Origin of the sequence: Bacillus sp. H1a, from assembly GCF_000633475.1 — a bacterium.
Taxonomy (GTDB): domain Bacteria; phylum Bacillota; class Bacilli; order Bacillales; family Bacillaceae_G; genus Bacillus_A; species Bacillus_A paramycoides.
On sequence record NZ_AYMH01000027.1, the window covers coordinates 1 to 57,671 of the forward strand.

56 protein-coding genes, 14 tRNA genes and 3 pseudogenes (1 of these 73 running past the window's edge) are annotated in these 57,671 nt (G+C 36.0%); 53 read left to right on the forward strand and 20 right to left on the reverse strand.

All coding sequences use genetic code 11. The annotated features are described in order from the left end of the window. The first annotated feature begins 33 nt into the window (after positions 1-33). The 14 genes from U860_RS0112675 (at position 34) to U860_RS0112740 (ending at position 1,273) form a co-directional block, all read left to right on the forward strand. Positions 34-106, forward strand: a tRNA-Ala gene (locus U860_RS0112675). A gap of 19 nt (positions 107-125) precedes the next feature. Further along, positions 126-202, forward strand: a tRNA-Met gene (locus U860_RS0112680). A gap of 4 nt (positions 203-206) precedes the next feature. Continuing rightward, a tRNA-Ile gene (locus U860_RS0112685) sits at positions 207-283 on the forward strand. 17 nt (positions 284-300) lie between these two features. Next, a tRNA-Ser gene (locus U860_RS0112690) sits at positions 301-393 on the forward strand. Between the two features lie 27 nt (positions 394-420). After that, positions 421-497, forward strand: a tRNA-Met gene (locus tag U860_RS0112695). Between the two features lie 3 nt (positions 498-500). After that, positions 501-576, forward strand: a tRNA-Asp gene (locus tag U860_RS0112700). A gap of 12 nt (positions 577-588) precedes the next feature. Further along, positions 589-664 (forward strand) — tRNA-Phe (locus U860_RS0112705). Between the two features lie 15 nt (positions 665-679). Beyond that, positions 680-755 (forward strand) — tRNA-Thr (locus U860_RS0112710). A gap of 10 nt (positions 756-765) precedes the next feature. Beyond that, positions 766-841: transfer RNA gene (locus U860_RS0112715), tRNA-Lys, on the forward strand. Between the two features lie 13 nt (positions 842-854). Further along, positions 855-925: transfer RNA gene (locus tag U860_RS0112720), tRNA-Gly, on the forward strand. A 10-nt stretch (positions 926-935) separates the two neighbouring features. Continuing rightward, a tRNA-Ile gene (locus U860_RS0112725) sits at positions 936-1,012 on the forward strand. Between the two features lie 6 nt (positions 1,013-1,018). After that, a tRNA-Asn gene (locus tag U860_RS0112730) sits at positions 1,019-1,093 on the forward strand. 12 nt (positions 1,094-1,105) lie between these two features. Beyond that, positions 1,106-1,196 (forward strand) — tRNA-Ser (locus U860_RS0112735). Positions 1,197-1,201: 5 nt separating this feature from the next. Beyond that, positions 1,202-1,273, forward strand: a tRNA-Glu gene (locus U860_RS0112740). A 350-nt stretch (positions 1,274-1,623) separates the two neighbouring features. Here U860_RS0112740 and U860_RS0112750 read toward each other — a convergent pair. The 3 genes and pseudogenes from U860_RS0112750 to U860_RS33265 form a co-directional block, all read right to left on the reverse strand. Continuing rightward, positions 1,624-1,848, reverse strand: coding sequence for a hypothetical protein (locus U860_RS0112750; RefSeq protein WP_240184467.1), 225 nt, complete (start codon positions 1,846-1,848; stop codon positions 1,624-1,626). A gap of 419 nt (positions 1,849-2,267) precedes the next feature. Beyond that, positions 2,268-2,477, reverse strand: coding sequence for a glycine zipper domain-containing protein (locus U860_RS0112755; RefSeq protein ID WP_000764044.1), 210 nt, complete (start codon positions 2,475-2,477; stop codon positions 2,268-2,270). A 128-nt stretch (positions 2,478-2,605) separates the two neighbouring features. Then, positions 2,606-2,929: pseudogene (locus U860_RS33265) on the reverse strand (DDE-type integrase/transposase/recombinase); the annotation flags it as partial. A gap of 185 nt (positions 2,930-3,114) precedes the next feature. Here U860_RS33265 and U860_RS0112760 point away from each other — a divergent pair. The 3 genes from U860_RS0112760 to U860_RS0112770 all read left to right on the forward strand — a co-directional run bounded on the left by U860_RS0112760 (position 3,115) and on the right by U860_RS0112770 (position 5,459). Then, the gene (locus U860_RS0112760) at positions 3,115-3,498 is read left to right on the forward strand and encodes a hypothetical protein (RefSeq protein WP_025148817.1); all 384 of its coding nucleotides are present in this window, start codon (positions 3,115-3,117) and stop codon (positions 3,496-3,498) included. Positions 3,499-3,999: 501 nt separating this feature from the next. Continuing rightward, positions 4,000-4,158 carry a hypothetical protein gene (locus tag U860_RS35900; protein ID WP_205206312.1) on the forward strand — a complete coding sequence of 53 codons (159 nt, stop codon included), beginning with the start codon at positions 4,000-4,002 and terminating at the stop codon, positions 4,156-4,158. Between the two features lie 356 nt (positions 4,159-4,514). After that, positions 4,515-5,459, forward strand: a complete 945-nt coding sequence (locus U860_RS0112770; protein ID WP_002173979.1) for an L-lactate dehydrogenase — start codon at positions 4,515-4,517, stop codon at positions 5,457-5,459. Positions 5,460-5,585: 126 nt separating this feature from the next. Here the strand turns inward: U860_RS0112770 and U860_RS0112775 are convergent. Next, a pseudogene (locus U860_RS0112775) lies at positions 5,586-5,996 on the reverse strand (dockerin type I domain-containing protein); the annotation flags it as partial. Positions 5,997-6,658: 662 nt separating this feature from the next. Between U860_RS0112775 and glgB the strand changes: the two are divergent. The 6 genes from glgB to U860_RS0112805 all read left to right on the forward strand — a co-directional run bounded on the left by glgB (position 6,659) and on the right by U860_RS0112805 (position 15,461). Next, positions 6,659-8,596: a 1,4-alpha-glucan branching protein GlgB gene (gene glgB / locus U860_RS0112780; protein ID WP_002173978.1), complete on the forward strand. Its 1,938-nt coding sequence runs from the start codon at positions 6,659-6,661 to the stop codon at positions 8,594-8,596. Next, a complete protein-coding gene (gene glgC / locus U860_RS0112785) occupies positions 8,544-9,674 on the forward strand; it encodes a glucose-1-phosphate adenylyltransferase (RefSeq protein ID WP_002173977.1) in 1,131 nt (376 codons plus the stop codon). The genes glgB and glgC overlap by 53 nt, the downstream gene beginning before the upstream one ends. A gap of 18 nt (positions 9,675-9,692) precedes the next feature. After that, complete coding sequence (glgD, locus tag U860_RS0112790) at positions 9,693-10,727, forward strand: glucose-1-phosphate adenylyltransferase subunit GlgD (RefSeq protein WP_025148820.1); 1,035 nt, start codon at positions 9,693-9,695, stop codon at positions 10,725-10,727. Between the two features lie 112 nt (positions 10,728-10,839). After that, positions 10,840-12,270 (forward strand): glycogen synthase GlgA, encoded by a 1,431-nt coding sequence (glgA, locus tag U860_RS0112795; protein ID WP_029952968.1) that lies wholly within the window; start codon positions 10,840-10,842, stop codon positions 12,268-12,270. 18 nt (positions 12,271-12,288) lie between these two features. Beyond that, positions 12,289-14,697: a glycogen phosphorylase gene (gene glgP / locus U860_RS0112800; protein ID WP_025148821.1), complete on the forward strand. Its 2,409-nt coding sequence runs from the start codon at positions 12,289-12,291 to the stop codon at positions 14,695-14,697. Between the two features lie 206 nt (positions 14,698-14,903). Continuing rightward, on the forward strand, positions 14,904-15,461 hold the full coding sequence (locus tag U860_RS0112805) for a GNAT family protein (protein WP_025148822.1): 558 nt from the start codon (positions 14,904-14,906) through the stop codon (positions 15,459-15,461). 251 nt (positions 15,462-15,712) lie between these two features. Here U860_RS0112805 and U860_RS0112815 read toward each other — a convergent pair whose 3' ends face one another. Then, positions 15,713-16,435, reverse strand: a complete 723-nt coding sequence (locus U860_RS0112815) for a lipase family protein (RefSeq protein WP_025148823.1) — start codon at positions 16,433-16,435, stop codon at positions 15,713-15,715. A gap of 140 nt (positions 16,436-16,575) precedes the next feature. Here U860_RS0112815 and U860_RS0112820 point away from each other — a divergent pair, with 140 nt between their 5' ends. Then, entirely contained in the window at positions 16,576-17,349 is a 774-nt protein-coding gene (locus tag U860_RS0112820; protein WP_025148824.1) for a MerR family transcriptional regulator, read from the forward strand. A gap of 26 nt (positions 17,350-17,375) precedes the next feature. Here U860_RS0112820 and U860_RS0112825 read toward each other — a convergent pair whose 3' ends face one another. Then, a complete protein-coding gene (locus U860_RS0112825) occupies positions 17,376-18,158 on the reverse strand; it encodes a TIGR00266 family protein (protein WP_025148825.1) in 783 nt (260 codons plus the stop codon). Positions 18,159-18,480: 322 nt separating this feature from the next. On the opposite strand from U860_RS0112825, the gene cspD reads away from it, so the two are divergent. Continuing rightward, a complete protein-coding gene (gene cspD / locus U860_RS0112830; RefSeq protein WP_001193053.1) occupies positions 18,481-18,681 on the forward strand; it encodes a cold-shock protein CspD in 201 nt (66 codons plus the stop codon). Between the two features lie 44 nt (positions 18,682-18,725). Here the strand turns inward: cspD and U860_RS0112835 are convergent, their stop codons facing one another. Together U860_RS0112835 and U860_RS0112840 are read right to left on the reverse strand one after the other, a co-directional pair. Continuing rightward, entirely contained in the window at positions 18,726-19,457 is a 732-nt protein-coding gene (locus tag U860_RS0112835; RefSeq protein WP_025148826.1) for a yteA family sporulation protein, read from the reverse strand. A 195-nt stretch (positions 19,458-19,652) separates the two neighbouring features. Then, on the reverse strand, positions 19,653-20,606 hold the full coding sequence (locus tag U860_RS0112840) for a 1,4-dihydroxy-2-naphthoate polyprenyltransferase (RefSeq protein ID WP_025148827.1): 954 nt from the start codon (positions 20,604-20,606) through the stop codon (positions 19,653-19,655). A gap of 193 nt (positions 20,607-20,799) precedes the next feature. Here U860_RS0112840 and U860_RS0112845 point away from each other — a divergent pair, with 193 nt between their 5' ends. The 11 genes and pseudogenes from U860_RS0112845 (at position 20,800) to U860_RS0112890 (ending at position 31,913) form a co-directional block, all read left to right on the forward strand. Next, complete coding sequence (locus tag U860_RS0112845; protein ID WP_025148828.1) at positions 20,800-22,194, forward strand: isochorismate synthase; 1,395 nt, start codon at positions 20,800-20,802, stop codon at positions 22,192-22,194. Beyond that, positions 22,191-23,945 (forward strand): 2-succinyl-5-enolpyruvyl-6-hydroxy-3-cyclohexene-1-carboxylic-acid synthase, encoded by a 1,755-nt coding sequence (gene menD / locus U860_RS0112850; protein WP_025148829.1) that lies wholly within the window; start codon positions 22,191-22,193, stop codon positions 23,943-23,945. The genes U860_RS0112845 and menD overlap by 4 nt, the downstream gene beginning before the upstream one ends. After that, positions 23,942-24,754 carry a 2-succinyl-6-hydroxy-2,4-cyclohexadiene-1-carboxylate synthase gene (gene menH / locus U860_RS0112855; protein WP_025148830.1) on the forward strand — a complete coding sequence of 271 codons (813 nt, stop codon included), beginning with the start codon at positions 23,942-23,944 and terminating at the stop codon, positions 24,752-24,754. The genes menD and menH overlap by 4 nt, the downstream gene beginning before the upstream one ends. 67 nt (positions 24,755-24,821) lie before the next feature. Next, positions 24,822-25,640 (forward strand): 1,4-dihydroxy-2-naphthoyl-CoA synthase, encoded by an 819-nt coding sequence (menB, locus tag U860_RS0112860; RefSeq protein ID WP_016079909.1) that lies wholly within the window; start codon positions 24,822-24,824, stop codon positions 25,638-25,640. A gap of 124 nt (positions 25,641-25,764) precedes the next feature. Continuing rightward, positions 25,765-27,210: an o-succinylbenzoate--CoA ligase gene (locus U860_RS0112865; RefSeq protein WP_025148831.1), complete on the forward strand. Its 1,446-nt coding sequence runs from the start codon at positions 25,765-25,767 to the stop codon at positions 27,208-27,210. After that, on the forward strand, positions 27,211-28,317 hold the full coding sequence (gene menC / locus U860_RS0112870) for an o-succinylbenzoate synthase (protein ID WP_025148832.1): 1,107 nt from the start codon (positions 27,211-27,213) through the stop codon (positions 28,315-28,317). 268 nt (positions 28,318-28,585) lie between these two features. Next, positions 28,586-29,284 (forward strand): response regulator transcription factor, encoded by a 699-nt coding sequence (locus U860_RS0112875; protein ID WP_025148833.1) that lies wholly within the window; start codon positions 28,586-28,588, stop codon positions 29,282-29,284. Then, positions 29,277-30,383 (forward strand): HAMP domain-containing sensor histidine kinase, encoded by a 1,107-nt coding sequence (locus U860_RS0112880; protein WP_025148834.1) that lies wholly within the window; start codon positions 29,277-29,279, stop codon positions 30,381-30,383. The genes U860_RS0112875 and U860_RS0112880 overlap by 8 nt, the downstream gene beginning before the upstream one ends. Positions 30,384-30,465: 82 nt before the next feature. Beyond that, positions 30,466-31,326, forward strand: a complete 861-nt coding sequence (locus tag U860_RS0112885; RefSeq protein ID WP_025148835.1) for a M15 family metallopeptidase — start codon at positions 30,466-30,468, stop codon at positions 31,324-31,326. Positions 31,327-31,341: 15 nt separating this feature from the next. Beyond that, positions 31,342-31,422 (forward strand): annotated as a pseudogene (locus U860_RS35080) (GntR family transcriptional regulator); the annotation flags it as partial. Positions 31,423-31,718: 296 nt separating this feature from the next. Then, positions 31,719-31,913 carry a YjcZ family sporulation protein gene (locus U860_RS0112890; protein ID WP_025148836.1) on the forward strand — a complete coding sequence of 65 codons (195 nt, stop codon included), beginning with the start codon at positions 31,719-31,721 and terminating at the stop codon, positions 31,911-31,913. Positions 31,914-31,967: 54 nt separating this feature from the next. Here the strand turns inward: U860_RS0112890 and U860_RS0112895 are convergent, their stop codons facing one another. From U860_RS0112895 to U860_RS0112920, 6 genes are all read right to left on the reverse strand, one after another. Further along, positions 31,968-33,944 (reverse strand): ABC transporter permease, encoded by a 1,977-nt coding sequence (locus U860_RS0112895; protein WP_025148837.1) that lies wholly within the window; start codon positions 33,942-33,944, stop codon positions 31,968-31,970. Beyond that, positions 33,941-34,693, reverse strand: a complete 753-nt coding sequence (locus U860_RS0112900; RefSeq protein WP_025148838.1) for an ABC transporter ATP-binding protein — start codon at positions 34,691-34,693, stop codon at positions 33,941-33,943. Before U860_RS0112900 ends, U860_RS0112895 begins: the two co-directional genes overlap by 4 nt. Before the next feature lie 20 nt (positions 34,694-34,713). Next, positions 34,714-36,669 (reverse strand): ABC transporter permease, encoded by a 1,956-nt coding sequence (locus U860_RS0112905; protein ID WP_025148839.1) that lies wholly within the window; start codon positions 36,667-36,669, stop codon positions 34,714-34,716. Between the two features lie 92 nt (positions 36,670-36,761). Next, positions 36,762-38,732, reverse strand: a complete 1,971-nt coding sequence (locus U860_RS0112910) for an ABC transporter permease (protein WP_025148840.1) — start codon at positions 38,730-38,732, stop codon at positions 36,762-36,764. Between the two features lie 94 nt (positions 38,733-38,826). After that, on the reverse strand, positions 38,827-39,849 hold the full coding sequence (locus U860_RS0112915) for a sensor histidine kinase (protein WP_025148841.1): 1,023 nt from the start codon (positions 39,847-39,849) through the stop codon (positions 38,827-38,829). A gap of 2 nt (positions 39,850-39,851) precedes the next feature. Continuing rightward, the gene (locus U860_RS0112920; RefSeq protein WP_002089212.1) at positions 39,852-40,547 is read right to left on the reverse strand and encodes a response regulator transcription factor; all 696 of its coding nucleotides are present in this window, start codon (positions 40,545-40,547) and stop codon (positions 39,852-39,854) included. A 208-nt stretch (positions 40,548-40,755) separates the two neighbouring features. On the opposite strand from U860_RS0112920, the gene U860_RS0112925 reads away from it, so the two are divergent. The 5 genes from U860_RS0112925 (at position 40,756) to U860_RS0112945 (ending at position 44,856) form a co-directional block, all read left to right on the forward strand. Next, positions 40,756-41,028: an autorepressor SdpR family transcription factor gene (locus tag U860_RS0112925; RefSeq protein ID WP_025148842.1), complete on the forward strand. Its 273-nt coding sequence runs from the start codon at positions 40,756-40,758 to the stop codon at positions 41,026-41,028. Next, entirely contained in the window at positions 41,025-41,660 is a 636-nt protein-coding gene (locus U860_RS0112930; RefSeq protein WP_025148843.1) for an SdpI family protein, read from the forward strand. Before U860_RS0112925 ends, U860_RS0112930 begins: the two co-directional genes overlap by 4 nt. Before the next feature lie 134 nt (positions 41,661-41,794). Then, entirely contained in the window at positions 41,795-42,430 is a 636-nt protein-coding gene (locus U860_RS0112935) for an SdpI family protein (RefSeq protein ID WP_025148844.1), read from the forward strand. 145 nt (positions 42,431-42,575) lie between these two features. After that, positions 42,576-43,292: an ABC transporter ATP-binding protein gene (locus tag U860_RS0112940; protein WP_025148845.1), complete on the forward strand. Its 717-nt coding sequence runs from the start codon at positions 42,576-42,578 to the stop codon at positions 43,290-43,292. Continuing rightward, positions 43,282-44,856, forward strand: coding sequence for a permease (locus tag U860_RS0112945; RefSeq protein ID WP_025148846.1), 1,575 nt, complete (start codon positions 43,282-43,284; stop codon positions 44,854-44,856). Before U860_RS0112940 ends, U860_RS0112945 begins: the two co-directional genes overlap by 11 nt. Positions 44,857-44,920: 64 nt before the next feature. Here the strand turns inward: U860_RS0112945 and U860_RS0112950 are convergent, their stop codons facing one another. Next, entirely contained in the window at positions 44,921-45,793 is an 873-nt protein-coding gene (locus U860_RS0112950) for an AraC family transcriptional regulator (protein WP_025148847.1), read from the reverse strand. Between the two features lie 306 nt (positions 45,794-46,099). Here U860_RS0112950 and U860_RS0112955 point away from each other — a divergent pair, with 306 nt between their 5' ends. From U860_RS0112955 to U860_RS0112970, 4 genes are all read left to right on the forward strand, one after another. Beyond that, positions 46,100-46,870 carry an ABC transporter ATP-binding protein gene (locus U860_RS0112955; protein WP_002173944.1) on the forward strand — a complete coding sequence of 257 codons (771 nt, stop codon included), beginning with the start codon at positions 46,100-46,102 and terminating at the stop codon, positions 46,868-46,870. After that, complete coding sequence (locus U860_RS0112960; RefSeq protein ID WP_025148848.1) at positions 46,857-48,806, forward strand: ABC transporter permease; 1,950 nt, start codon at positions 46,857-46,859, stop codon at positions 48,804-48,806. The genes U860_RS0112955 and U860_RS0112960 overlap by 14 nt, the downstream gene beginning before the upstream one ends. A 142-nt stretch (positions 48,807-48,948) precedes the next feature. Beyond that, a complete protein-coding gene (locus U860_RS0112965) occupies positions 48,949-49,527 on the forward strand; it encodes an rRNA adenine N-6-methyltransferase family protein (RefSeq protein WP_025148849.1) in 579 nt (192 codons plus the stop codon). After that, the gene (locus tag U860_RS0112970; RefSeq protein ID WP_025148850.1) at positions 49,527-50,126 is read left to right on the forward strand and encodes a DedA family protein; all 600 of its coding nucleotides are present in this window, start codon (positions 49,527-49,529) and stop codon (positions 50,124-50,126) included. Before U860_RS0112965 ends, U860_RS0112970 begins: the two co-directional genes overlap by 1 nt. Positions 50,127-50,210: 84 nt before the next feature. On the opposite strand, the gene U860_RS0112975 is transcribed toward U860_RS0112970, so the two are convergent. The 3 genes from U860_RS0112975 to U860_RS0112985 are packed head-to-tail and all read right to left on the reverse strand — an operon-like array spanning position 50,211 to position 51,625. Further along, positions 50,211-50,594, reverse strand: coding sequence for a hypothetical protein (locus tag U860_RS0112975; protein WP_025148851.1), 384 nt, complete (start codon positions 50,592-50,594; stop codon positions 50,211-50,213). A gap of 49 nt (positions 50,595-50,643) precedes the next feature. Further along, the gene (locus U860_RS0112980; protein WP_025148852.1) at positions 50,644-51,114 is read right to left on the reverse strand and encodes a hypothetical protein; all 471 of its coding nucleotides are present in this window, start codon (positions 51,112-51,114) and stop codon (positions 50,644-50,646) included. 52 nt (positions 51,115-51,166) lie between these two features. Continuing rightward, positions 51,167-51,625, reverse strand: coding sequence for a helix-turn-helix transcriptional regulator (locus U860_RS0112985; RefSeq protein ID WP_025148853.1), 459 nt, complete (start codon positions 51,623-51,625; stop codon positions 51,167-51,169). Between the two features lie 217 nt (positions 51,626-51,842). Here U860_RS0112985 and U860_RS0112990 point away from each other — a divergent pair, with 217 nt between their 5' ends. Both U860_RS0112990 and U860_RS0112995 read left to right on the forward strand, forming a co-directional pair. Then, entirely contained in the window at positions 51,843-52,190 is a 348-nt protein-coding gene (locus U860_RS0112990; RefSeq protein WP_025148854.1) for a YxeA family protein, read from the forward strand. Between the two features lie 163 nt (positions 52,191-52,353). After that, positions 52,354-53,034 (forward strand): hypothetical protein, encoded by a 681-nt coding sequence (locus U860_RS0112995; RefSeq protein ID WP_029952970.1) that lies wholly within the window; start codon positions 52,354-52,356, stop codon positions 53,032-53,034. An 80-nt stretch (positions 53,035-53,114) separates the two neighbouring features. Here the strand turns inward: U860_RS0112995 and U860_RS0113000 are convergent, their stop codons facing one another. Beyond that, positions 53,115-54,017 (reverse strand): YegS/Rv2252/BmrU family lipid kinase, encoded by a 903-nt coding sequence (locus U860_RS0113000; RefSeq protein ID WP_025148856.1) that lies wholly within the window; start codon positions 54,015-54,017, stop codon positions 53,115-53,117. Positions 54,018-54,095: 78 nt separating this feature from the next. Further along, a complete protein-coding gene (hpt, locus tag U860_RS0113005; protein WP_025148857.1) occupies positions 54,096-54,623 on the reverse strand; it encodes a hypoxanthine phosphoribosyltransferase in 528 nt (175 codons plus the stop codon). Between the two features lie 161 nt (positions 54,624-54,784). On the opposite strand from hpt, the gene U860_RS0113010 reads away from it, so the two are divergent. From U860_RS0113010 to U860_RS0113035, 6 genes are all read left to right on the forward strand, one after another. Beyond that, the gene (locus U860_RS0113010) at positions 54,785-55,000 is read left to right on the forward strand and encodes a hypothetical protein (RefSeq protein ID WP_033795423.1); all 216 of its coding nucleotides are present in this window, start codon (positions 54,785-54,787) and stop codon (positions 54,998-55,000) included. Between the two features lie 186 nt (positions 55,001-55,186). Further along, positions 55,187-55,519 (forward strand): hypothetical protein, encoded by a 333-nt coding sequence (locus U860_RS0113015; protein ID WP_025148859.1) that lies wholly within the window; start codon positions 55,187-55,189, stop codon positions 55,517-55,519. A 177-nt stretch (positions 55,520-55,696) separates the two neighbouring features. Continuing rightward, positions 55,697-56,188 carry an LPXTG cell wall anchor domain-containing protein gene (locus U860_RS0113020; protein ID WP_025148860.1) on the forward strand — a complete coding sequence of 164 codons (492 nt, stop codon included), beginning with the start codon at positions 55,697-55,699 and terminating at the stop codon, positions 56,186-56,188. A gap of 89 nt (positions 56,189-56,277) precedes the next feature. After that, a complete protein-coding gene (locus U860_RS0113025) occupies positions 56,278-56,898 on the forward strand; it encodes a class D sortase (protein ID WP_025148861.1) in 621 nt (206 codons plus the stop codon). 54 nt (positions 56,899-56,952) lie between these two features. Next, positions 56,953-57,642, forward strand: coding sequence for a response regulator transcription factor (locus U860_RS0113030; RefSeq protein ID WP_025148862.1), 690 nt, complete (start codon positions 56,953-56,955; stop codon positions 57,640-57,642). Next, on the forward strand, positions 57,639-57,671 hold the 5' end (the start) of the coding sequence (locus U860_RS0113035) for a HAMP domain-containing sensor histidine kinase (RefSeq protein WP_025148863.1). It continues 1,821 nt past the right edge of the window; the window shows 33 of its 1,854 coding nt (coding positions 1-33); it begins with the start codon at positions 57,639-57,641; the stop codon falls past the right edge of the window. Before U860_RS0113030 ends, U860_RS0113035 begins: the two co-directional genes overlap by 4 nt.

Here is a 57,671-nt window from a genome sequence, read left to right on the forward strand (position 1 = left end):
TCAAATCCTGTCTTCCCGATATTTCAAAAACATGGGGCCTTAGCTCAGCTGGGAGAGCGCCTGCCTTGCACGCAGGAGGTCAGCGGTTCGATCCCGCTAGGCTCCACTTACTTGAATATCTTTATGGCGGTGTAGCTCAGCTGGCTAGAGCGTACGGTTCATACCCGTGAGGTCGGGGGTTCGATCCCCTCCGCCGCTACCATAAAGGACCTTTAGCTCAGCTGGTTAGAGCAGACGGCTCATAACCGTCCGGTCGTAGGTTCGAGTCCTACAAGGTCCACCACTCAAAGTTTATATCTCGGAGGTATACCCAAGTTCGGCTGAAGGGATCGGTCTTGAAAACCGACAGGCGGCGAGAGTCGCGCGGGGGTTCGAATCCCTCTACCTCCTCCATTTTTTCTAAATTAAATATTATATCATCGCGGGGTGGAGCAGTACGGTAGCTCGTCGGGCTCATAACCCGAAGGTCGCAGGTTCAAATCCTGTCCCCGCAACCAAATGGTCCCGTGGTGTAGTGGTTAACATGCCTGCCTGTCACGCAGGAGATCGCCGGTTCGACCCCGGTCGGGACCGCCATTTTTACATAAAGGCTCGGTAGCTCAGTCGGTAGAGCAGAGGACTGAAAATCCTCGTGTCGGCGGTTCGATTCCGTCCCGAGCCACCATTTTGAAAAACGCAAGCCGGCTTAGCTCAATTGGTAGAGCAACTGACTTGTAATCAGTAGGTTGGGGGTTCAAGTCCTCTAGCCGGCACCACTTTCAAAATGAGCCATTAGCTCAGTTGGTAGAGCATCTGACTTTTAATCAGAGGGTCGAAGGTTCGAATCCTTCATGGCTCACCATTTTTAATTTAATGCGGGTGTAGTTTAGTGGTAAAACAAGAGCCTTCCAAGCTCTGGTCGAGAGTTCGATTCTCTTCACCCGCTTATCTATTATGGGCCTATAGCTCAGCTGGTTAGAGCGCACGCCTGATAAGCGTGAGGTCGATGGTTCGAGTCCATTTAGGCCCACCATAATATTCCGCAGTAGCTCAGTGGTAGAGCTATCGGCTGTTAACCGATCGGTCGTAGGTTCGAGTCCTACCTGCGGAGCCATATTATTATTATAGAGAAGTACCCAAGTGGCTCAAGGGGCTCCCCTGCTAAGGGAGTAGATCGCGAACGCGGTGCGAGGGTTCGAATCCCTTCTTCTCTGCCAGAACTGGCCCGTTGGTCAAGTGGTTAAGACACCGCCCTTTCACGGCGGTAACACGGGTTCGAATCCCGTACGGGTCATACTAAAAGAGATAGCATAATCTGCTATCTCTTTTTTGTTATGTAAAAGTAGACTTTGAATAGTCTGCTTTTTTTTATGGTTTTTTGTATACTTTTTTCTATTTCAATCGTCTAACTAATAGAAAGGAGAGAGCGATGGAGTATGAAAAGGTCATTATAGAAACCTCTAAGAGTATTTTTAGATATTTTCTTAAAATAGGGCTAACACCACATACCCATCAAGCTAAGATTTTAAAGTACCCCCTAAATGGAATTTTTTTATAGCACCGAAGTTCATTTTTATGATTTTTGGGGAAGAATGTGCTTCTTAACTTGATACCGCAAAAAAACAAACAGGAATGACTATTAAGTCATTCCTGTTCCTTAAAGAAACCTTCTATGGTACTAGCAACTTCCTTGAATGCTTCACCTTGGACACTAGAAATTGATGATCCTCCAATTATATTTTTCCACTGTGAATTTATACTATCCCAGTTATCATCCCAATTTTCAGTAATATGCTTATAAGCTTTAAAAGGTTTATCACGACTTGGTGAAACATATTTTAAAGCATCTATCAACTCTACAAACTCCAAAACACTTTAGGCCCTTCTTTTAGAACTGGAGTTATCTCTTCGTTGCGAGATAAAACTTCCATTTAGTTGGTGCTATTAAATTTTAAAAGCTAAAACAAGCATAACCCCGTTCTAAATTTAGGACGGGGTTAAAATATAGTTGTTTAATTTCCGATATAAGATACTTCACTGTACTCAAAAATATAACAATAAAGTCGATTAAAAATCTAAGGTTTATTCAGCAATAGCGCCCGATTGCGGAAGATCAAGAAAATGATTATGATTGCTGCTTATAGCTTGTTGAACTAACGCACCCGTTACTTTAAGTGAATTGATTCACAATCTTACTGGGAATTTACCTAAAAAAGCTGAATTAACTTAATAAAAAAAGGACTCCCTTTTTGGGAATCCAATTCATTCAGTGTCACCTTGGTTAAAGTCTAATCTTCTCGGTTCGCAACACTGTCATTAGCCTCATCGGCACCTTCGCCGACTTTGTTACCCATCGCTCCTCCTGCAACAGCTCCTGCAACGGTACCAAGTGGACCAAGAACAGAACCCAAAGCAGCTCCAGCGACAGCACCGACACCAGTTCCTACCGCTTCGCCAGCATCATTATCGACACGGTTACGTTCGTTTTTATCAGCCACTTATCTCACTCCTTATTTAGAATAGGCAAGTGCATTCCAGCACAATACCTTACATATTTTGACCTATAAGGACAGATTTATGCGAAGTTTCTTAACATATAAAAGGGTGAAGGAATTGTTGTTGAATTTTACGAAGCCTTTAATAATTTTTGTAATTCGTTATACGTCGAAAAGACGAAGTCTGATTGGAGACTTCGTCTTTGTTTATATAGGGCATCAAGCGTTTCGATTCCTTTTATTGTACGTGAAGCATGGCGATGATCTTGTTCTATGTAATTATTGAAATGTTTGATTGTAGAATGAGTAGTACTTTTATAAAAGTCATTCACCTTTAATTTTTTGAGTGAACAAAGTAAAGAAAGGGCCTTATCTGTTGTCAGAACCGTTGGTTCTCCAAAAGTTTGAACGAGTCGTTTCATAAAAGCATACGCAGATTGTGTATTCCGTTTCTTAAGTTGATGGGTATGTGGTGGGTCCCCATTATGGTCTTAATTCAAAATTGATTTTAATAATATGTTCTTGCCTACACACCAAGCGACCATCTATTTTTCTTTACATAATCTCCAGATACAGTCCATATCAACTATAGATTCTTGTCTTATGCTAAATATATTCCCAAACAAGGAGGTAATGAAAAATGTTTAAAACATTATTAGCAGGAACACTTTTAAGTACAGGATTATTAGCGGGTGGTGCAGTAGGTGCAGAAGATGTAAAATCAGATCAAAAAGTAGAAAAAGCAAAATATAGCGAAACAATTGAAAGAACAGAAGGTACAGAATCAAATCCTGTATTTGAAATGGGAGACCCTGAAAAATCGGAATATACAAAAACTGTTGAAAGAACAGAAGGTACGGATTCTCAAGAAGGAAAAAATTTACCAATAAAGGAAGGTACAGAATCAAATCCTGTATTTGAAATGGAAAACCTTGAAAAACCAGAGAGTGCAAAATCTGTTGAAAGAACAGAAGGTACAGGCTCTCAACAAGGAAAAATGGTACCAACAAATGAAGGAAATTAAATAATATATAGTTATAACGAAGAGCATCCAAAAAGTGGTGCTCTTTTTATATTATAGGGATCAACTAGTTTTCCTCAATATAGAACTGTAGGAGGAATTGAGGCTAGAACATGGGGTACTATCTCTTCAAACCATGGTGTTTGGAGCAATAGTTTTGGTGGTAACGTTACAACATAAACATTTTATTAGAGATTTTTTAAATTTACATACACTCTAGATAGACTACATATCAACTTCAGATACTTGTTTTATGATACAAGTAATCAAACAAAAGGAAGGCAATACAAAATGATTAAAACAGTATTAACAGTGCACTCTTTTAAGTACAGGAGATTATTAAAAGTAAGATTCGAAGAAGTTTGAGTTATAAAAAGAAAATAGATAAATTGACAAGAGAAAATTACTTTGTGTATATCACAGGTGCTTTTTATTTTCATTTTGATATAGGGCTTGAATTAAATTTTTACACTAAAATATATACGGCAAAAAGGGGGGAGTTCATTGCACAAAATTATTTATGGAATATTAATTTTAATTTATACTTTGTATTCATTTTTTATAAGTGATGGAAGTGAAATAAGGTTTATTATGGTGTTAACTATAGTACTTATCTTTTCTGTGGTTTTAGAAAAAGGAAATGCAAACAAAACGACTGATTAAAGTTTCACTTTATTTCCTCCTTTTCGCATTAACAGGCTGTTTATTTATATGGAAAGGAAGCGATATATTGAAAAAAGAAAGAACACCTTTCATTTTTAAAGTGGTAATTAAACTTGTTTATTTCGATTCACAATCTTTATAAACCATCTTCATTGAGATTGATTCCACACTTGATTTAATCATTTTACACTCTATGTGAAAAAGTTCACAAATAGGTCATAATTTGTGAAGTAATTCACAATAATCCGTGCTACAATATGAATGTAAAGAAGTTAAACAACATTAAATTAGTATTTTAATTAATTACTTAAACAATAATAAAAAATAGATGTGAACAATAGAGAGGGGAAATTACCATGAAAAAAGGTATCAATCGCGTAGTATTAGTAGGAACAGGAGCTGTAGGTTGTAGTTACGCTTACTCAATGATCAACCAAGGTGTAGCTGAAGAATTCGTACTTGTAGATGTTAATGAAGCAAAAGCAGAAGGGGAAGCAATGGACTTAAGCCATGCGGTACCATTCTCTCCAGCACCAACAAAAGTTTGGAGCGGTAGCTATGCAGATTGTAAAGATGCAGATCTAGTTGTTATCACTGCTGGGTTACCACAAAAGCCAGGTGAAACTCGTTTAGACTTAGTTGAGAAAAATACAAAGATCTTTAAACAAATCGTTCGCGGTATTATGGATAGCGGATTCGATGGAATCTTCTTAATCGCAACTAACCCAGTTGATATTTTAACTTACGTAACTTGGAAAGAATCTGGTTTACCGAAAGAGCGCGTAATCGGTTCTGGTACAACTTTAGACTCTGCTCGTTTCCGCTACATGTTAGGTGACTACTTAGATGTAGATCCACGTAACGTTCATGCTTACATCGTTGGTGAGCACGGTGACACTGAACTTCCAGTATGGAGCCACGCTACTGTAGGTGTACAAAAGCTAGAAACAATCTTAGCGAACAACGAACAATACAAACAAGAAGATTTAGATAAAATCTTTGAAAATGTACGCGATGCAGCTTACCATATCATCGAACGTAAAGGCGCAACTTATTACGGAATCGGTATGTCACTACTACGCGTAACTAAAGCAATCTTAAGCAACGAGAACAGCGTATTAACTGTATCTGCATACCTTGAAGGTCAATACGGTGAGAAAGATGCTTACGTAGGTGTTCCAGCTGTTATTAACCGCGAAGGTGTACGTGAAATCGTAGAGCTTGAATTAAACGAAGAAGAAAAAGCGAAATTCGCTCATTCTGTAAAAGTATTAAAAGAAACAATGGCACCAGTACTATAATAATTGCTAAATGAATATAAATTCCTTTTCCGGTTTCCCTTGTATATCCCCAATATACCCCTGTTGCTGGAGAAGGGTCGTTTATAGAAAAAAGCACTCTATTTTCGAATAGAGTGCTTTTATGTGTTATTTTTTCGGTGTTAGTCCTAATTTCTTTAAAATATCTGCCAGTGTACCGCTTTTTGATTTTTCTACAGGTGTTTGTGATTTTGCTGCATCGGGTCTTTTTTCAAGAAGCTCTTTTCAACGAAGCGAATGTCTTTTTCATCGATGATGCCATCATTATTAAGATCACCGTCTTTTACAGCCAGTCCTTTTTTACCGTAGTTACTAGCGATAATTTCAGCATCTTTAATATCTATGACTTTGTCTCCATTTACATCGCCTGCAAGGTTTTGATCTGGGCGAGCGTAATAATATTGCCCGATCAATTTACCATCTTTTTCACTACCTAATTTCGTTGTTAGACGGCTTGTTAAATGACCTGGCACTTCTACATAGAAGTTATAGTCACGTTTATCCCGCATTAACGGGCAGTAAGACTCCCACCTCAAAATTCGGAGAATGCGAGGAAGTTAGGTGGGAGATCAACTGCCCGTAAACGCCCGATTGGTTCAACTAATAATCAGTGGGGGATGAACAAAACCCCCACTGATTAAAGTTTCACTTTATTTACAGGAAGTCCGTTTATGCTGAAGAAGCTATATTTGTCTAATTTACTTTCGTATTTATGGCGATAAGCATCAGTAGCATATACTTTTGCATCAAGTTTCGTATAATCGAATTTTTCATCTAAATATCCACGTTCGTTTACGAATGCTTCAGGCGTAATGTTTCCTTCAACTAATGAATTGTAGTTCTTTATTGAGAACGAGTATATGCTTATGAATTTTTCATTTCAATAAAATTTGTGACAAAAAATGTAGAGAAATATTATTTTATGGCAGATTAATTTGTTTGTATTTTACATGGAAAATAGCGTGAAAAACGGAGAGAAATCAATAAAATAAATATTGAGGAAAATGAAGCGTTTGCAATGAATATTCGTCAAAATTCGATATTTTATATAGAAATATGAAAAAAATTCAACATTTTTAAGAAAAAAACGTATATTTTTTAAAAAATAACAAGGATATTTCAGTTTTTCGCAGAAATGATAAAGTGTTAAAAATTTCTGTCATCTTAGTGAGGTGAGCATATTGGATGTAATAAAGTGTGAAGAAGTGAAACGAGATGAGTTTCATACAGAAAAGTACTATGACAGTTATAACATCTTTGGGGCACATATTGTGACGGAAGATGGGATGCGAGGTGTACGATTTACAGTATGGGCTCCTCATGCTAAAGCAATGAGTGTTGTTGGAGATTTTAATGAATGGGATTATGAGCAACATAAGATGCTACAAGTGACAGAAGAGGGGATTTGGTCCTTGTTTGTACCGCATATTGAAGAGAAGGAAATATACAAGTATGCGATTGAAACGATGGACGGTGACGTTATTTTAAAAGCGGATCCTTATGCAGTATATGCAGAAGTAAGACCAAATACGGCATCTGTAGTTTTTGATATAGAGGGATATGAATGGAATGATAAAAACTGGGTCCGTAAGAGAAAGAAAAAGTCGATTTATAAAGAAGCGATGACAGTTTACGAATTACATTTCGGTTCTTGGAAAAAGAAAGAAGATGGAGATCTGTATTCTTACAGAGAAATGGCCGAGGAACTCATTCCGTATGTGGTGGAACATCAATTTACACATATTGAAATTATGCCGCTTGTTGAGCATCCATATGATCGTTCTTGGGGATATCAAGGAACGGGATATTATGCAGCAACAAGTAGATTCGGCACGCCACATGATTTGATGTATTTTGTCGACGAATGTCATAAATATGGAATCGGTGTCATTTTAGATTGGGTGCCGGGGCATTTTTGTAAAGATGCTCACGGTTTATATTTATTTGATGGGACACCGACTTATGAATATAAAGATATAGATGTACAAGAAAACCGGGTATGGGGAACTGTTAATTTTGATTTAGGAAAGAGGGAAGTACGTAATTTCTTAATTTCAAATGCGTTATTTTGGATGAAGTATTTCCATATTGATGGTTTCAGGGTAGATGCAGTTGCGAATATGCTGTACTGGAATAAAGAAGGAAAAGAGCAAAGCAATGAACACGCTGTGTCTTTCTTACGAGAGTTAAATGAAGCTGTGTTTGCAGAAGATGAAGACTTTCTTATGACAGCAGAAGATTCAACAGCTTGGCCACTTGTAACAGCTCCAACATACGAGGGTGGACTTGGATTCAATTACAAATGGAATATGGGCTGGATGAATGACGTGCTGAAATATATGGAATGTGCACCCGAGTACCGGAAATACATTCATGAGAAAATGACATTCTCTTTACTATATGCTTACTCTGAAAACTTCATATTACCGCTTTCTCATGATGAAGTCGTTCATGGGAAAAAGTCGTTATTAAATAAAATGCCGGGAGATTACTGGGATAAGTTCGCCCAACTTCGTTTATTATATGGATATTTCTTTACTCATCCAGGTAAGAAATTACTCTTTATGGGTGGAGAATTCGGGCAATTTGATGAGTGGAAAGACCTTGAAGAGTTAGATTGGAATTTACATGATTTTGAAATGCATCGTTATATGCATGATTACTTTAAAGAGCTCATAGCATTGTATAAGCGCTCAAAACCACTTTGGCAGCTTGATCATTCACCTGAAGGATTTCAGTGGATTGATGCTAATAATAATGAGCAAAGTATTTTCTCGTTTATCCGCCAAGGGGATAAGCAAGAAGATGCGTTAGTTGTCGTATGTAATTTTACGAAAGCTACATATGAAAACTATAAAGTAGGTGTACCAGATTTCGAGTATTATAACGAAGTTTTAAACAGTGACGCTGCACAATATGGCGGTTCGGGGCAAGTCAATAAGAAACGTCTCAAGACGATTCTTGAGCCATACCATAATCAAGCAGCACATGTAGAAATTACAATTCCACCATTTGGCGTATCCATATTACGACCAGTGAAGACGAGAAAGGGGAGCAAAAAACAAGATGGCTCAAAAACAAAAGTGCGTAGCAATGTTACTAGCAGGGGGAAAAGGTAGTCGTTTAAGTGCATTAACAAAAAATTTAGCCAAGCCAGCTGTTCCATTTGGTGGTAAATATCGCATTATTGATTTTACGTTAAGTAACTGTGCGAACTCCGGTATTGAAACGGTTGGGATTTTAACACAATATCAACCGCTAGAACTTCATAATTATATTGGAATCGGAAACGCTTGGGATTTAGACCGTGTAAACGGTGGGGTCACAGTTTTACCTCCTTATGCGGAGTCTTCAGGTGTGAAGTGGTATACAGGTACGGCAAGTGCCATTTATCAAAACTTAAACTATTTAAGCCAGTATGAACCAGAATATGTCCTTATTTTATCAGGTGATCATATTTATAAAATGGATTACAGCAAAATGTTAGATTACCATATTGAGAAAGAAGCGGACGTTTCGATTTCTGTTATTGAAGTGCCTTGGGATGAAGCAAGTCGTTTCGGTATTATGAATACAAATGAAGAGATGGAAATTGTTGAATTTGAGGAGAAACCGCAATTTCCAAGAAGTAATCTTGCATCAATGGGAATTTATATTTTTAACTGGGCTATTTTAAAAGAATATTTAGAGATGGATGCAAGAAATCCTGAATCTAGTAATGATTTCGGAAAAGATGTACTTCCGCTTTTATTAGATGAAGGGAAGAAGTTGATGGCGTATCCGTTTGAAGGATATTGGAAAGATGTCGGAACGGTGAAAAGCTTATGGGAAGCGAATATGGATTTACTTCGCGATGAGACATCGTTGAATTTAAACGATCGCAATTGGCGTATTTATTCTGTCAATCCAAACGAGCCGCCTCAATATATTGCAGAACAGGCGAAAGTAGAAGAATCACTTATTAACGAAGGGTGCGTCATTGAAGGGGACGTGAAGCATTCTGTTTTATTCCAAGGAGTGACGGTGGAAGAAGGTAGTATGGTTATTGATTCCGTTGTTATGCCAGGAGCGAAGATTGGTAAAAATGTTGTGATCGAAAGAGCGATCGTTGGATCGGAAATGGTTATTGAAGATGGAACAATAATTCGTCCAGAAAAAAATGTTGACGATGTAGTACTAATTGCTGAAGGGAAATAGAAAAGGGGGATGAAATGAATGGGAGAAAAAATGTTAGGAATTATTAATGCAACGGGAAGTTTTCCTTCCTTAAAGAAAGTAACAGGGCATCGTTCACTAGCGGCGTTACCGTTTGGAGGCCGTTATCGACTCATTGATTTCATGCTTTCAAATATGGTGAATTCTAATATTCATAGTGTGGCAGTTTTTACAAGTCATAAAAACCGTTCGCTAATGGACCATGTCGGTTCAGGAAAACAGTGGGATTTAGATAGAAAAAGAGACGGACTGTTTTTATTCCCGCCAAATTGCCAATGTGACCAAGATGAGTTTGGGTCTTTTGCGCATTTTAGAAGACATATTGATTATTTTCTAAGAAGCAGAGAAGAGTACGTTGTTATTACGAATAGCCATCTCGTAACAGCATTAAATTTTCAAGCGGTGTTAGAGCGACATATACATACGGCAGCTGATATTACAGAAGTTTGCCATGAAGGGGTTTCGCTTCAAACATACGTGTTAAAGAAACAATTGTTGTTAGATTTATTTGAGACATATAAAGATGTGGAGCAATATAGTTTATTCGATGTAGTGAGAGAAAAGCGGGGAAAATCACTGCATATTGCTACGTATGAGCATACAGGATATGTAGCTATTATTGACTCGATTGAAAGTTACTATAAACATAGCTTAGAAATTTTGCAACCTGTTATTTGGAAGCAATTATTTAAGAAAGAAGCACCGATCTTTACGAAAGTAAAAGATGAGCCGCCAACTCGTTACTTAAAGGGTGCAGTCGTGAAAAACACAATGATTGCAAACGGCAGTATTATTGAAGGGGAAGTAGAAAATAGTGTGGTTTCCCGTTCTGTTAAAATTGGAAAAGGTTCAATTGTTCGTAACAGCATTATTATGCAAAAGAGCCAAATTGGAGATAATTGTATAATAGACGGTGTTATTATTGATAAAGACGTGAAAATTGGTGACGGTGTCGTACTAAAAGGAAATGCTGATGAGCCGTATGTTGTAGAAAAAGGAAGCGTTCAAAACAGTACGATTAATAGTTATTCTTGAAGAATCAGTGGGGGCTTATCCTCCACTGATTAAAGTTTTAATTTAAATGAAAACTCGAAGGGAGGAAGCTGCAAGAGAAGTTGTATAAGCTTTTCGTGCAGTGGGACAACAAGTGAATATTTTATTTGCAGTATCAGAATGTGTACCGTTTGTAAAATCGGGAGGATTAGCTGATGTAGCGGGTGCGCTCCCAAAAGAGCTGAAAAAATTAGGTGTGGATGTTCGCATTATACTTCCAAATTATAGTCTTATTCCGCAAAAATTAAGAGATGGATGCACGCTTCATAAAGTAATTAACATTCCTCTTGGGTGGAGAAATCAATACTGCGGAATTTTAAAAGGCGAACAAGACGGGATTACGTATTACTTAATAGATAATGAATATTATTTTAAGAGAGATTCCCTGTACGGTCATTATGATGATGGGGAGCGTTTTTCTTATTTCTCAAAAGCAGTTTTAGAGTGTATTCCGCATCTTGATTTTGAAGTGGACGTTCTTCATAGCCATGATTGGCATACGGCTATGGTTAATTTCTTACTTCGTGAAAAGTATCAAGATAACCCGTTATATGAGCGTATTAAAACGGTATATACGATTCATAACTTGCAGTTCCAAGGAGTATTTCCTCCTGAAGTGATGTATGACTTGTTAGAGCTTGGCCATGAATATTTTCATAGTGAGCAGTTAGAGTTTTATGGAAATGTGAACTTTATGAAAGGCGGTATTATCGCATCTGACAAAATTACAGCGGTTAGCCCGACATATAAAGAAGAAATTCAATATGAGTTTTTCGGTGAGAAGTTAGATGGATTACTTCGAAAATATAATGATAAGCTTAGCGGCATTGTAAATGGAATTGATACGAGCGTATATAATCCAGAAACGGATTCGTATATTACAGCTCAGTATAGTGCAGATTCATTATACGAGAAGAATGAAAATAAACGCGCATTGCAGCGTTATTTTGGTTTACCAGAAAAAGAAGATACACCAATTATTTCAATGGTAACAAGGTTAACGAAGCAAAAAGGTCTGGATTTAGTACGTACTGTATTCCGTGAAATAATGGAAGAAGATGTACAATGTATTATTTTAGGATCGGGTGATTCAGAATACGAGCAGTTCTTTGAATGGATGGCATATGAGTATCCTGAGAAGGTGAAGGTGTATATTGGATTTAATGAGGAGCTTGCGCATCAAGTGTATGCGGGAAGTGATTTGTTTTTAATGCCATCGCTTTTTGAACCGTGTGGACTTGGACAACTTATTGCACTAGCATATGGCACAATTCCAATTGTAAGAGAAACAGGCGGACTAAATGATACTGTACATTCTTACGATGAAGAAACTGGAGCTGGGAATGGCTTCAGCTTTACGAATTTTAATGCACATGACATGTTACATACGATTCTTCGTGCAATTGAGTTTTATCAAGATAAACCGGTATGGGAGCAACTTGTAAAGCAAGCGATGACTGAGGACTATAGCTGGGAAAAATCAGCTCTTGCATATAAGGAATTGTATAAGAGTCTCATGGAATAACATTTAGGTGGTGAAAAAATGTTTACTCATGTTGAATGCTTCAAATCAGCTTTTCTAGAAAAACTAGAGACGATGTATGGGAAAAGTTTCAAAGACTCTACAACTCGTGATCAGTATAATACGCTCGGTCATATGGTTCGTGAGTATATGAATAGTCAATGGATTGCAACGAATGAAAGTTATCGGTCTGGAGATCAAAAGCAAATGTATTACTTATCCATTGAGTTTTTACTTGGGCGTTTGCTTGGAAGTAACATATTAAATTTAGGTATTCGAGATGTATGTGAAAAGGGACTTTCTGAACTTGGAATTTCTTTGCAAGAGTTAGAAGAGATTGAAGCAGATGCTGGCCTTGGTAATGGTGGACTTGGACGTTTAGCAGCCTGTTTCCTCGACTCGCTCGCTTCTTTAAACTTGCCAGGACATGGCTGTGGTATTCGTTATAAACATGGCTTGTTTGATCAAAAAATTGTTGATGGCTACCAAGTAGAATTTCCAGAACAGTGGCTTCTTCATGAAAACGTTTGGGAAGTAAGAAGGTATGATCAAGCTGTAGAAGTAAGTTATTTTGGAAACGTTGAACCACTAGAAATTGATGGACGTTTAGAGTTCCGGCATACAAACGCAGAAGTTATTATGGCAGTACCATACGACGTTCCAGTTGTAGGCTATGAAACGAGTACTGTAAATACGCTTAGGCTTTGGAATGCAGAGCCAGTTCCTTTCCCGCAAAATTGTAAAGATATTTTGAAATATAAGCGTGAAACAGAGGCAGTATCGGAGTTTTTATATCCAGATGATACGCATGATGAGGGGAAAATACTTCGTTTGAAACAACAGTATTTCCTCGTATCAGCAAGTTTGCAAAACATCGTTCGTATGCATAGGGAGCGACATGGTAGTCTTCGTCAGTTACATGAAAAAATTGCGATTCATATTAACGATACACATCCAGTTCTAGCTATTCCGGAACTTATGCGTATTTTATTAGATGAGGAAAAACTAGCATGGGAAGAAGCTTGGAACATCACAACGCAGACGATTTCCTATACGAATCATACGACGTTATCAGAAGCGCTTGAGAAATGGCCAATTCACATTTTTAAACCGTTATTACCGAGAATTTATATGATTATTGAAGAGATTAATGAACGTTTCTGTCGTGAGCTTTGGGAACGTTATTCATATGATTGGAATCGCATTGAGAACATGGCAATTATTGCGCATGACCTTGTGAAAATGGCTCATTTGGCAATTGTCGGAAGTCATAGTGTAAATGGTGTAGCGAAAATTCATACGGAAATTTTAAAGCAGCGTGAAATGCGATTGTTTTATGAATTTTATCCAGATAAGTTTAATAATAAAACGAATGGAATTGCTCATAGGCGCTGGCTAATGAAGGCGAATCCGCAGCTGACGAATCTTATTTCGGAAGCGATTGGAGAAGAGTGGAAGAAGCAGCCAATTAAACTGCAAGCGTTACAAGCTTTTCATCAAGATACTAGTTTTCAAGAAAAGCTTGCAGGGGTAAAACAAGAGCGTAAGGTCATTTTAGCGGAGCGCATTCAAAATAAAATGGGGATTCATATTGATCCAAATTCTATTTTTGATGTGCAAGTGAAAAGGTTACATGCCTATAAACGACAATTATTAAATGTTCTTCATATTTTATACTTGTATAACCGTTTAAAAGAGGATACTAGTTTTTCATTTTACCCGCGCACTTTTATTTTTGGAGCGAAAGCATCACCTGGTTATTATTATGCGAAGAAAATTATTAAATTAATAAATGAACTTGCAAGAAAAGTAAATAATGATCCATACGTAAGTCAATATATGAAAGTTATCTTTCTAGAAAACTACCGAGTTTCTTTAGCGGAAGATATATTCCCGGCAGCGGATGTGAGCGAACAAATCTCAACTGCAAGTAAGGAAGCATCAGGAACAGGGAATATGAAATTCATGATGAATGGTGCAATTACACTCGGAACGTTAGACGGGGCTAATATTGAAATAAAAGACCGGGTCGGTGATGAAGCCTGTTTCATTTTCGGCTTAACAGCGGAAGAAGTGCTTCATTACTATCAAAATGGTGGGTATCGTGCAGGTGACTATTATCACCACAATATGCACATAAAAAAAGTAGTAGATCAGTTAACGAATGGTTTCTTTGCACATGCTGGGGCTGAATTTGAAGCAATTTACGATTCCCTCGTTATTCAAAATGATGAATACTTCGTTCTTCGAGATTTTAGTCCATATGCTGAAAGACAAGAAGCTGTCGGTAGGACCTATGAAAATAGGACGAAATGGTTAGAAATGTCGATTTTAAATATTGCACAATCTGGGCATTTTGCAAGTGATCGAACAATTTTGCAGTACAGCAATGAAATTTGGGGTATTGGTAATACGGTAAAGCTATTTTAAATAGGTTGCCATGTTTGGAACGGTACGATAATGCATGAAATTATATCGGTGATTTTTCGAATATATCGACCGCAACTCCAAATATATCAGCGATTTTTAAGCTATATCGATTTACCAACAAAAGTTTACAATGGTAGCAAGTTATGAATCAGAAGAGGGTGTTCCAAAACGGGGACATCCTCATTCATTATGTTAAAGCGTGGTGAATGAGATATATGTATGAGCAATCTAATTTGGAAAGTGAGAGATTAATATTAACGCAGGTACAACATTCGCATGTAGATGATTTGTTTGAAGTGTATTCGGATTCCGAAGCGGCTATATATGTACCTCGGGAAGTGCATAAAACGAAAGAGGAGACTCATAGTTTATTAGAAAATATGCTTGTAACGATAAGAGAAGGTAAGGCACTTATATGGTCTATTATGCTGAATGATAACCAAAAGGTAATTGGAACGTGTGGAATATGGCTCATGCCACATAATAGTGCATCGATCGGAGCTGTAATTAGCCCAGTATATTGGGGAAAAGGATTTATTGTGGAAGCTTTAGAGAAACTTATTGAAGTTGGCTTTCAGGAGCTAAGTTTGAACCGCATTGAAGGAAGATGTGATGTGAAAAATGTAGCTTCTGAACGCGTGATGCAAAAATTAAAAATGTCATATGAAGGTACATTGAGGCAGAGTGTAAAAATTAATAATACGTATAGTGATTCTAAAATATATTCACTTTTAAAACAGGAATACGATTACTTAGAAAAGTAAAACGAGCTTAATGAGATTAAGCTCGTTTTACTTATTTTGCTTAAGAAAGAAATGAGATAGCGGTATACATTATACCTGTTCCGCCATATTCCTCTGTCGCAAAGTATGAAAATGTAAAGAAACCTGTAAACGAAAAAATTATTATGAGAAAAAGTGCAAAGAAAAATTTTATCATGCAAGGTCCCCTCATCCGAAAGTAAATTCATATATTATTATAGTCTACAAACATTTAATTTCCAATTGTTTACTGGTTAAAAATGAGAAGTCAGACATGTTTTGTATGTTGTAATGGAATGATTATTCGTAATAGATTTTGTGTTCTTCGTAAATGTCATGTTGTGATGAACGTGTGCATATTCCCAGTCTTGTTCATTAAAATGGACATTTCGCGGAGGGAGAAGAGGGACGACATCGAATAAATTGACAAAGCGAAAGCTACTAGCTACTTGCAATTTATAATAATTTCGAAAGGCAATATCTCCAACTTTTGGAGAGGCAAATGTATAAAGACCGTATTGTGCGAAGGCAGTATTTATACGTGCATCTAGTATGTGTAATGTAGCGAGTGCTCCCCCTAAGCTATGGCCTGTTGCAAGAAGTTTCTTATGGGCTGGTAACGATACGAGCATATCCATAATGGAATCCCGGCAAGATTCATAAATTGAAAGAAAGCCATTATGGACATTTCCGCTATTTAAAGCATAGGGGTATGGCCTTTGGTTGACGAGTGAATCGATAATCCAATCTGTATCTGTTTGTGTGCCCCTAAAAGCTACAATAATCGTATCCTCAGATTCTAATATGAACCCAAACCAATCCGTCGTTTGAATCGCTTTTCCTTGAAAGCCTTGTACATATTGGAATCCATCAGGTATTTCAAAAATCCCGTTTTGTTTATATTGTTCATATGTTAGATCGCAGCAGGATGCTAACAATATGGCAGTATCTTTATCAAAGGATAAAGGAGTACGCATCAAGCAAGCCCTCCTTAAGAAAAGGTATAGTTCAATATATGAGTGAGGGACTTGATTCATTCTTTTTGAAATAAGGCTTGAACCTACAGTTACGTGAGGGAGTATGATTTTTGTAAACATATTGTTAGGAGGAGTGTAGGATGAGTAAAAAAGAAGTTTATTCAATTGGTGAATTTTCTAAGAGAACGGGAACATCGATACGTACACTGCAATATTACAATGAAATTGGATTACTTAATCCAGAAAAAAATACTAGCTCTGGCCACCGTGTATATAGAGGGAAAGATATTTTAACGTTACAAAAGATAGTGAGTTTGAAGCTTTTAGGATATAGTCTAGATGAAATACGTTGTATGTTTAGTATGCCGAGTTTAAATATGAGCTTAAAGGAAACGTTGCAAAATCAGAAAAGAGCTTTCGAAGAGAAAAAGAGACAGATTGAGGTTTCTATGAAGGCAATTGAACGAACAATTTTATTGCTTGAGGAAGATGAACAGGTAGATAGTGACATATTAATGAGTTTAATTAGTAGCATCCAAAAAGAAAACGAACAACGATTATGGCTCGAGGAATACATACCGAGGGAAATGATCGGGGGATTATATAATAAACCTGAGGAAGAGATGATAGAACTAGATAAAGAGTTTGTCCGCTTATCAAAAGAAGTAAAAAGGTTATTTGGAAAACAAATCGATAACCTAGAAGTACAAAAGCTTGTCGATCAGCATATGAAGGCAACTCTTAAGTATGTCGGAGAAGAGACGATGTATTCTTTAAGTAAAAAAATGGAGGATGTAGAAGAACAATATAATAAGATGATGCCATCTCCTTATACAGAGGAAGAAGAGGTATGGCTTAATGAAGTGATGGAGTATTATATGATTCAAAATGGTTTGTATAGCCCGCCTAAGTAAAAAGCGCCCTATAAGGGCGCTACTTTTTACTCTTTTCCATCTAACAAGCGACCAAGTCCGCCTAAAACGCTGCCTTCACCGCTGTTTTGAGCTGCTGGGCTTGTAAGGCGTGCTGCTAAGCGGCTAAGTGTTAAGGACTGGATCCAAACCGTTCCAGGCCCTTCTAACGTTGCGAAGAATAAACCTTCACCGCCAAATAGAGCTGTTTTTACTTTTCCAACGAATTCAACATCATAGTTAACGTCTTTTGTCATTGCAACGAGACAACCTGTATCAATGCGAAGTTTTTCACCAGGTTTTAATTCACGCTTATATACTGTTCCGCCTGCGTGCATGAAAGCAAGTCCATCACCTTCAAGTTTCTGCATGATGAAACCTTCACCACCGAAGAAACCACTGCCTATTTTTTTCGTAAATTCAATACCGATAGAAACACCTTTTGCAGCGCAAAGAAATGCATCTTTTTGGCAGACTACTTTTCCTTGATATTCTGTTAAATCAACTGGAACAATCTTTCCTGGATAAGGAGCGGCGAATGATACGTGTCGTTTGCCATGGCCCGTATTTGTAAATACAGTCATAAACATGCTTTCCCCTGTAACGAGACGCTTGCCTGCACCCATTAATTTACCGAATAGACCACCAGATGGTCCAGAACCATCACCGAAGATCGTTTCCATTTCGATATGATCTTCCATCATCATCATTGCGCCAGCCTCTGCGATAACGCTTTCTTCTGGATCTAATTCAATTTCAACAAACTGCATATCATCGCCATATAATTTATATTCGATTTCATGTGCTTGCATTTTTTCACCTCATAATATGTAGTAAGTATATTGTACAGAAATTAAAGGAATTAGAATACTGTATTTTTGTTAATTTTTCGAATAAAAATAGAATGAAAATTTAAGGTTATACTAGGATTATAAAAAACGATGGGATGAAAGTGTTCTCATTTGACGTTTTTGATATAGCATGATATAGTGAAAACACTATTGAGCTACATAATGTGGTACGGAAATAAAGCACGTTGTATTAAAGGCTGTAAGCTTGTTATACATTCATGTCCTTTATATCCACCTTTTCATGTGGATTCATAGTTTCATTTTTATTTAGGAGGTACATGACATGCAAACAGGTAAAGTTAAATGGTTTAACGGCGAAAAAGGTTTTGGCTTCATCGAAGTTGAAGGCGGAGAAGACGTATTCGTACATTTCTCAGCAATCCAAGGCGAAGGCTTCAAAACTTTAGAAGAAGGTCAAGAAGTTTCTTTCGAAATCGTTGAAGGCAACCGCGGACCACAAGCAGCTAACGTTACAAAAAACTAATTAGCTAGCGAAAAGAAAGCATTCCGAACTTCGGAATGCTTTTTTTATGCTTTAGAACCAGATTCATCTGAAGATAATTCACCTTTAAAGGTGCGTTCTTCAAAGTCATCAAGCATTTGTTCATATTCTTCATGTTCCTCCGTTGCGAAAACTTGCGGGTTTTTTCCATACATATCTGTTCCGATAAAGTTTTCGAAATCCTCTACATAGCCAACATTCTCTTCACTATTTACGTACATCCCATTAAAGTTTTTTGAATCATGTCTTTCTAAATCAGACGGTGTTTCTGACGTCCCGTAGTTTGCAACATCTTGCCATGCATCTTCAGCATCGTATTCAACAGAGCGATCTTCGTCGTGTTTGTGAAACGAAGGAGCTAACACTTCTTCTTCAACTGGGCGTGCCTTCATATCTAATTTATTTGTAGTGTGCTGAATACACGTTGTAGCAGTCGGCATTGCTTCTAATCTTTCGAACGGAATTTCTTCACCAGATACTTCGCAAATTCCGTACGTACCAGCTTCAATTTTTTGCAGGGCATGTTTCGTATCTTCTAGCTGTTTATGCCAAAATTCGATGAGACCGAAATCTTTCTCACGCTCGTACAATTCTGTAGCCATATCACCAGGATGGTTGTCATAAGCAGATAATTCTCCCACTGAATCACGTTCAGAAGCGCGGTCTGTATTCTCATGGGTTTGTATTGTTTGTTTAACTTCTTGCTGTTGTTTTTCTAAAATGGATTTAAATTGATTTATTTGTTGTGGAGTTAACATAGTCGTCCACCCTCCTACAATTCAGTTTCTTTATGTAGTATGAGCGTTGGCGAGAGGAATTATGAGATGAATTTCAGTGCCGTGATTTGGCGAGTGGTCGATATAACTGAAAAATGCCGATATAATTTGAGTTGCGGTCGATATATTAGAAAAATCGCTGATATATGAAAAAGGAGCCGCCTAAGCAGCTCCTTCTTATAGGAAATATCCAAGTAATAATCCGATTCCCATTAGGAGACCGAAGATAGTGTTTGTTTTTGCTGTTGCAATCATAGCAGGTACCATTTCCATTGGAATGCTTTTGCCGATAAAGCCCTTTGTCGCTTTAAATGCTTTTGGTGCACTTAAGAATACGATAAGCATCCATGGTGATACGATGTTAACGATAATTAAAGCAATTGTCCAAATGTAGGAAACGATGAACATAGAAGCAAGAACACCAACTGCTCTTTCGCGTCCAACGAGAATCGCCAATGTTTTACGACCATTTTCTTTATCACCATCTAAATCACGGATGTTGTTAGATAGTAAAATTGCACCGATTAAAATGGAGCTTGGAATAGATAGTAAAACTACTTCTGATGTTACTGCTCCCGTTTGTATAAAGAATGAAATACCGATAATAATGACACCCATAAATAATCCTGCTGTTAGCTCTCCAAATGGTGTATATGCAATTGGAATTGGGCCACCCGTGTAAAGGTAAGCAACGGCCATACAAACAAGACCGATCGCGGCAAGCCACCAGCTAGAGTTCATACAAATATAAACACCTAATAGTATTGCGATGCCAAAAAATCCGAATGCTAAGTTAAGCACGGTTTTTGGTTTAATGCCATCGCGGACGATAGCGCCGCCAATTCCAACTGAACCTTCATGATCTAATCCTCTTTTATAATCAAAGTATTCATTAAACATGTTCGTTGCTGCTTGAATGAGAAGGCAAGCAAGAAGCATCATAAAGAATAGAGGAAGATGTATTTGATTTATACCTCCGACCTGCATTGCATAAGCTGTTCCGATGAAAACAGGAACGAAAGCTGCTGTTAATGTATGGGGACGTAATAAACTCCACCAAATGCGCCAGCCTGTTTGTTTACTTGGCTTTGGCGCCGTAGGAGAGGAATTCGTTTCGACGTTCATTTCCATGTTGAATCCTCCTTGGTCACATATTGTACACAATTAAGTGTAGAAAAAGCATCATTTAGTGTCAACGTTTATTTTCTAGGAAGAGAAGGTGAATTTCTCAGAAATGCTAAACGTTGACAGGCCTTTCCTTTGAGGTGTATCTTAAAATCAAGCGTAATTATGACTATTTTTCGCCCATAGGGGGGAGACAATTGTGATTCAAACGAAACAAAAAGGCTTACAAGAAGTTCTTGTTACAGCTATTAAGCGTGCGACTGATGAAAAAACATTGGTTAGTTTTGTAAAACAAATAGATTGGGTGGATCCACTTCTGTTTTATGCAGCAGGAAAAAGGATTGCATTCGAAAATAGATGTTATTTTGCAGACCCAGCTCAGCGTGTAATATTTGCTGGAATTGGCTCTGTTTTCACTATAGCAAATTCTTCCCACAAACGCTTTCAAAGTGCTCGTGATGAGTGGCATCAATTGCAGGAAAAAGCGATTGTTCAAAGAGAAGGATACGAATTTGGAACAGGACCTCTTTTATTTGGCGGATTTTCATTTGACCAAGAAAAAGAGAAAACGGACCTTTGGAAGGAATTTAAAGATACAACATTTTTACTACCAGCATTTTTATTAACTGTAAAAAATGAAAAAGCGTGGTTAACGATTAATAAGTTTGTTTCAGCTGAAGATTGCGCAGAAACTCTTTATAACGAAATTATTTCTTTAGAAGAGAGAATTTTACAAGAGAGTAAATGTGCACTAGAAGGAGAACAACTAACAGTTACTTCTAAAGTAGAAGTTGATCCGAAGGGCTGGATGAATGCGATTGGAAAAGTGCAAGATGAGATGAAGCAAGGGAACGTGCAGAAGGTTGTATTAGCAAGGGAGCTAAAATTAACGATGGATCAGCATATTGATTCCTCTCTTGTTTTAGAAGCGCTTCGCATTGGGCAACCGGATTGTTACGTATTTTCTTTTGATTATAAAGGAGCATGCTTCTTAGGGGCCACACCTGAGCGATTGATTCGAAAAGAAGGCGATAAGTTTACATCAATGTGCCTTGCTGGTTCAATTGGTCATGGTAGTTCTATAGAAGAAAGTAAACACAATGGTGAGACGCTTCTTCATGATGAAAAGAATTTGGCTGAACACGGCTATGTAGTTAACATGATTCGGGGTGTACTAAGCGAGCATTGCGAATCTGTTAATATTCCGGAGAGCCCAGGCTTATTGACGACGAAAAACTTAATCCATTTATATACACCTGTGGAAGCAAAAGGTGACTCAAGTCTTTTAACGATGGTAGAAGAATTGCACCCAACGCCAGCTCTTGGTGGTACACCTCGTCATGAGGCGTTGGAGTTAATCCGTGATGTAGAGCTTTTAGATAGAGGATTGTATGGTGCACCAATTGGCTGGATAGATGATGAAGGAAATGGTGAATTTGCGGTTGCGTTGCGTTGTGGATTATTAAATGGCGAGAAAGCATCCTTATTTGCCGGCTGTGGTATTGTAATTGATTCAGTAGCGCAGCTTGAATATGAAGAAACAAGTTTGAAGTTTAGACCGATGCTTGGTGCTTTGGAGGAATTAATGAAATGAATAATCATATAGAAGCATTATCATATTATTTAGGCGCGTTCGTGGATGAACTGACGCGTCTAAATGTATGTGATGTTGTCATTAGTCCAGGCTCACGGTCAACGCCGATTGCCTTACTAATGGAACAACATGAAGGAATGAAAACATATTTACATGTAGACGAAAGATCAGCAGGATTTTTTGCGCTCGGTATTGCGAAAGCAAAAAAACGTCCTGTTGCACTATTATGTACGTCAGGAACGGCAGCAGCGAACTATTATCCAGCTATATGTGAAGCTTTTCATTCACGAGTGCCGCTTATCGTATTAACAGCGGATAGACCACATGAATTAAGAGATGTGGGTGCACCACAGGCGATGAATCAATTTAATTTATACGGTACTTTTGTGAAGCAATTTATGGAGATGGCACTTCCGGAGGCGAGCGAAACGATGTATCATTACGCTCGTATGACGACCCAGCGTGCTATAGCAAGCGCACTCCTAGCACCGCAAGGGCCTGTTCATCTTAATTTTCCGCTTCGCGAGCCGCTAATCCCAGATTTCTCATTAGAAAACTTATGGGATAAAGGTCGTGGTGAATATACAGGAGTAGTTCAGCAAGGGAATGTGACGATGCCGAGTGAATATGTGAATTCTCTTGTAGGGCGCCTTTCAAATATGGAAAAGGGGCTTATTATTTGTGGAGATGATAGTCATCCAGAAATTACAGCGGTTGTTACGAAACTTGCTGAGAAAACAGGGTATCCAATTTTAGCAGATCCACTTTCTAATATTCGTAGCGGGCATCATGATAAAACGATGGTTATTGATTGTTACGATACATTTTTACGAAATGAATTGTTAAAAGAATCATGGAAGCCAGATGTGATTATTCGCTTCGGCGGTATGCCTGTTTCTAAAGCGTTAACTCAGTTCATAAAGAAACAAACGACAGCGGTTCATATCGTTGTAGATGAATCAGGGCAATGGAGAGATCCAGCTCTTGTTGCGACTGAAGTAGTATGTGCAAGCGATAACGATTTTTGTAAAGCATTAATAGAGAAAATGCCAGTTATGAAAAAGAATGATTGGTTCGGAATGTGGAAACATATAAACGAGAAAACGAAGGAAACGCTTCGCGAGATGGAAGCATATGAAACTGCATTTGAAGGGAAAGTAATTACAGATATTGTACGTGTATTACCAGAAGGGGCAACGTTATTTGCAAGTAATAGTATGCCAATTCGCGATACAGATTCATTTTTCTTCACATCGGATAAAAACATTCAAGTAATGGCGAACCGTGGTGTAAATGGTATTGATGGAATCATTTCGACAGCATTAGGAGCGAGCATTATTTGTGATCCGCTCGTATTAGTAATCGGCGATTTATCATTTTATCACGATTTAAACGGACTATTAGCCGCAAAATTACATGAGTTAAATATAACGATTGTTGTTGTAAATAATGATGGTGGAGGTATTTTCTCATTCTTACCACAATACGAGAAAAAGGAACATTTCGAATCATTATTTGGAACACCAATTGGGCTTAATTATGAACATGTTGTCAAAATGTATGATGGTTCATTTTGTCGTGTAAACGGGTGGGAAAACTTCCGAGAAGAAGTACAAAAGGGAACGACAACAAAAGGATTACACGTTGTAGAAATTTGTACGAATCGCGAAGAAAACTTGAAATTACATCGTGAATTATGGGCAAAAACAATGGACGTTATTACTACATCTCTGCAAGGTGAATCAAAATGAAAGTAACGTTGCAAGGTGTGACGTATGAATATGGGGTAGTAGGAAGCGGGGAACCACTTCTACTTCTTCATGGTTTTACGGGAAGTATGGAAACGTGGCGTTCCTTTATTCCTTCTTGGAGCGAGCAGTTCCAAGTCATTCTAGTAGATCTTGTTGGACACGGAAAAACGGAAAGTCCTGAAGATGTGACGCATTATGACATTCAAAATGTGGCGCTGCAAATGAAAGAACTACTGGAGCATCTTCATATTGAAAAAGCACATATACTTGGCTATTCAATGGGCGGTAGACTTGCGATTACGATGGCGTGCTTATATCCAGAATATGTGCGTTCTCTTCTTTTAGAAAACTGTACAGCTGGGCTCAAAAGTGCAGAGGAGCGAAAAGAACGCCGGGAAAGAGATGAACGACTTGCCGATAAAATCGAACAAGAAGGCATCGAAAGTTTTGTATCGATGTGGGAAAATATTCCGCTGTTTGAAACGCAAAAACGTTTATCCCAAAACGTAAAAGAAGATGTGCGGAAAGAACGACTTGCTAACAATCCAAAAGGACTTGCAAATAGTCTTCGTGGCATGGGAACAGGGGCTCAACCTTCATGGTGGAACGAGCTACAAAATCTAAAAATACCTGTCCTTTTACTGAATGGAGAAAGCGATGAAAAGTTCTTTCGCCTATTAAAAAACATCGAAAAATGCATCTCACACGCGAAATTTGTCAAAATTGATGGTGCTGGCCATGCAATTCATGTGGAACAACCGGAAAAGTTTGATACAATAGTAAAGGGATTTCTTAAAACTATGCAGTGATACTTTTTCATCGAGAAGGAAGTTGAACTTATAGAGGAGATCAGAAATATAAAAGGAGGTAATAGTAATGGCTATTGAATGGGTAAAAGAAGGCAATTACGAAGATATTATTTATTCAACATACAATGGTATCGCAAAGATTTCGATTAACCGCCCTGAAGTACATAACGCATTCCGTCCTAAAACGGTAATGGAGTTAATCAATGCATTTGCACACGCTCGTGATGATGCAAATGTTGGCGTTATCATTTTAACAGGTGAAGGTGGACGTGCATTCTGTTCTGGCGGCGACCAAAAAGTTCGCGGTCATGGTGGATATGTAGGTGACGATCAAATCCCACGTTTAAATGTATTAGACTTACAACGTCTAATTCGCGCAATCCCTAAACCAGTTATCGCAATGGTAGCAGGTTATGCAATCGGTGGTGGACACGTACTTCATATCGTATGTGACTTAACAATCGCTGCAGACAACGCTGTATTCGGACAAACAGGTCCTAAAGTAGGTAGCTTTGATGGTGGATACGGAGCTGGTTATTTAGCTCGTATGGTAGGCCATAAGAAAGCTCGTGAAATTTGGTACCTATGCCGTCAATACAACGCACAAGAAGCGCTTGATATGGGCTTAGTAAACACAGTTGTACCATTAGAAGAACTTGAAGCAGAAACAGTACAATGGGCACAAGAAATTTTAGCAAATAGCCCAATGGCACTTCGTTTCTTAAAAGCTGCATTCAACGCAGACACAGACGGTTTAGCTGGTATTCAACAACTAGCTGGAGACGCAACGTTATTGTACTACACAACTGACGAAGCAAAAGAAGGTCGCGACGCGTTCAAAGAAAAACGCAGTCCGGACTTCGGTCAATTCCCTCGTTTCCCTTGATCAAAAGCGGAAGCCACCGAACATTCTAGCTGCTGTAGCTGGATAAGATCAAAAGCGGAAGCAAAACAACTAAGAGACTTGATTTCATATCAAGTCTCTTTCTTTCATGAAAGGAGAATGAATAATGGAGACGATGCCGAATTGGTTAATGCAACGCGCATTTTTAACACCTGATCGCACTGCAATTGAAATTGAAGAGGAGAAGGTTACCTTCGTGCAGTTACATGAAAAAGTAGTATCTGTTTGTGAACACCTTTCACATGTAGGAGTGAAGCGGGCGCAAAAGGTGGCTGTTCTGATGAAAAATGGTATGGAGATGATTACAGTTATTCACGCCTTATCTTATGTAGGTGCAGTAGCTGTGCTTTTAAATACGCGTCTTTCAAGAGAAGAGCTACTTTGGCAAATGGATGATGCTGAAGTTGTTTGTTTAGTGACGGATCAAGAGTTTGAGACGGAAAATGTTCCGGTATATTCATTTGCTGAAGTGATGAATGGACCAAAGGCGGAAGCATCTATACAAGAAGAATTCTCTTTAAAAGAAGCGATGACAATCATTTATACGTCAGGGACGACAGGAAAACCGAAAGGCGTTATTTTAACGTACGGTAATCATTGGGCAAGTGCAGTTGGTTCTTCACTTAATTTAGGACTTCGTGAAGATGATTGTTGGTTAGCTTGTATGCCAATGTTCCATGTTGGTGGGTTATCTCTTTTAATGAAAAATATTATGTACGGTATGCGTATTTTACTCGTTCCGAAATATGATGCTAACTTCATTCATGAAGCACTTCAAACGAGAGGTGTTACGATTATTTCTGTCGTTTCTAAAATGCTAACAGATTTATTAGATAGACTTGGAGATGAAACATATCCATCTTCTTTACGATGTATGTTATTAGGCGGGGGACCTGCGCCGAAACCGTTATTAGAAACGTGTGTGGAAAAGGGAATTCCAGTTTATCAAACGTACGGTATGACAGAAACGTCTTCGCAAATTTGTACGTTATCAGCAGATTATATGTTAACGAAAGTAGGATCAGCTGGAAAACCTCTATTCCAGTGTCAGCTTCGTATTGAGAAAGGCGGAGTAGTAGTGTCACCTCATACTGAAGGCGAAATTGTGGTAAAAGGGCCGAACGTAACAGGTGGCTACTTTAACCGTGAAGATGCGACGCGCGAGACAATTCAAAATGGCTGGCTTCGTACTGGTGACCTCGGTTATTTGGATGAAGAAGGTTTTTTATATGTATTAGATCGCCGCAGTGATTTAATTATTTCTGGTGGGGAAAATATTTATCCAGCTCAAATTGAAGAAGTATTGCTTTCCCATCCGGTGGTAGCGGAGGTGGGTGTTGTTGGTATGAAAGATGAAAAGTGGGGGCAAGTGCCAGCTGCTTTTATCGTGAAAACTGCCGATATAACAGAAGAGGCGATTATCCATTTTTGTGAGGGGAAATTAGCGAAATATAAAGTACCAAAGAAAGTGTATTTCCTAGAGGAATTACCAAGAAATGCTTCGAAGAAATTGTTAAGACGAGAGTTAAGACAATTGCTGGAGGAGATGTAAATGGAAATAAAAAAGGCAACACTTCATATAACAGAAATGCCGTTAGTTTTTCCATTTGCCGCAAGTTATGGAACTTACGAAAAGCGTGAGAGTATTGTCATTGAATTAGAAGACACGGATGGATACATTGGTTTTGGTGAAGTCGTCGCATTTTCTGAACCGTGGTATACGGAAGAAACGGTGAAGACAGCGCTGCATGTACTTCAAGACTTTCTATTACCAGATTTATTGAAAGCTGAAATCTCTCATCCGAATGAAGTGCCAGGTCTGTTCCAACATATAAAGAGAAACCGAATGGCAAAGGCGGGAATTGAAGGAGCCATTTGGGACTTATATGCGAAACGTCAAAAGAGTTCTTTAGCGACATTACTTGGTGGAACTAGGTCTGAAATTGAAGTCGGTGTTGTTATTGGGATAAATACGATTCCGACTATGTTAAAGCAAATCGAGAAGTATGCGGAAGAAGGATATGAGCGCTTTAAATTGAAAATAAAGCCGGAACATGATTACGAATTGCTTAAAGAAATTCGCAAAGAGTTTCCGAGCATTCCATTAATGGCTGATGCAAACTCAGCGTACACATTAGCGGATATTGACAAGCTCAAAAGATTAGATGAATTCCAACTTATGATGATTGAACAACCACTAGCAGATTATGATTTTCTTGATCATGCTGAATTACAAAAGAAAATTGAAACACCGATTTGTTTAGATGAAAGCATCCATAGTTTAGAGGATGCGCGCGTTGCCATTACACTTGGCAGTTGTCGTATCGTCAATATTAAGCCGGGACGAGTGGGCGGATTAACAGAATCAGTTCAAATCCATAATTATTGCATGGAACATAATATACCAGTTTGGTGCGGCGGTATGGTAGAGATGGGGATTTCGCGAGCGCAAAACGTTGCCCTAGCTTCGTTACCGAACTTTACGATTCCAGGAGATATATCTGCTTCTAGTAGACATTGGGAGAAGGATATTATTTCACCGGAAGTGATGCTAGAGGGCGGGAAAGTGATTGTACCGCAAAGTATTGAACGTGAGTATGAAGTAGACCGCGAGAGGTTAGAAAAAATCACGAAGCAACGGATTCTGTTTGAGAGGTAATAATCAGTGTGGGGGCATCCCCACTGATTATCAGCCTTCATCAATTGGGCTGCCCGCCAATAGCGTGATAATTTTGTCGTTAATTGTCGGTAAGTCGATATATTTAAAAAATCGCCGATATATAATTTCGTTCACTAATATGCGATGCGTTACTTCTTCAACAGAATCAAGAAAAGGTTACTCCTACGGGTAGCCTTTTCTTATTGTACAAATTGGATAGACTAGTTTACAATCAGCGTATAAAAACGGAATGAGGTAGGGGACAAAAATGAAGCGCATTTCAATTTTAATAGCTGATGATGAGGCGGAAATTGCTGATTTAATTGCGATACATTTAGAAAAAGAAGGTTACCACGTCGTTAAAGCAGTTGATGGAGAAGAGGCGATGCATGTTATTCAAACTCAGCCAATCGACTTAGTGGTTTTAGATATTATGATGCCGAAAATGGACGGTTATGAAGTGACGCGTCAAATTCGTGCGAAACATCATATGCCGATCATTTTCTTAAGTGCGAAAACATCTGATTTTGATAAAGTGACAGGTCTTGTACTAGGCGCAGATGATTATATGACGAAACCTTTTACACCGATTGAATTAGTCGCGCGTGTGAATGCACAACTACGCCGATTTCTTACGTTAAATCAACCGAAAGTAGTCGAGAATAAAGCTGGTTTAGAAGTTGGTGGAGTTGCTATTGATCCTGATCAAAGGACAGTAAATGTGTACGGAGAACAAATTGAGTTAACGCCAAAAGAATTCGATATTTTATATTTATTAGCGAGTCATCCGAAGAAAGTGTACAGTGTGGAAAATATTTTTCAGCAAGTATGGGCAGAAGGCTATTACGAAGGTGGAAATACAGTTATGGTGCATATCCGTACTTTGCGGAAAAAACTTGGAGAAGATAAAAGAAAGAATAAATTAATAAAAACAGTGTGGGGAGTAGGGTATACTTTCAATGGCTAAAAAGATGAGAAGCTTTCGCTCAAAGATGGTTATGCTATTTGCGTTAAGTATGGTATTAGCAGCTGGCGTAACGTATTTAATTTATGAAGGATTACGGCTCTATTATAAATTAGTAGTTCGTTATGAGGATCCTTTAGCTCAATTTCGCTCAGTTATAAGACAAATTGGAGATATTAATTTCTTTTTAATTATATTTATTCCTCTGTCCATTATGTTTTTCTTCTTTCTTACTAGACCGTATTTAAAATATTTTGATGAGATTTCTAATGGGATTCATCATCTTGCGAACGGTGATTTCACAAATCAAGTTGGGGTTTCATCAAATGATGAGTTTGGATATATCGCACGTGAAATTAATGTAGCGAGTGAAAAGTTAAAAGAAGCGGTTGAACGAGGAGATTTTGCGGAAAGTAGTAAAGACCAGCTAATTGTTAACTTAGCTCATGATTTAAGAACACCGTTAACATCTGTTTTAGGTTATTTAGATTTAATTCTTAAAGATGAGAATTTGACGAAGGAACAAATTAAACATTTTTCCACAATTGCTTTTACGAAATCCGAAAGGCTGGAAAGCTTAATTGATGAATTATTTGAAATCACGAGAATGAATTATGGCATGTTGCAGCTTGAGAAAAGACCAATTGATATAAGTGAATTACTCATACAGTTAGATGAAGAATTATATCCGTTATTAGAAAAAAAGGAATTAGAAGCGAGATTGAATATTGCTCCCCATTTACCTATTAACGGTGATGGGAAATTATTAGCCCGAGTATTTGAAAACCTTTTAACAAATGCGATTCGCTATGGATACGATGGAAAGTTTGTTGATGTGAACGGATATATTGATCGTGAAGAGGTAGTTGTACAAATTATTAATTATGGAGATAGTATTCCAGAAGAAGATTTGCCGTATCTTTTTGATATGTTTTATACAGGGGATAAGGCTAGATCGGAGCAACAGGGCGGCACAGGTCTTGGTTTGTTTATTGCAAAAAATATTGTTGAGCAGCATAATGGGACAATCTCTGCTGAAAGTAATGTAATTAGAACAATATTTGAAGTGAGATTACCAAAAGAGGATAATTTGGTAATTTAATAAAAATTTAAACTTTACCCCACTTTTTATTTTAATAGTTTTTTCTATCCTATACGTATGTTAGGTCAAGGAGGAACTAGAGATGAAAAAGTGGGTATTTATTTCTCTTTTTATATTATGTACAGTCTGTGTAGGCTTTTATATATCACCATTATTTCAAAAGGAGATCGATGTTAAAATTGCAGAAAAAGATAATAAGGTAAAAGCTGCGAATACTGAAAAGATAGAGATTACAGAAGAAGAAATTTATAAAGGGGATCTATTATTAGTTAATAAAGATTACCCAGTTAAAAAAGATAGCATTAGGTCTGATATTATAAATGTAAATCACAATAGTGAGTTAGTGAGAGGCTATGTGTTATTTGATAGAAATCTTCGCTTATCAAAGGATGTTGTGAAAAAGTTTTTGAACGTTGTCGATGCAGCTGGAAAAGATGGAGTACAGCATTTCTTAATGAGTAGTGGGTATCGAGATTTTAAAGAACAAAGTAAATTATATAAAGAAATGGGATCTGATTATGCACTTCCGGCAGGATATAGTGAACATAATTTAGGGTTATCACTGGACGTTGGGTCTACTCAAAAGAAAATGGAGAAAGCTCCTGAAGGAAAATGGATTGAAGAAAACGTATGGAAATATGGATTTGTTTTACGTTACCCGAAAAATAAAAGTAACATTACTGGCATTCAATATGAGCCGTGGCATATCCGTTATGTCGGTTTACCTCATAGTGCCATTATGCAAAAAAGGAAAATTACATTAGAAGAATATTTAGACTTCCTAAAAGAGAAAAAAGAAATTTCAACCGATGTTGAAGGTAAGAAATATACGGTTTCTTATTATAAAGTTTCAGATCGTATGAACGTGAATGTTCCGGTGAATAAGCATTATGAAATTTCGGGGAACAATATGGATGGGGTTATTATGACGGTTCAGGAATAGAGAAGAAAGCTATCTGAAGTAGGCGAAGTAATTGAATATAGTGAGGGCTACTACAATACGGCAATGCAGTACTATGTAGTTAATTATGATTTGTAGGAAGTGAAGAGGGAGGAGAATACTCCCTCTTTTTTTATGAAAATAATCCGTATCAAGGGGGATAGGATATGGATATATACTTATTAATTGTCACTTTAACTGAACATATTTACTAAAAGAAAGAAGGTACATAATTAAAGATATCTTCTTATTCTTTTGTAGCCCTTTTCACGAAACAAGCCCGTTTTTAGGAAAGACAAGCTTCCGATTCGCCCTGAAAACATAATATAAATGGAATCCCCTCATTTAGAACAAGAAGAACTTGTTATGAATGATACTAAAGGAGGAATAGAATAATGGGCGAAAATTGTGAACACAGACATGATGATTGCGACCGCAGACGTGGCCACGGAGGCGGCTTTGCGCTTCTAATCGTATTGTTTATTTTATTAATCATTATCGGTGCTAGCTGCTTCGGCGGATGCGGTTATGGTGGCTATGGTGGCGGTTATGGTGGCTATGGCGGCGGCTATGGTGGATATTGCTGCTAATTATTTAAAAACTATTGAAAATAGCCTTGTGCATACTGCACAAGGCTATTTTATTCATATTTTAACATGCTGTGATAATTTATTAATGTAAAGAGAACGGATTAAGAAGAAGAAAATAATCTCGATAATCCCGAATAAAGTGAGTACGATTAATAACTCTTTTCGTAAAGAGAACGAAAACATAGCTTGTAAAAATTGGATTGCAAATATTGTATGAATACCAGCAACGATATAAGGTACGAAAAATAAAATTCCTAACTGAATCGTTGCAGAGCGAAACATTTCTGTTTCTGTCAATCCAAGCTTTGTAATCGTAATATATTTTTGTTTTTCACTCGTTAAATCATTGTACATACGGAAATATAAAACACTAGCTGCTCCGATAAAGAAAATAATACCGAGAAACGTCCAAATAAAGAATTGCGCAACTGCATTTTCTTTACTGTGAACGAGTTCATCCGTAGCTGTATGAATATAAAACGGTTTGATAAAACCTTCTTCATCCTTATGTGCTTCAAACAAGTTGTTTGCATCATGATCTAAGCTTTTTAATATATTTTTTGTTGGGACAATTGCATTTTCCCAATTTTCCACGAAGTAGTTATAAACTGTAATTGTTTCAATATGAGGAATCATATTTTCAATCACACTATCTTGCATAACGATTAAATGAGGTAATGCAAAGGATGGTTCGATTCCTTTATTAATAAAGCCTTTAATATGAAATTCCTTTTTATTAGAGTCAAGTGTAATAGTGTCCTGCTTCGCAAATGGGTTTGACACGAGATTTAATAATTCTGGCGAATAGCGAGAAATACTATAAACTTGTGTAGAATCGAGAGTGATTTCTGGCCTATTTAGTTGTTTAGCTAATGCGTTATAATCACTCATTTTCATGATGGCAATTGACTCTTTTAAAGCTGTATCTTTTAAAACGGTAAACTTATATTTTTTATATTGAAAATTAGCATTTGTAAGTTCAGTTTCAATAGTAGTAATATGTTTTTGTTCAAATGTATTATCACCTTCTGACGTATAGGTGAATGGTATTGGATATCGTTCTAGTATCGATGCTTTCGTACTATTATTAGCAGCAAATAACCCGATAATAATTGTAAATGCAAGTGCAGATAACATAGAAACGATAAAGAGTACATTAATATTGCTACGAGTACGAGCAACTAAATCTGAAATCCATAACATATTTATTTGCTTCATATAAAACTTTCTTCGCTTTTTTAAAATAAAGATAAAGAGAAGAAATGTTTGTGAAAAGAATAAATACGTCCCGACTACTACGAGTGGCAAAATAGATAACATAATAAAGAATACAGAGCCATTTTGTACATTTTCTTCTGTTACATAGCCTTGCGGATAACCGGCGATATAATAGCATAGTCCTAAACAGGTTAACGCGAATAACGAAATGAGTATCGACGGTCTTTTTTCTTTTTTTACTTTTGTATTATCTTTAATTAGCCGAGTTGTTTTACGAGTACGAATAAACATCGGTGTAAACGTAGAAACGATGAAAAATAAAATGATAAAAATTACTGTTGTAACGATAATTGCCTGCGTAGGCCAATATAAATAGAGACCTTTCGCACCGGTCAATTTAGAAGTCACTAGTAAGAAAAAGTTAGAGAACACAAGTCCGCCTTGAATACCAACAAAAATAGCTAGTATTCCAATTATCATATTTTCAGTAAACAAAAGTCTTTTTAATTGTCTCTGTGAGATACCAAGAATAGTTAGTATCCCGAATTGTTGCTTCCTTACGTTTAAAAATGTTCCGATTGAATATAAGAGAAAGAAGAACGAAAACATAACGATAACAAATTGTGCTGTACTAGCTAAATTCATTAGAGCATCACGTTCTTGAAAGTTTTGTACATTTTGTAAGCGTGGATGATACGCATATACAGTAAATGAAAAGAAAACCATAATAGAAAATGCACTGCTTACAAAATAGGCAAAATATGCTTTAGAATTACGAGAGACATTTTTAAATGCAAATTGCCAAAATGTCATCCACGTCTTCCTCCTAATAGTGCTAGAACATCTAATATTTCTTGATAAAATTTCTCGCGGTATAATCCGCGGTGTAGCTCATTGTAAAGCCCACCATCTTTAATGAAAATAACACGGTTACAATAACTAGCTGCAAACGGATCGTGCGTAACCATTAAAATAGTCGCATTTTCTTCTTTGTTTAACTTCGTAAATAGCTCCATTACATCAATAGCTGCTTTAGAATCTAAGTTCCCTGTCGGTTCATCCGCAAGTAGAAGTGACGGATGATGAATAACGGCACGTGCTACTGCAGTACGCTGTGCTTGTCCTCCAGAAACTTCAAAAATACGTTTATTTAAAATGTGATCAATTCCAAGTTTTTTTGAAATGTTATCGAGTTTTTCGTCCATTTCTTTCAAAGGAACATTATCTAGCGTTAAAGGTAATACGATATTTTCACCGATTGTTAGTGTATCTAGTAGATTAAAGTTTTGGAAAACAAATCCTAATTCTTGACGACGAAAAATAGCTAACTTTTCTCTACGGAATGTATGTGGTTGTTTTCCATTAATAATGACTTCTCCAGAAGTAGGTGAATCGATGGTGGAAATCACGTTTAAAAATGTAGATTTCCCACTTCCAGACGGCCCCATAATCGCAACGAATTCACCTTTATCTACGTGTAAATTTATATTTTTCAAAGCAGTATGAGGGACTTTTCCCTCATACACTTTTGAGACGTTTTTAATGTGTAATACTTCTTCCATAATGATCACCTTTCTATTCCTTAAAACTTAATATGTTGTGATAATTTTTGCATATAAAAGGAACGAATTAAAAGGAAAAAGAGAATTTCAACCGTTCCAAAGATTACAAGTACAACTGTAATCTCAGCGAATAATGAGAGATTTAATATTTCTTGCAACATCTTTGTCGCAAACATCGTATGGATGGATGCCATAATGTAAGGAACAAAGAATAAGATGGCAAGTTGAATTGTTGCGGACTGTTTCATCTCAGTTGCTGTTAAACCAATTTTTGTAACAGTTATATACTTTTCTTGCTCATTTGTTAAATCTGTATACATCCGGAAGTAAAGAACACTGCCAGCTCCGATAAAGAAAATAACACCTAGGAAAGTACCAATTAAGAAGAACGAAGCGGCATTTAGTTTTGTCTTGTATAGAGAGTCGCTCGCTTCACTTGCATGGAACGGTGGATGTTCTGCTTGAATTGCTGCATTGTCATTACCGATTTTTGTTGTAAACGCTGAGCCAATATTATGTGCCTTTTCCCAATCTGTGACTTTGAAGCTATATACACTCATCTGTTTTGAAACGGTTGATAAGGCGTCTACATTTTCATCAGATAGTACGATTAATTGGGATATTAGGCTATTTGGGAAAGGGTTATAACTTTTATATTCTTTCACTTTTAGATGTAAAGAGTTTTGATTAAGTGTAAGAGTATTTCTCTTTTCTTGATCATGAATAGTGCCAATGACTTGATTATCTAAATCTTTAATAAGGATATAAGATTCATTACTATTCACGGTGAGATTTTCCCAGTTTAATGCATTAGCCAGTATATTATAATCACTTTGTTTAATTGCATAATAGAGCTGCGGGCTTTCTTCGGCCGAAGAAACTTCATATATATCCGTTTTAAATTTCTTATAAGTAAATTGCTCTTCATTGAATTTTTGTTCTAACCAATTTAAATGTTCATCAGCTAACGTATTTTCAGTATGTGATAAATAAGTAAAGGGGAAAGGGTTTTGCCTTATTTCATCAAACTTTGTGAATTTCCCAAACCCATATAAGAATGTAATCATTGTAAAAGCGAGCGTCGATAGCATCGCTACAATAAAGAGCATATTAATATTTGTCCGAATTCGCGTTGCTAAGTCAGAAATCCAGAGCATATTAATACGTTTCATATAAAACTTTCTTCGCGTCTTTAATATACGAATGAGTAAGAAGCTAATTTGTGAAAAGAAAAAATATGTCCCAGCTGCAATAAGTGATGGAATGACAAATATACTAGTGGCGGCATATAAAAGCCCAACTATATCTCCAAGTGACATAAAGTATAGCGGGTTTGCTGCTAACACATATCCAGATATTAAACATATCGCACCAAATAAAGAGATGAGTACGGATGCTTTTCTTTCTTTATGTTGTTTACCTTCTTTTAAAAGTCGTACAGCTTTTCTCGTACGGATCAGCATCGGTGTAAAGGACGATACGAGAATAAAGAGTCCGAGAAAGATTATTGTCGTTAAAATAATAGCACTTGTAGGCCAATATAAATATAGACCAGGTACATGTGTAATTTTGGCGGTAATTAATAGGAAGAACTGTGAAAAGACAAGTCCCAATTGAATACCGAAAAATATGGAAAGGGCACCAATTAACATATTTTCTATAAATACGAGCCTTTTTAACTGCTTTGGAGATATGCCAAGCACTGTTAAAATTCCAAATTGCTTTTTTCGTACTTTCAAAAACGTACCGATCGAATATAGTAAGAAGAAAAATGAAAAGAATATAATGACAACTTCTGAAATTGTCATTAATATGTTCAGAGCAGAATTAACTTCTGTCATATGCAGCTTAGGATGAAATAAATAAACTGCAAATGAGAAAAAAATTGCGATGGAAAACGCACTGCTTATAAAATAGGCGAAATAAGCTCTGGCGTTCCGTGTCACGTTTTTAAATGCAAACTGCCAAAATGTCATTCACCTAACCTCCTAGTAGAGTGAACGTGAAAAGGGTATGATAGATACCCTTTTCATGTAATAAATTTTTCGGAAAAGTTGTTTTAAATATTTTATCCATTTATATACTGTGATAATTTTTGCATATAAAGCGAACGAATTAATAGGAAAAAGATGAATTCTACAGTCCCGAAAATAATAAGAACGGCTGTAACTTCAGTGAACAATGATAAATTAATTACATCTTGTAGCATTTTTGTCGCAAACATTGTATGAATAGATGCCATAATGTATGGAACGAAAAACAAAATACTAAGTTGAATTGTTGCAGATCGTTTCATTTCTGCATCCGTTACACCGATTTTTGAAATTGCTACATATTTTTCTTGTTCATTCGTTAAATCGGTATACATTCTGAAGTAAAGGACGCTGCCTGCTCCAATAAAGAAAATAACGCCTAAGAATGTCCCAATCAGGAAGTACGCGGCACTTCCTGATGTGATTCTATATAATGAGCCTGCTGATTCATAGGAGCGTATAAGGGGTCCTTCGTATTGGAATTCCTGTCGATCTTTTTGTATTTTTTGCATAAAATCATCAGCAATTTTATATGTCTTTTCCCAGTTTTGAACTTTATAATTGTACGCTGCTACATGCTTTGTTGTACTTGGTAAGTTGTTTACAACGACATCAGGTAAAATTAAAGTTTGATATGAAAAGTCAGATGGAATGGCCCCTACTTGTTCATAACCCTTTACTTGTAATGTCGTATTTGTGCTAGAAAGTGTAATGGATTTTCTATTGTAGCTTGGCTCAAACTCGCTGAATAAGGTGAAATAAGCGTTACCTGTTATGACATATGCTTCGTTGTCGCTCATGAATAGTTGTTTCATTCGCAGGGAAGCTGCAAGTTTGTTATAGTCACTTTGTTTCATTGCATAGATGTCATTATAAGCTGTTATACCTTCATCTTCTTTCAGTGGTGTTTCATATAAATCAGCCTTTATTTTTTTATAAGAGAAATTTTCCTTTTGTAACTGCTGTTCAAGCCAAGTTAAATGCTCGTTAGTAAAAGGATTTGCTTCATATGAAAAATAAGAGAATGGAAAAGGTGAACTTCTCGTAACATCTAGCTTTGTAAACTTTCCAAATCCATATAGAAATGTAATCATTGTGAAGGCTACTGTAGATAGCATCGCTACAATAAAAAGCATATTGATATTCGTTCGAATACGGCTTGCTAAATCGGAAATCCAAAGCATATTAATCCGTTTCATATAAAACTTTCTTCTTTTCTTTAAAATATAAATAAGTAGGAAACTAATTTGAGAAAAGAAAAAATATGTCCCAATTGTAACAAGTGTTGGGATCACAAAAACACTTGAAACCATATATATAACGCCTACTTGCGGGCTTATTGAGAAGAAATATTTAGGATTCCCAGCTAAAGCATAACCACTTAATAAACAAATCGCACCAAATAGAGAGACGAATATGGATGGTTTTCTTTCTTTTTGTTTCCCATTGTTTGTTTTTAAAAGGTGCACTGCTTTTTTTGTTCGAATAAGCGTTGGTGTGAATGCAGATACAGCGATAAAGAGACTAAGAAACACTATCGTTGTCAAAATGAAAGCATTCGGAGGCAAATATAAATATATCCCTGGTAGGTGTGTAATTTTCGCTGTCACTAATAAGAAAAATTGTGAAAATACAACTCCAAACTGCATACCGAAAAAGATAGATAAAATACCAATTAACATATTTTCAGTGAAAACAAGTCGATGTAATTGCTTTTTTGATATACCTAAAACGGTTAAAACCCCAAATTGTTTTTTACGAACTTTTAAAAACGACCCGATTGAATAGAGTAGAAAGAAGAACGAGAATAAAACAATGACAACTTCTGAAAAAATCATTAATCCTGAAATTTCAGAGATCATATTGAAATTTTGTAATTTCGGATGAAACAAATAAACAGCGAACGAAAAGAAAACAGCAATCGAAAATGAACTGCTTACGAAATAAGCGAAGTAAGCTCTTGAATTACGTGTTACATTTTTAAATGCGAATTGCCGAAAATTCATATTCTATACCTCCAAGTCGAAAGTATAGCTGTATTCGTATTACAAAAAATGTATGAGAGTAAGTTCTCATACATTTTGTTAGCATATGTTATAATCATGCTTCGGTCACCTTCTCCGTAGTTTCTGCTGGATTATTTGCAGCGTTGTGGAAGATGATTTTAATCGTCGTTCCTTTACCAACTTCAGAGTCTAGTTTCACGGAATGACCTAAATAATCACAAATTTTACTTACGATATAAAGTCCCATACCAGTAGATTCTCCGAATGTACGACCATTTTTTCCAGTGTAAAATGGTTCAAACACTCTTCGAACATCTTCTTGCGGAATACCGACGCCTTCGTCACGAACTTCCAAAATAATATCTTTTCCATTTCGATAAGCTGATAAGAAAACTTTCTTTCCGCGTTCACCAGAATAGCGAACGGCATTTGTCATTAACTGATAAATGATGAACTTTAGCCATTTCGCATCAGAAGCAACCTTTAAATCTGAATGAACTTCTAAAACGGGGAAGACTCCATTTCGAATGAACAGTTCTTTTAATCCGTTAATATTTTTTGTTACAGTATCTTTTAATGAAATCGTCTCAACATGGAAGTCTTCATGGAAATTATTTAACCTTGCCATGTATAAAGCCATATCGAGTCCTTGATTTAGTCGTTCTAACTCTTTTTTAAATTTCGGGATTAAATGTTCATCTTCCATTTCAAGTACCATAAGTTGCATGACAGAAACAGGCGTTTTCATTTGATGTACCCAATGGTTAATAAATAATTGGTGCTCTTGCTGTTTTACTTCGAATGCTTGTAAGTCTTTTTGGAATAGACGATATTGCGTACGAACGAGCTCGTTTACACTGTGGGGCATAGGAGCAGTCGCTCTTTCAATAAACGCATCTTCCATTTTTTCTGGTGGTTCACTTAATCTGTGATACATTCTACGGTTACGAACGTAACGATAAGCGAGGAAACAGATAAATAAGTATAGGCTTAAAACGATGAAGTAAAACTTATTATTTTGAAATCCATCTACTGCATCATAGAGAACGAAAATAATTCCGAAGTTTAATACATATAGTAGAAAAAATGCAAAATGATCACGTAAAAATAGCTTCATGCTTATTCACTCCAAGTTGCGTTAAAACGATACCCAAGTCCACGTACTGTTTCGATAGCATTTTCAATACCAAGCTCATTGAACTTTTTACGAAGACGCGTAATGTTTACGTTTAATGTATTTTCCTCAACGAAGCTTTCATCATCCCAAAGAGCGGCTAGTAAATCTTCGCGACTTGCTGTACGTGGGAATTTAGATAATAGCATTTCCGCTAAAATTGCCTCTTTCTTCGTTAAAAGAACTTGTTCAGCCCCAAAATGAATTTCTGGACGCTCAGGGAATAATTTTAGCCCTTCTACTTCAACGATACGCTCAGAAATATTTGGTGCATAATCACCGTAAATACGACGTAATTGCCCTTTAATTTTCGCCATTACAACGTCGTAATGGAACGGTTTTGTAATGTAATCATCCGCACCGCTTTCAATCGCCATTATTTGTTCCATTTCACCTGCACGTGCCGAAATGAAAATAATTGGACAAGTCGATTCATGACGAATTTGACGGCACCAGTAGAATCCATCGAATTTCGGTAAATTTACATCAAGTAAAACAAGATGTGGCTTCACTGCGTTAAACGATTCCATAATATCATCGAAGTTCTCCGCAACAACAGCATCATAGCCATATTTTTGAATGTGAGATTGTAGTAATGTTGAAATATTTGGATCGTCTTCAACGATTAAAATTTTATACATATGTATATTCCTCCTAAAAAAACAATTGTAGCTATAGTGTATCACGTGTTTCAAGTCTTTTCATTATGTTGAAATATAAGCTAGTAAACAGTATAGGTCAAAAGTGGAAAAAGTAAAAAGGGCCTTATATATAATTGACAATTAACTGAAATCATTTTAACATTTAGATAAATATCTAAATGTCTAATTATTGAAAGGAAGAAAGACATTGAATCAAGCATTTAAAGCATTAGCAGACCCAACAAGGCGAAAAATTTTAGATTTATTAAAAGAAGGTGATTTAACCGCTGGTGAAATTGCCGAACATTTCAATATGACAAAACCAAGTATTTCACACCACTTAAATGCACTTAAAAATGCTGAACTTATTCAAGATGAAAAAAGAGGACAATTCGTTGTGTATTCTTTAAACACAACTGTATTTCAAGATTTATTAACTTGGGTGTTTACATTTACGAATAAGGGGGTAGAGGGGAAATGAGGAAGCATCTTATCGCAATTATATTAATTTTTATAACGGGTCTAGCTTGGGCATATGCCTGGCCGAATTTACCGGATACTATGACAATTCATTGGGGGACTGAAGGTGCGAATGGTTTTGCTTCCAAGTTTAATGCAATGTTGTTGACACTTGGGATTATGATTTTTGTTTATATTTTATTAACAATTACCCCAAAGATTGATCCTAAGAAAAAGAATTACGATAAATTTTCTAAAAGTTATACGATAATGAATTATAGCGTACTAGTAGTATTATTTTTAGTGAATATGCTTGTAATTGGAGTAGGATTAGGTTACGAAATTCCAATGAATAGTACACCGTATATTATTGTTGGTCTTTTATTTATAGTCATGGGAAACTATTTACCACAGTGCAAACCCAATTACTTTGTAGGTATAAAAACACCGTGGACATTAAGTAACGAAGAAGTGTGGAGAAAGACGCACCGTTTTAGCGGAAAGGTGTTTGTTATATTAGGAGTTATTATGATTTTAAGTATTTTTGCACCGGCGGCATGGAAATCTTTCTTAATAGTTGGAATTATTATTGGGGCAGTAGGACTAACGATGGGATATTCCTATGTTGCTTATAAGAAAGAGATAGGGGCTTAATAGAAAAATATAAAATTTATGGTGGTTGGAGTGATATTAATATATACCTTCATATCAACAATAAAAGTATATGTTATTTATAAAAAAGAACTAGCATAGAACGAGTGAATTAAAAACAGGGGAGTGCAGGAAAGATGAAGAAACATCTTTTTGCAATTATATTAATTGTTACAACTTGTGTAGCGTGGGCGTTTGCTTGGCCACATTTTCCAGATACAATCGCAACACATTGGAGCGGCGGTAAGGTAGATGGCTATTCTTCTAAATTTTACGGAATGATTTCTATGGTTGGAATTATGATTGCGTTATATATATTTCTAAATGTGATACCAAAGATTGATCCAAAGAAAGCAAATTACGAGAAATTTTCTAAAGCTTTTATGATGATGAATAACGGGATACTCCTGCTACTATTTGTAGGGAATATAGATATTATTACAAATGGACTAGGATATAACGTATTTATTAATCGCGTTCCAGAATTATTAGTGGGTGTTTTATTTTTAGTAATGGGTAATTATTTACCGCAGTGTAAGCCTAACTTTTTCGTTGGGATGCGTAATCCTTGGACGTTAAGTAATGAAGAAGTATGGCGGAAAACACACCGATTTAGCGGAAAAGTATTTGTGGCTTTAGGACTTATTATGATTATAAGTGTTTTTGCACCGGCTGATTGGAGATCCTATATGATGCTTGGGATTATAGTAGTTGCTGTCATCATAACGAATTTATATTCTTATGTTTTGTATAAAAAAGAAATGCAATTATGAGCTATATTAGTCAAATTTTATATTTATAGTTTCTATGTGTTAAGAGATTTTAATACTCAGTGGGGATAACGAAAGCTCACTGAGTAAATTTTTCGTTATAAGGTCTGAAAATTCAGTTAACAAATAGGTGATTGGGGGAAATCATATGTTAGAAATTATAAACTTTAGCAAGACATACAAAGGTGGCAATAAGGCAGTAGATCAGTTAAATATTACTGTTCAAGCAGGAGATATCTTTGGGTTTATTGGACATAACGGTGCGGGGAAGAGTACAACAATTAAGTCGTTAGTAGGAGTTATAGATTTTGAAGAAGGTGAAATTTTTGTTGATGGACATTCAGTAAAAAAGGATCCGATTGCATGTAAGAGAGTAATGGCGTATATTCCTGATAATCCAGATTTATATGAGCAATTAACAGGAATTCAATATTTGAACTTTGTCGCCGATGTTTTTAAGGTGTCTGCAAAAGATCGGGAAAAGGAGATACAAAAGTACGGAGATGCTTTTGAGATTACACCGTATCTAGGAGATTTAATATCCTCTTATTCACATGGCATGAAACAAAAAGTGGCGATTATATCAGCGGTTTTGCATAAACCCAAATTATTAGTTTTAGATGAACCTTTCGTTGGTCTTGATCCAAAGGCTGCTGTAGTATTGAAAGGGATTATGAAAGAGCTTTGTGAAAAGGGAAGTGCGATTTTCTTTTCTACGCATGTTTTAGATGTGGCGGAGAAGTTATGTAATAAAATAGCGATGATTAATAGAGGGAAATTAGCACTTTCAGGGGAAGCGAATTCTTTAATAAAGGAAGGCTCATTGGAAGAGCTCTTTATGAAGGAGCTTGCTAATGAATACTAATAGTCTAGGGCTTTTGAAAATCCGGTTGATAACGCAGCTTGGTTTAAATACTTTTAGATACGAAAAAGATAAGAAAAAGAAGCAGAATAAGATTTTGCTGTCAGCATCTATTGCTTTGGTTGGTATCATTTTAATGCTATATTGTGGTGCCTCAGCATATGGGTTGGTGAAACTAGGAATAAGTGAAATTATCCCAGTTTATGCACTAGTTATTAGCAGTGTATTGACATTGTTTTTCACTATATTTAAGGCAAATGGAGAGATTTTTGCTTTTAAGGATTACGATTTTTTAATGTCATTACCGATTTGTGTAAGTACTGTTATTACAAGTAGGTTTTTGTATTTATATTTGCTAAATACACTCTTTTCAATCATAATCATGCTACCAATGGGAGTTATTTATGGCATAAATGAGAAGCCATCAATTTCTTTTTATTTTATGTGGTTCATCAGTATGTTTATAGCATCTTTAATTCCAACAACAATCGCAGCAGTCTTTGGAGCTGCGATTACGGCAATCGCTTCTAGATTTAAAAATACGAATAAAATAACTACAATTTTAAGTTTTATAGTAATTATTACATTTAGTTTCTTCATGATGAAAAATGGGAATTCTCAACATAGCCTTAATGATATGAACGGAATTGGTGCAATGGTTTCAGAGCAATTAACTAAGGTTTATCCATTGGCTAACATGTTTCAAAAAGCAATTGTTAATGCTGATATTGCAGCTTTCATCCTGTTTGTTGGGATATCGGTTATTTGGTATTATCTTTTTGTAAAAATACTTTCGTTAAAATATAAGCAAATAAACACAGGGATTACCACTTATCATATGCTTTCAAATTATGAGATTACTAGTATGAGAAAAGAAAGTGTACTGGTCGCATTGTATAAAAAAGAACTGAAGCGTTTCTTTTCTTCTACAGTGTATGTAATAAATAGTGGAATGGGAGTTGTGATGGCTATAGCTTTCTCACTGGCTATAGTTGTGATAGGACCAAGTCAATTAATAGAGTATCCTGGAATTGAGACGGTTTTGCAAAAGGTTGCGCCATTTGCTATTGCAGCAATGATTTCGTTGACGTGTACAACATGTGTGTCATTGTCATTAGAAGGAAAAAATGTATGGATTATTAAGTCGTTGCCTATTACACCAAAGATGATTTATGACAGTAAAATTCTTATGAATCTTTCATTAAGTATACCTGCATCACTTATTAGTGCCGTATTACTGATAATAGGGTTAAAACTAGATGTTTGGAGTTCTCTTTTAATCGTAATAACACCGATAACATATTCATTATTTTCGGCAGTATGGGGAATTTTTATTAATAATCGATTTGGTTATTATGATTGGGTATCCGAAACTCAAGTAGTAAAGCAAAGTGTAGGATCGTTTGTTGGTATGTTTGGTGGCTTAATTATGGCTGTTATACCCGCCTTGTTAATTGGTACGGATACTATATGGAACTACAGGGTATTTACTTTTTTAGTTGTTGTAGCGATTTCGATTATTACTATATTCTTGTATAAGAAAGAATCGAGAAGAAGTGTAAAATAAAAAGCTGCTCTTCCTTTAAAGGAAGAGCAGCTTCTTTATTTTGAAAAAAGTGTAGACTCTTATATTACTTTTTCAAAACAGGTATCCAAATCTCACTTTTAAAAGTTGATGATGTGATATCTTTTTGTTCATTCCATAATATTTCCGGTCCTTCTGCTAGTTCATAGTTTGAAGAAGGGAACCATTCGGAATAAATACGTCCCCACACGTTTTGCAAAGCATCAGGAAATGGACCGACAGCTTCAAATATAGCCCACGTTGAAGCAGCAACTTCAAGTTGCTTGAATTGCTCTGGGCAAGCTTTCGTTGTAGCTACTCCGATATAGTGATCGAGTTCTCCTTTTTCCTCCATTCTTCCTTCAGAAAAGTTAGTAGAAGCACTAATAATTCCTGTAGGTTCAATATTTGAAAGGGATTTTAATGTTTCGATTGATTGGCTGTCTAAACTTTTCCACATGGAAGCAATTTCTTCATTTACACCAGTAAAAACAATCGGTACTCGTTTTTGTATACCAATGATTCGAAATGGATCTTTTTCTTCAATTCGATAGTTCATTTCATTTCCTCCTTTAATCGATAACTGGAAGGTCATTGGTGAATAAGCTTTCAAAGAACGGCTAGTACTTCGAGCTTCTGAAGGCGTTATTCCGTGCAAATTTTGAAATGCACGTGAAAAAGAATCTGGTGAGTTGTATCCATATTTTATAGCGACATCGATGACTTTTACATCGCTATCTTTTAGTTCAAAGGCCGCAAGAGTAAGACGTCGACAGCGAATATATTCCGATAGTGATATGCCAGCTAGAAAAGAAAACATTCTTTTGAAATGATATTCGGAGCAGAAAGCTATTCTTGCGATTTTTTTAAAATCAATTTCATTTGTAAGGTTGTCTTCAATATATTGCATTGCCGCATTCATATTTTTAAGTGAATCCATTACATGACCTCCTTTGTAAATAGAATAGCAGGAATGAAATAGCTCCATCCGACATTTCATGCACAACTTTGTCGGGTGCATTTTTAACCTTACAAAAATGTAATGTTCCTGTAAGGAGAATGAATGGATGGCATGATATCCCAATGTTATAGTAACAAAGTACTTTCATTCAGTAGGTTAAATTATGATGTCTTTACTTGTGTGCCTTACATAACTGTCATGTTTGTGTAAGAAACATCGATAGTGGCAAGAGTAGAGAGTGTATATAGTTGAAAATAGAGAATAGAAGAAATGAGGGATGTCGAGATGAAAACGGTGTTAGAAGCAAAAAATATAAAAAAAGTATATGACACAGGTGGTAATAAATTTGAAGCGTTAAAAGGTATTAACCTACAAGTAAAAGAAGGTGAGTTCGTTGGAATTATGGGACCTTCTGGTTCTGGTAAGACAACTCTTTTAAATGTTCTTTCTACAATTGATAATGCGACGGACGGTGAAATTTTAATTGATGGAAAAGACATCGTGAAGATGAATGATGATAAGCTAGCATTATTCCGCCGCGATCATTTAGGATTCATTTTCCAAGATTATAACTTATTAGATACGTTAACGGTAAAAGAAAATATTGCTTTACCTCTTGCATTATCAAAGGTGAAAGCGAATGAAATTGATCGCCGCGTTCTTGAAATCTCGAAGAAATTCGGTATTGATCATATTTTAAGTCAGTTTCCATATCAAGTATCTGGTGGACAGAAGCAGCGCTGTGCGGCATCGCGTGCGATCGTTACCAATCCTAGTATGATCTTTGGGGACGAGCCGACTGGAGCGCTTGATTCTAAATCAGCGACAGATTTATTAGAAAGTATGAAGTCGTTAAATGAATATGATAACTCTACAATTTTAATGGTAACGCATGATGCGTTTGCGGCGAGTTATTGTAAACGAGTTATTTTCATTAAAGATGGTGAGTTATATAAAGAATTGCACCGCGGTGAATCAACGCGTAAACAATTTTTCCAAAAAGTCGTTGACGTAATGTCTTCCATTTCTGGAGGTATGGCTGATGACCTTATCTAGCATTGCCCTCCGCAACATACAGCGGAACTTTAAAGACTACTTTGTATATTTTGCATCTATGATTTTTAGTATTGTAATTTACTTTACATTTAAAGCACTGCAGTACAATTCGCAAATGGAAAAAGCCGCGGAAGGTTCTAAAAAAATTAGCGGTGCATTCCAAGTTTCCAGTGTCATGCTTATTATTTTCGTAGCAGTGTTCATTATATATTCAAACGGATTCTTTACACGAAAACGTAAAAAAGAAGTTGGATTATATTCCTTATTAGGTATTCGTAAAAGACAGATTGGTAAAATGCTCTTTTATGAAAATATGTTAATGGGGTTAATGTCTTTAATTATCGGGATTGCGATTGGTAGCGTCCTTTCAAAACTATTCCTTGAACTACTAGTAAGTATGATGGGATTAAACTTAAATGTTCATTTTGAAGTACCGATGGCTGCAATTATTGATACAGCAATTATTTTCTTTGTGATTATATTGTATACATCACTTCAAGGGTACCGCTTAATTTACCGATTTAAGTTAATCGAACTTTTCCGTGCAGAACGTGAAGGAGAAGCAATGCCAAAAGGATCAGTCATTATGGCATTAATTTCAGTTTTCTTAATCGGTTCAGGTTATTTCTTAGCATTAATGTATATGAAGGCACTTAAGTATGCAGACTTTATGGTAGTCGCACTTTATATTTTACTTGCGACAGTATTAGGTACGTACTTACTATTTATGTTCTTTACAGTATTCGTATTGAAACGTGCAAGAAATAATAAATCATCGTTTTATAACGGTATGAATATGGTCACAACGTCACAGTTACTATACCGTATTAAAGGAAATGCAAAGTCACTTGCGACAATTTCTATTTTAAGTGCGGTAACATTAACAGCGGTTGGTACGTCAGTTACGATGTATTACAACACATTTACGCAATCAAAAGCAGTTGCGCCGTACAGTTATTCTTACGAGAAAAAAGATGCAGAGCTAGATAAGAAAGTAAATGCGATTTTTGCCGAAGAGAAAGCAAATCACCCTGTAAAAGATCAATTTGAAATTGAGATGGTTCCCGTAAAAGGGAAGTTTGAAGGAGATAAAGTTGATTTCATTTTTAATATGAACTACAGAATCTCAGAAAAATACCAGTTTATGTCTCAGTCTGAATTTAATAAACTAGCTAAAAAAATGGAAGTAGAGACAGTGAATGTAGCTACTGGTGAAGCATTTATATATGATAGCTCTTATATTGAAGGGTATGAGTTTAGTCCTGAATATAAAGGAAGTAAAGCGGTATTCCAAATTGGAAATGAAACGAAGACATTAACGATTCAAGGTGTAAATAATACTGCAATTACGAACTTAGGTGAACTAGTTGTTGTCGTTTCAGATGAAATGTACGAACAAGCGAAGCAAGCATTTGGAACACGCGTTGTAAAAAATATTGATGTAAAAGATGAAAGAAACAGTAAAGTATTAACAGAAAAATTAACAAAAGTGATGCCAGCTGGTGAATCAGAAATGGTACCACCATTTAGAGACTTCTACACTGGCTTCCACATGGGGCTTGAAGGAACTGGCCTAATGATGTTCATTGGAATGTTCTTAGGACTTGTATTCTTACTAGCAACAGGTTCCATCATTTACTTTAAACAATTAACAGAAGCAAATGCAGATCGTGAGCGTTACGTCGTACTTCGCAAAGTCGGTGTAACGAAACAAGAGATGAAAAAAGCAATTGCAAAACAAGTAAGCTTTATCTTTGCGATTCCGTTAGTAATCGGAATTTTACACAGCCTATTTGCACTAAAAGGTTTAGCCAACTTACTACCATTTGAAATTATGATTCCGCTCCTAATTAGTATCGGAGTATACGGTGTCATTTATATCGGATATTACTTCTTAACAGTTCGTTCTTATTATAAGATTGTGAGTGCGAAGTAATAACGAAACAGCTATCGCTATAGGCGATAGCTGTTTTTAAATTCTTCATAAAATCTTAAGAAATCTCCTTAATTTTTGTTAAGAAACGATAGTTATACTTAAACACAAGTTGAAAACTATTGAACGAATGGAGAGAAGGTACATGCAGCTCATAACATTCTTAACTGAATTTATAAAACATCCGAAACATACTGGTGCGGTTACGCCGAGTTCTAAAATATTAGCAAAAAAAATGGTGGATGTAATTGATTTTAATAGAGCAAAGTGCATTGTAGAGCTAGGACCTGGTACAGGAGCTTTTACGAGAGAGATTATGAAGAGAAAGAAGAAGGAGACAATATTTCTTCTTATTGAAATTAATGAAGTGTTTTTCAAAGAGTTAAAGAGAAAGTTTAAAGATGAGCAGAATGTCATTGTTATACACGGTTCAGCTGAAAATATAAAGAAGTATATGGAAGAGTTCAATATAGAATACATTGATTACGTCTTATCGGGATTGCCTTTTACTTCTTTACCAGAAGAAGTTTCAAAGCGTATTTTAAACAATGTAATGGAAGTGATACATGAGAACGGTGAATTCATTACATTTCAATATTCACTTGTGAAAAAAGGATTTATACAGCATTTCTTCCCTGAAATTGCGCTAGAAAAAGTGTGGCTCAATTTCCCGCCAGCTTACGTCTTTAGCTGTAAAAAAGAGCTAAGGAGAGCATATGCGTAATGGAATTAAATGAATTATTATCCTACATTGAGCAATACGGTTATTGGGCACTATTTTTCTGTTTATGGTTAGGGATTATCGGTATGCCGATTCCAGATGAAATGATTGTAATGAGTGGAGGTTTTGTATCCTCACTAGGGGTATTAAGCATCATTCCTGCATTTTTATTAACATATTTAGGTGTTGTATCCGGGCTTTCTTTAGGTTATATACTAGGGAAAATATTTGGTACGAAAGTACTTGATAAGCTAATGAAAAAGAAAAAAGCGAAATATCTTTTGAAATCTCAACAAATGGTAGAGAGGTATGGTCATTATGCGTTAGTCACAAGTTACTTCATACCAGTTGTAAGACATATCGTACCGTATTTAGTTGGAATGAATAACATGAGATTTAAGACGTATGCTTTGTATTCCTATACAACAGGATTTGTTTGGACACTCGTTTACTTTGTACTCGGTTCTTTATTTGGACAACATATTGAAAGTATTGTAGCGATCGCGATAGAGTATGGTATGTATTTTGGCGGGATTGTTCTTGTTGTTACGAGTGGTACTTATTTGTATAGGCAAAGAAGAAGTACAGTGATGAGTAAGTAGATAGAATAAAGGTTTATGATCATTGGGAGTAGTGTAAAAGATTATAAAAGGAGAGTTATTTTGTAGAATAACTCTCCTTTCTTTTCAATGTAATAGCTTCTTATTATTTAAATCAGGCTTTGTTTGAAACACGATTATATAAATTGTTAATATAATTGTATTGATCAGATTGGCTACTATAGTCATAAAATCACTTGATGGAATTAGGAGAACAAAGATTGAAAGTACGGCAGAAACAAGTGGAATGAACTTTTGTAAAGTAGTTAACTCTCCATTTTTATGAAGCTGCGAAGACATAAAGAAGGTAATTAAGAAAACAACGGATGTAAATAATAGTCCTAAATATCCCCAACCATCTTCAATATACCAAGGTAAAAAGCTCATTCGTGATGTGAAAATAAATAAATTTAATATTAGCATGCTAATCATTAACGTATTTAAAATAGTGATATTTGTCTGTTTCTTCATTTGAATTACACTCCGAAATTTATTTGATTTTTATTGATTATAGTGTCAATTAGCGCTTAGTTAATTGAGTTAATTCTTGTAAATCTTTTTCTTTAAAGGACTTAAAATTATTCTTTTCAACTGTATACATATCTTCTTTTATGAGACCAGCTTTATATTGTGAATCTAAAAACTGAAGCTCTTCATCCCAAATTTTGATACTTAGCTGAAGGCACTTTTCTCGCTGAGCTGTTGGTAAATCATCTAAGTGTTTCGGTTCTTTATGTGGATTTTTTGTATTATCAACACGAATTCCATAACTTAGTTCTAATTCATCTAATTGTTTATATAATTCATCCAACTCTTCTCTTTGCTTCATTATTGAATTGACTTCCGAGCTGGTGATATTAGGATTAGTTAATTTGAAATGAGCTAGTTCCGTCGCGTAGCCTTCAGTTTTTGAACTTGTATTTGCAAACACAACAGTTGATAATCCCATTAATAGGCCAAGGGATAAAGTTGTAATAATTATTTTTTTCATATCATTTTATTCCTTTCATTGTTTCGTATAAATAAAATATTTTTCGATATTTTTATTCAGATGTTTTTGCCATTTCCATAAATCTTTGTTCAATTTCATCCAATTCAAATGAATGACATATTCTGCGGTCTTCTTTATCTAAAATTCTGTAGTGTTGAGATAGAATATTTTGTTGTATTTGATAACCGTTTAATTCTTTTATTTGTCGCCACCATACTTTTCCTCCTAAAGTCTTCGGGAAATTCGTATTGTAATGTGTAAAAGCGATTGTTTTTATAATTTCATTCACATCATCTCCGAATGTCATCTGGACTGTATCGCTCTGTTCAAAGAGTGTTACGACACAAACTGCGCCTGCCCATGTGAGGGTGCGTCTACCCTTTTCAATTTCTACTAGTGTTTTCTTTGATAAACCGATAATCTCTGACATTTTATCTTGTGATAAATCGTTTTCAACACGGATTAGTTTTAATTTTGAATTGACGAGTTCAATAAATTCTTGCTTATCCATCATACATCTTCCTTTCTTGTATAGTGTAAAATTACACTAAAGGTGTAATCTTGTCAATAATAGTGTAAAGAGTTACCTTATATTATTTTGATCTTGTTAATTAATATTTCACTTTTAGTTTAAGAAAATGTTAAGAAACCGTACGAGTTTTTATTAAGAAATACGCTCTATACTTAAAAACGTCCTACAGAAAAACATAATGAAAGGCGGAATATAGATGAAAAGATTTATACTTGCATCAGTATTTATCATCGTGGCAGGAGCAGCATATTTATTAAATGGGAGTGCTGCGATTGATAGAATGAATCCATTTATTGATCTAGAGCACCATTACGCAATCATTGATACAGATGGGAAAAATCTAGGCGGAAATAAAGGTTATGAATATGAAGTGAAAGCTTATAATGAAAAAGGAGAGTCAAAAGAAGTTACGATTGATGAGGTAGATGAATTACCGAAAGGATCGTATTGGTATGTCATTACGAGAGGGAAGTTCTTACATGATAAAGTACAAGTAACGACGGATATGATTCCTGATGGTGCGAAGGCGAAGTTAGGGTTATAGAAAAAAACGATTCCTATTGTACCTAAAAATAACTAGGCATGCAAACAGACTATTTTGCTATTTTTTTAGTAGTATTATTGGAAAGTGAAAGGCCAATATATCTATGTTATACTTTAGTGAATTTGAAAAGATTTTTTGTTTTTTTGAGAAAAGGGTGATACATATGCAAAAAGATATTTTAAATATATTAGATAAAAAGCAAAGTAAATATGAATTTCCTACATTAGATAATGAAAATATGGATACTTCCCAAGTGAAATTCTCTCTTTTCTTTAAAGAGAATAAGGAATGGTTAATGGTGTTTCAATTTGTTGGTGTAGGCTCATTAGGCATATTTAATGATATTCAAATATATGGTGATAGAATCGATTATTCAATTGCTGATGACGGTATTTTGCAACTAAGTGATGGAGACTATGAAGTATTCGATGATGAAGGTGAGTTTCTACTAGATATTCATAAAGGTAGCTTGAATATTCGTGAGCAACAGATTGAATATCAATTTACTGAAGAGGATTATGTGAATAATGGAATAGATGTGCAAACGACAGAATCTTATCCAACACATTTCATGCGTATGCTTGCTACTAATGAGGAAGCTAGAAAGTTATTATGGTGGAATAAAGAAGAAATTTTAGCAGAGGTAGGTTTAAAAGGCGATTGGGAAGTAGCCTATGAAACGGAAGAGTGGCAACATGTTTTAGATGAGAAAGTAAGTGAAAATGAATTCTTCCAATCAGTGGCTGCTGCGATAGAGAAGAAAGATCCAAGAGTTATTGTGAATAAGGCTGCTAATACACATTGGAAAAATTGGGTGGAGTTTAATTACGAAAACTCATATTAAAAATTAAAGAGTAGATAGAAACTCTTTTCTTCTAATAAAAAGACTATCCAAAATGTTGAAATTTGGATAGTCTTTTTTCATTACACAACCGCAGGATTATAAATCATCGTAAAGTGCCCTTGTAATAGTTCAATATGACACGGTGTATGTAGTGAACTTTCCCCATCCGTATCAACTTCTTTTTCTTCTTTCGTTTCAATATGAATGGATGTTGCTTTTACGTGGAAGATGTCATTTTCATTTGTGTCTTCAAATAGTTTCTTTCCGATATAATCTTTAAATGCTTGAATGCCTGTTGATTTTACGACGAAAATATCAAGTGTTCCGTCATCACATTTTACGTTCGGAATAAAGGAAGGGATACCACCAAGATATTCACCGTTTCCAACCATAACAAGAACAGCTTCGTCTTCATATACTTGTCCGTCGTAAGTGATTTTTACTGGGAATGTTTCAGCGTTTTTTACAGTTCGAATTGTGCTTAAATAGTAACCGATTTTACCAAGCTTTGCTTTTTCTTCAGCATCGATATTGTTTGATACTTCAGAGACGAGTCCAATGCCCCAAAAGTTTAAGAAGTGTTGTCCGTTCGCTTTTGCGACATCAATTGGTTTTACATGTCCCTTTGTAATGAGTTTTGCTGCTTCTGCGATGTTTTGTGGAACGCCGAGTGTGCGAGAGAAGTCGTTGCAAGTTCCGCCTGGAATGATTGCAAGTGTAGGTCTAATTTCAAGAGGGGCTAAGCCGTTTGTACATTCAAATACAGTTCCGTCACCACCGAAGACGATAATTAAATCTACTTTACTAGCAAACTCCTGACAATATTTTGTTGCATCACCTTGTTGTTTCGTATGAAGGATGTGTAGGTCAGGAAAAGCGGTGGTAAGTGGTGGTACGATTTTCGCTAAGTTAGTATGTAAATCGCCTTGTCCTGCCTTTGGATTTACGATGAGGAGTACTTTTTCAAATTTTGTCTTTGTCATTTTTATTCTCTCCCTTTGTCTTTTAAGAACCGTGATAGAAAATAAACTTCCATCAGTAATTGATGGAAGTTTACTTTATTATTCTGTTACAACTGAAGCGATAAATGGTAAGTTACGATATTTTTCCGCACAGTCGATACCGTAGCCAACGATAAATTCGTCTGGAATTTGGAAGCCAACATATTCAGCTTTTAAATCCACTTTACGACGCTCGGGCTTATCCAGTAACGTACAGAATTTCAATGCTTTTGGTTTATGCATGAAGAAGTGATCTTTTAAGAAGTGAAGTGTTAAACCAGAATCGATAATATCTTCTACGACAATTACGTTTTTTCCAGTAATGTTTACATCGATATCTTTTAATAGTTTTACTTTTCCAGATGTTTCTGTTTGATTTCCGTAGCTAGATGCAGAGATAAAGTCGATTGTTACATCGTTTTTAATGTGACGAATTAAATCAGCAGCGAATACGAAAGATCCTTTTAATACAGCGATTACCACGATTTCTTCTCCTTCAAAATCACGTTCGATTTGAAGAGCTAGTTCTTTTACTTTTTCTTGTAATTGTTCTTCAGAAATTAAAGTGTCTTTTATTTCAATATTCATTTGAATCCTCCTACAATGTAAAACTTATGAACATTTCGACTGTAAAGGATAGAACGGAAAAAGTCAAAGAAGAATAGAGTTTTTTACAGAAATACCCACAATATAATCAGATGATATGATATACTGATTATATTAAGAAAACGCTTCCATAAAGGGTGATTATGATGAAAAAGAAACAGTATACGAGTGTAACGTTTATAAAAGCATTACTTTTAACAATTGTTCTTGGTATGTTGGCTTACATAATTGATGTACCTGCGATTCGCATTTCACTAATTGGAATGACTTTGGTATTAGGCGCAATTTCTCACGGTATGATGTCGCAGCTGCAAGAAGCTGGATTGGATGATATGAAAGATCATATAGATAAGAAATGAGAAACCTTCACGTATATAGAATGAAGGTTTTTTTCTTTTCTTACAAAAATGTAAGGTAATTTGTAAGACAAATCGATAGTTGCATAGTAGTGTTTTGGATAAACTATAAGTGTAAGGTAAAAGGCAAGCATATTTTAGGTAAATTAAGTTTTAGGCACTCTATATGTGAAAAAGGAGTAGGAGGGCATGGAGAAACGTTGGACGACCTTTTCTTTTTTAGCGACTAGTAACACCGTAATGCTAGCTGGAGAAATGGATTTTTTGCATATGTTTGATCGAGAAGACGATCATTCTTCTTCCAGATTTACAATGAAATGGAGTAAATGGAGCGATAGTTGTAAATCGGAAGAAGAGGCCCCTAACGAAAGGCAAAAAATTATTTTAACAAATCCTATTAAAGCATGGGTCGTTCAACGTCGTAAGTGTAACGTCAAAAATCACTTCAAGAAAACTGAGCCGAGACAATTAGTTATCACTCCGGCCCTTCCTACTTCTAAATCACGCGAAAGTAACAAATAAATATCGAGACACGCATCCAAAAAAACATCGTATATATTACGGTGTTTTTTTCTTTTTCTGAAATGAAATCTTTAAATGAAATATATTTCATCTGCATCTCATATTTACATCTGTTATTTATTTTAGTAATACATCCGATGCGAAGTGATGTGAATAAAGTATAAGGAGAGAATGAAGATGAAAAAGAGACTATTACCAATTTGTGCAATGGCACTTTTAACAGTAGGTTATTCTTCGGTAGCGAGTGCTTCAACTGGAACACTGACAAAGGAAGAGGCAGCGCAAGTGCAGTCAGATGTAGCTAAAAAGGAAGAAGCAATTAAGGCACAGCAAAAAAATGATGCAGAGAAAAAGCAAGCGGCGCAAGTACAAGAAAAAAGTGATATGGCTAAAAAAGAGGAAGCAATAAAAGCCGAGAAAAAGAGTGAAGAAGAGAAAAAGAGAATAGCACAAGAACAGTTAAAAAGTGATATGGCCAAAAAAGAAGAAGCGATAAAAGCACAACAAAAAAATGATGTAGCCAAAAAAGAAGTAGCGAAGCCAGTTGTACAAGGTGAAAAATTACCAAACACAGCATCAAGCAATGTAGCAATGATGGCATTAAGCGCCTGTCTTGTCGCAATAGGTACATTATTTGGATTGAATCGTCGCAATAAGGTTAAAGCGTAAATAAAATATTAGCCTATAAAGAATGGGATAATTTCATATATTAAAAATGGTAGGATGTCCCTACCATTTTTTGCATGGAGGGATGAAACATGAAGCTACTCAATTATATCGGTATTATATTAATGGCTATAGGGCTATTTATGGGATCATATTATGCGGTGGAATGGTATAAAGGAAAAAGCTCCGCTCAAGAATTAACAAAAGAAGAAATAAAGAGCCTTAAAAATATACAAGATAATCAGCTTTCTAATGAAAAACCAGTAACTTCCCAAGTGCCTTCTACTCAAATACAATATAAAGAAGGAGAAAAAGTAGCCATGTTGCATATTCCAAAAATAAAAAAGAAGTTTTCTATATATTGGGGAGCAAGCGATGCAACTTTAAAAAAAGGAGTCGGTATGTTTGTTAGTGATTTAACGACAACGCCATCTGGTGGAGGACATACTGTATTAAGTGGGCACAGGGATACTGTATTCACAGAATTGGGAGACCTGAAAGAGAAAGACAGTCTTTTGGTGGAGTATGACAATAAAATTTACACATATGAAATTCAAAAGAAGTGGATTACACATGCGGATGATCGCACTGTCATTGTGAAAAAAGAAGAACCGACTTTGACACTGACGACTTGCTATCCATTTGATTATATAGGGGATGCACCGGATCGATATATTATCGAGGCAAAGTTAATTACGAGCAATTCAAAATAAAATTATAGAGTGATACATGCTAGCTACTTAAAATGAGAGGGGGAGACATAGATTATGTCAAAAAACATTTTAATTGTTGAAGATGAAGATATTTTACGTGAAATATTAAAAGATTATTTTTTGAGTGAACAATATATAGTGTTTGAAGCGAGAGATGGGAAAGAAGCTTTAGTTTTATTTGAAGCAGAAGAGGTTGATTTAGTTATACTCGATATTATGTTACCAGAACTAGATGGATGGTCTGTTTGCCGAAGAATTCGTAAGACGTCCCAAGTTCCGATTATTATGCTGACGGCACGTGTTGATGAAGATGATACGCTACTTGGTTTTGAACTTGGAGCAGATGATTATGTGACGAAGCCGTATAGCCCGCCTATTTTATTAGCAAGAGCGAAACGATTATTAGAAAGTAGAAAAGCATCAAAGAAACCTTTAGAGAATGAAGATGATACGTTATCAATTCATGGCATTCACGTCCATTTTCCGTCGCGTACTGTTACTGTTGATGAGGCAGACGTTAGTTTAACACATACAGAGTTTGAAATATTAGTGTATTTCATGAAAAACCAAGGAATTGTACTAACAAGAGAACAATTAATTTCAAAAATTTGGGGATATGAATTTGCTGGCGATGATCGAACTGTTAATAGCCATATTCGTAATTTGCGAAATAAATTAGGAGAGAAGGCAAAGTACATTATAACTGTAGTACGAACCGGGTATAAATTTGAGGGGAATGTATGAGAAAAGGGATTGTACTAAAATTATTTACT

Excerpts from the sequence above, each read along its gene's own strand:
- U860_RS0112760 (WP_025148817.1), top strand. The coding sequence starts at position 3,115 with ATGTTTAAAACATTATTAGCAGGAACACTTTTAAGTACAGGATTATTA.
- U860_RS0112770 (WP_002173979.1), top strand. The coding sequence starts at position 4,515 with ATGAAAAAAGGTATCAATCGCGTAGTATTAGTAGGAACAGGAGCTGTA.
- glgC (WP_002173977.1), top strand. The coding sequence starts at position 8,544 with ATGGCTCAAAAACAAAAGTGCGTAGCAATGTTACTAGCAGGGGGAAAA.
- glgD (WP_025148820.1), top strand. The coding sequence starts at position 9,693 with ATGGGAGAAAAAATGTTAGGAATTATTAATGCAACGGGAAGTTTTCCT.
- glgP (WP_025148821.1), top strand. The coding sequence starts at position 12,289 with ATGTTTACTCATGTTGAATGCTTCAAATCAGCTTTTCTAGAAAAACTA.
- U860_RS0112805 (WP_025148822.1), top strand. The coding sequence starts at position 14,904 with ATGAGATATATGTATGAGCAATCTAATTTGGAAAGTGAGAGATTAATA.
- U860_RS0112815 (WP_025148823.1), bottom strand. The coding sequence starts at position 16,435 with ATGCGTACTCCTTTATCCTTTGATAAAGATACTGCCATATTGTTAGCA.
- U860_RS0112820 (WP_025148824.1), top strand. The coding sequence starts at position 16,576 with ATGAGTAAAAAAGAAGTTTATTCAATTGGTGAATTTTCTAAGAGAACG.
- U860_RS0112825 (WP_025148825.1), bottom strand. The coding sequence starts at position 18,158 with ATGCAAGCACATGAAATCGAATATAAATTATATGGCGATGATATGCAG.
- cspD (WP_001193053.1), top strand. The coding sequence starts at position 18,481 with ATGCAAACAGGTAAAGTTAAATGGTTTAACGGCGAAAAAGGTTTTGGC.
- U860_RS0112835 (WP_025148826.1), bottom strand. The coding sequence starts at position 19,457 with ATGTTAACTCCACAACAAATAAATCAATTTAAATCCATTTTAGAAAAA.
- U860_RS0112840 (WP_025148827.1), bottom strand. The coding sequence starts at position 20,606 with ATGGAAATGAACGTCGAAACGAATTCCTCTCCTACGGCGCCAAAGCCA.
- menD (WP_025148829.1), top strand. The coding sequence starts at position 22,191 with ATGAATAATCATATAGAAGCATTATCATATTATTTAGGCGCGTTCGTG.
- menH (WP_025148830.1), top strand. The coding sequence starts at position 23,942 with ATGAAAGTAACGTTGCAAGGTGTGACGTATGAATATGGGGTAGTAGGA.
- menB (WP_016079909.1), top strand. The coding sequence starts at position 24,822 with ATGGCTATTGAATGGGTAAAAGAAGGCAATTACGAAGATATTATTTAT.
- U860_RS0112865 (WP_025148831.1), top strand. The coding sequence starts at position 25,765 with ATGGAGACGATGCCGAATTGGTTAATGCAACGCGCATTTTTAACACCT.
- menC (WP_025148832.1), top strand. The coding sequence starts at position 27,211 with ATGGAAATAAAAAAGGCAACACTTCATATAACAGAAATGCCGTTAGTT.
- U860_RS0112875 (WP_025148833.1), top strand. The coding sequence starts at position 28,586 with ATGAAGCGCATTTCAATTTTAATAGCTGATGATGAGGCGGAAATTGCT.
- U860_RS0112880 (WP_025148834.1), top strand. The coding sequence starts at position 29,277 with ATGGCTAAAAAGATGAGAAGCTTTCGCTCAAAGATGGTTATGCTATTT.
- U860_RS0112885 (WP_025148835.1), top strand. The coding sequence starts at position 30,466 with ATGAAAAAGTGGGTATTTATTTCTCTTTTTATATTATGTACAGTCTGT.
- U860_RS0112890 (WP_025148836.1), top strand. The coding sequence starts at position 31,719 with ATGGGCGAAAATTGTGAACACAGACATGATGATTGCGACCGCAGACGT.
- U860_RS0112895 (WP_025148837.1), bottom strand. The coding sequence starts at position 33,944 with ATGACATTTTGGCAATTTGCATTTAAAAATGTCTCTCGTAATTCTAAA.
- U860_RS0112900 (WP_025148838.1), bottom strand. The coding sequence starts at position 34,693 with ATGGAAGAAGTATTACACATTAAAAACGTCTCAAAAGTGTATGAGGGA.
- U860_RS0112905 (WP_025148839.1), bottom strand. The coding sequence starts at position 36,669 with ATGACATTTTGGCAGTTTGCATTTAAAAACGTGACACGGAACGCCAGA.
- U860_RS0112910 (WP_025148840.1), bottom strand. The coding sequence starts at position 38,732 with ATGAATTTTCGGCAATTCGCATTTAAAAATGTAACACGTAATTCAAGA.
- U860_RS0112915 (WP_025148841.1), bottom strand. The coding sequence starts at position 39,849 with ATGAAGCTATTTTTACGTGATCATTTTGCATTTTTTCTACTATATGTA.
- U860_RS0112920 (WP_002089212.1), bottom strand. The coding sequence starts at position 40,547 with ATGTATAAAATTTTAATCGTTGAAGACGATCCAAATATTTCAACATTA.
- U860_RS0112930 (WP_025148843.1), top strand. The coding sequence starts at position 41,025 with ATGAGGAAGCATCTTATCGCAATTATATTAATTTTTATAACGGGTCTA.
- U860_RS0112935 (WP_025148844.1), top strand. The coding sequence starts at position 41,795 with ATGAAGAAACATCTTTTTGCAATTATATTAATTGTTACAACTTGTGTA.
- U860_RS0112940 (WP_025148845.1), top strand. The coding sequence starts at position 42,576 with ATGTTAGAAATTATAAACTTTAGCAAGACATACAAAGGTGGCAATAAG.
- U860_RS0112945 (WP_025148846.1), top strand. The coding sequence starts at position 43,282 with ATGAATACTAATAGTCTAGGGCTTTTGAAAATCCGGTTGATAACGCAG.
- U860_RS0112950 (WP_025148847.1), bottom strand. The coding sequence starts at position 45,793 with ATGGATTCACTTAAAAATATGAATGCGGCAATGCAATATATTGAAGAC.
- U860_RS0112955 (WP_002173944.1), top strand. The coding sequence starts at position 46,100 with ATGAAAACGGTGTTAGAAGCAAAAAATATAAAAAAAGTATATGACACA.
- U860_RS0112960 (WP_025148848.1), top strand. The coding sequence starts at position 46,857 with ATGACCTTATCTAGCATTGCCCTCCGCAACATACAGCGGAACTTTAAA.
- U860_RS0112965 (WP_025148849.1), top strand. The coding sequence starts at position 48,949 with ATGCAGCTCATAACATTCTTAACTGAATTTATAAAACATCCGAAACAT.
- U860_RS0112970 (WP_025148850.1), top strand. The coding sequence starts at position 49,527 with ATGGAATTAAATGAATTATTATCCTACATTGAGCAATACGGTTATTGG.
- U860_RS0112975 (WP_025148851.1), bottom strand. The coding sequence starts at position 50,594 with ATGAAGAAACAGACAAATATCACTATTTTAAATACGTTAATGATTAGC.
- U860_RS0112980 (WP_025148852.1), bottom strand. The coding sequence starts at position 51,114 with ATGAAAAAAATAATTATTACAACTTTATCCCTTGGCCTATTAATGGGA.
- U860_RS0112985 (WP_025148853.1), bottom strand. The coding sequence starts at position 51,625 with ATGGATAAGCAAGAATTTATTGAACTCGTCAATTCAAAATTAAAACTA.
- U860_RS0112990 (WP_025148854.1), top strand. The coding sequence starts at position 51,843 with ATGAAAAGATTTATACTTGCATCAGTATTTATCATCGTGGCAGGAGCA.
- U860_RS0112995 (WP_029952970.1), top strand. The coding sequence starts at position 52,354 with ATGCAAAAAGATATTTTAAATATATTAGATAAAAAGCAAAGTAAATAT.
- U860_RS0113000 (WP_025148856.1), bottom strand. The coding sequence starts at position 54,017 with ATGACAAAGACAAAATTTGAAAAAGTACTCCTCATCGTAAATCCAAAG.
- hpt (WP_025148857.1), bottom strand. The coding sequence starts at position 54,623 with ATGAATATTGAAATAAAAGACACTTTAATTTCTGAAGAACAATTACAA.
- U860_RS0113010 (WP_033795423.1), top strand. The coding sequence starts at position 54,785 with ATGATGAAAAAGAAACAGTATACGAGTGTAACGTTTATAAAAGCATTA.
- U860_RS0113015 (WP_025148859.1), top strand. The coding sequence starts at position 55,187 with ATGGAGAAACGTTGGACGACCTTTTCTTTTTTAGCGACTAGTAACACC.
- U860_RS0113020 (WP_025148860.1), top strand. The coding sequence starts at position 55,697 with ATGAAAAAGAGACTATTACCAATTTGTGCAATGGCACTTTTAACAGTA.
- U860_RS0113025 (WP_025148861.1), top strand. The coding sequence starts at position 56,278 with ATGAAGCTACTCAATTATATCGGTATTATATTAATGGCTATAGGGCTA.
- U860_RS0113030 (WP_025148862.1), top strand. The coding sequence starts at position 56,953 with ATGTCAAAAAACATTTTAATTGTTGAAGATGAAGATATTTTACGTGAA.